Below are 42,073 nucleotides of genomic sequence, written 5' to 3'. Positions count from 1 at the left end.
AATGCCAGCAGCCATCATGGCCTGACGCGCAGGGTTCTGACCCACGCCAGCCGTGAGCACCTGGCCCATGATGACTTCGCCCACTTGATCCTTGCCTACATTGGCGCGCGCCAGGGCTTCGGTAATCACGGTTGCACCCAGCTGGGTTGCAGGAATCTTGGCCAAAGAGCCACCAAACTTGCCCACCGCCGTACGCACGGCGGAAACGATAACGATGTCTTCCATTGCTGACGAACCTTTCTAGGTTTCTTACAAGTGATGCATGCTGCGGGTCGCTCTTGTTCATCGCAAAACCCGCATCCTCTTATCTACCACAGTGCTATTGCAGCACTGTGGCATGAAGCCGTAGCGCCTTCAAATTCAGACTTTGGCCAGAACGTAGCGGCCGGGCGCATCTTCGATCGCGGCATAGGCCTTGGCACGGCCATAGGTCTTGGGGGCCGCGACTTGCTTGCCTGCGTGGATGCCCAGCCAGGCGCTCCAGTCCGACCACCAACTGCCGGGGTACTCCGTCGCACCCTCAGTCCAGTCGCCAAACGTGGCCGGGAATTCGCCATCCTCACGCAACCAGTGGCTGCGCTTGTTCTTGGCGGGCGGGTTGATAACACCAGCAATATGGCCCGAAGCCCCCATGACAAAGCGCAGGTCGCCGCCCAGCACTTGGGTCGAGGCATAGGCCGCGCTCACCGGCACGATATGGTCTTCACGCGAGCCATACACATAAACGGGCAGCTTGACCGCGCTGATGTCAACCGTCTCGCCGCACACCGTCAGCGCGCCAGACTTGGTCAGGTTGTTTTCCAAATAGAGGTTGCGCAGATACCAGGCGTAGAACGGGCCGGGCAGATTGGTCGAGTCGCTATTCCAGTACAGCAGGTCGAACGGAGGCGGCGTCTCGCCCTTGAGGTAGTTGCCCACCACATAGTTCCAGACCAGATCGTTGGGGCGCAGAAAGCTGAAGGTCGAAGCCATGTCCTGGCCCTTCATCAAGCCGCCCTTGCCCATTTGCATCTCGCGCAGGCGCACCATGTTTTCGTCGATAAAGATATCGAGAATGCCGGTGTCGCTAAAGTCGAGCAGCGTGGTCAGCAGCGTCATGCTGGCCACCGGGAACGGTGTGGCCTCGGTTTTGACCGTGGTCTTGCTGGCTGTCTTGCCGGCAGCGCTGCGGCTACGAGTGGGCTTGGCTGCAGGCTGTCCATGCTCACGGGTATAGCGTGCTGTCAGCACCGCCATGGCCGTGGTCAGCATGGTGCCGCCCACGCAAAAGCCCAGCACGTTGATTTGCGGCACAGCGCAAATATCCTGCACCGTGCTCACGGCCTTGAGCACGCCGTTTTCGATGTAATCGTCCCAGGTCGCGCCGCTAAGGCTCTCGTCGGGGTTTCGCCAGCTGACCACAAACGTGTGGTGCCCTTCGCTGACCGCGTAGCGAATGACGGAGTTGTCAGGCTGCAGATCCAGAATATAGAACTTGTTGATGCAAGGCGGCACCATCAAGAACGGCTTTTCATAGACCTTGCTAGTCAGCGGCTTGTATTCGATGAGCTGGAACAACTCGTTCTCAAACACCACTGCGCCTTCGGTCGTGGCCACGTTCTTGCCCACGGTGAACAGGCTCTCGTCCGTCATGGAAACATGGCCTTGGCGCATGTCAGCCAGCAGGTTCGAAATGCCCTGCGCCAGACTCTCGCCCTTGGTCTCGACAATCTTGTTCAGCGCATCCGCATTCAGCGCCAGAAAGTTGCTGGGCGCCATGGCGGCCACCCATTGCTCTACGGCAAAGCGCACGCGGCTGCGGGTTTTGTCGTCACCCTGCACGGCTTCGGCCATGCCGGTCAGCATGCGGCTGCCCAGCAGATAGTTGGCCGCAGCCATGGCGGCTACGGGGTTGGCGCTCCACTCGGGCTTGGAAAAGCGCTTGTCTTTGGCCAGCATGGCCTGAATCGTCTGAGCGTCGCTCAAAGACTGAAAGGCTTTGACATATTCCTGCTGCAAGCCTTGCAGCTTGGGTGCATCAAACTGCACGGACTGGCCGGCAGCACCCGCCATTTGCGGCATGGCAGATTTCAGCGCTTCCATCATCCCGCCCCATGACTGGGGCGCACCACCCAGACCGGGCATGCTGCCCAGGCCTGCAGGGGCGCTTGCCTGCAATTGCTGAAGCGTCTGGAGGCTTTTGCCCCACTGCTCCTGCCAGAATTGTTGAATAGATTGGCCTGCTTGGCCCCAGCTCGGGTCAAAATTCATGCTTACATCCTCATCAAGGCAAGCGACCGGCGATCTCAGGGTCAGGGGCGCTTGCGGAATCTGCAATACGGCTCACACGGCGGAATTGTCACCTATGCGCCTGTCAGTTCTGATGAGTATTTTTGGCATTTCGCCGATATGAAGCCGTTTTGACACAAACAACACATGCACCCGTTTCAGGGCTGGTGCTTTATAGGAGCTCCATGTACCTCGTTGCAATCGCCTGGATGTACGTTGTCGTGATGATGACAATTGCCGAAGCGGCCAGCCCAGGCGGCACCCTGCTGGGTGCGTTTTTTACCCTTCTACTTTATGGTTTTCTGCCGCTTTCCATCTTGCTCTATATCCTGGGGACACCGGGCCGCAAGCGCCGTATCAAAGCCATTCAGGAGCAGGAAGCACTAGCTGCAGCACAGGCCAAAACGAGTGCCGCTGCAGACCCTCAATCAGGCATCTCGCCAGATGCTGGCGGCCAGTCGCCCACTGCTTCCCAGACGCCCCGCATCACGCCTGTGCGAGAAGAAACGTGAGGAATTTCTGACCGTGCACCAGGGCTCTCCGCCATCGTTACCAAAGATGGCAGTAATGCCCAATGCCTCAAGCCGCTGACGCGCAAGTTGCGGCAAATTGGCCAAATATTTGGTATTAAGTATCGATATAGGTACAAAACATTGCGCCGCAGCGGGGTCATGGGCCACAAAGATGTCGCGAACCTCTGCGCCCACTTCAAAAAACTCTGGCCCTATGCAGGGGCCTAGCCAGACCTGAGTGTGAGCTGCAATCTGACTCACTTCTTTTTTGATAGCTGGCAGCGCTTTCTCAGCTTGCACCTTCTGGCAAAAAGACTCAAAAAGGCTCTCCAAAACGCCACCCGCCAAGGGGCCATCAGCCGCGGCTCTTGAAGGCGGCATGCCCGCCAGCCCCCGCCAGCCCGCGTGGGCCGCGCCCACCACCAGCCCTGAATCATGGGCCAGCAGCACCGGCAGGCAGTCCGCCACCATGATGGTGCAGACCACGCCAGCATCGCTCGTCACGCAGGCATCAAATGCTGCTCCATTGGCGCTGGCGACATTGCCTGCATCCAGCGCCAGCACATCCACGCCATGCACCTGCTGCAAAAAAGCGGTGCAGGCGCCAGGGGTCTGCGACTGAATGGCGGCGCTGAACAGCTCGCGGTTACGGCGCACATGGGCTGGATCATCGCGCACATGGTCACCCAGGTTCATGCTGCCCCAGGGCTCCTGACTCACCCCTCCCTCACGGGTGGTACAGACGGCATGCACGCCCGGCACAGCGGGCCAGTCAGGAATCAGCCATGACTCTGGCCATTGCGGGTGGTTTTGCTTTTCCGTCATGGCTCGCTCATTACTCCGCATCAGGGCAGGCCGATGGGTGTGCCTGCTGAAAAGCGGGCAGCGCATTGCAACGCTCCACCACGCCCATCAGGCGCGGCAATCCATCCAGACTGATGTTGAAGCGCTGGGCGTTATAGATTTGCGGAATCAGGCAACACTCAGCCAGCGTCGGCGCGTCGCCCCAGCAGAACAGCGAGGCAGGCAGGCCAGCGGCTTGGCGCTCGGCATCCAGCAGCACCAGCTGGCGCTCAAAAGCCTCCAACCCTGAACGCGCCCAGTGGGCGTACCACTCAGTTTTGGTTTCATCGCTCACGCAGACCTTGTGCACCAGATACTTGAGCACGCGCAGATTGTTGAGCGGGTGAATCTCGCAAGCCACCATCTGCGCCAGTGCCCGCACATGGGCTCGGCCCAGCGCATCGCCCGGCAGCAACGGCGTTTTGGCATGGGTCTCATCGAGATATTCGATGATGGCCATGGACTGGGTCAGCCAGTGGCCCTCATCGGTGACCAGCGCAGGCACCAGCGTATCGCCCACATGGGCCGCATAGGCCTGCGCCTTTTGCTCGCCACGCACCAGATGTACGGGCACAGATTCATAGGGCAGGCCTTTGAGTTGCAGCGCAATGCGCACGCGATACGAGGCGGATGAGCGAAAGTAGGTATGCAGCTTCATGATGTGTGCAGCATAGCGCGAGCCACCGCAGCAACGGGGCTGTTGAGAGCCGCATACGTAATAGCCGACATACGCCACGCATCTGCCCCGCCAGCGCCGTGGCACACTGTTTGCCACATCAAGCAATGCTGATTTCAGCGCGTTTTCCTGTAGAGGACTTCATGAGTTACGTGTTCAATCTCCCTGCCGTTGCGAGCCTGCCTGTTGTGGGCCGTGGCGAGCGCTTTCCCATTCACCGCATCTATTGCGTGGGCCGCAACTATGAAGATCACGCCAAGGAAATGGGCTTTACCGGCCGCGAGCCGCCCTTCTTCTTCATGAAGCCTGCCGATGCCGCCGTGCCTGTCGATGCGGACAGCACCACGCAGCTCGCCTACCCCACACTGACGCAGAACCTTCACCACGAAATCGAACTGGTCGTTGCCATTGGCAAGGCTGGCAAGAACATCAAGGCCACCGACGCGCTGCAATACATCTATGGCTACGCCGTGGGCCTTGATATGACACGCCGCGACCTGCAAAACGAGATGAAGAAGCAAGGCCGCCCCTGGTGCATTGGCAAGGCATTCGAGCAATCCGCCCCCATCGGCGCCATCACGCCTGCCGATCAGGCGGGTGACATCGTCAACGCCGAGATTTCTTTGAAGGTCAACGGTTCAGACCGCCAGCGCAGTCATATCCACAAGCTGATCTGGAACATTGCTGAAACCATCGAGCATCTGTCAGCCGCCTGGGAACTGCAGCCCGGCGATCTGATCATGACCGGCACCCCCGAAGGCGTGGCCGCCGTGGTCAAGGGCGATGTGCTGGAAGGCGCTGTCACCGGCCTGTCTCCCATCAAGGTACAGATCGCCTGATACGGATCACCTGAAAATCCTGGGCATGCGTCTGAGTGCACGAGCATTTAGCGTGTATCGCACACCAAGGGAGTCACACCGAGTCATCGGTTTGACTCCCTTTTTAATAGCTGGTTGCGCATAATCCGCCTGCGCTAGCGGCCTGATTTGCTTATAGTTGCGAAATGATTTTCCGCAACCCCATCAAGTTCTGCCGCAACTGCGGCACCGCAGTCACCTACCGCGTTCCTGACGATGGGGACACGCGCGAGCGTGCCGTTTGCCCGGCTTGCAACACCATCCACTACGAAAATCCGCTCAACGTCGTTGGCACCCTGCCAGTAATGGACGACGGCCGCGTGCTGCTGTGCATGCGCAACATCGAACCGCGCCGTGGCAAATGGACGCTGCCTGCCGGTTTTATGGAACTGGCCGAAACCACCGCCGGTGGTGCTCAGCGCGAAACCGATGAAGAAGCCGGTGCCGATATCGAGATGGGCAAGCTGTTCTCCATCATCAACGTGCCACAAGTCGGTCAGGTGCATTTCTTCTACCTGGCCCGCCTCAAAAGCGCGCAGTTCTACCCCGGCCCCGAGACCATGGAAGCCCAATTGTTTGCCGAGGCAGACATTCCTTGGGAAAACATTGCCTTCAGAACCGTCAAGGTCACGCTGGAGCGCTTCTTTGCAGACCGCAAGGCAGGCCTGCTGGAGCAGCCTCTGATGCACTCCATCGACCTGGTTTAAAGACTGAACAACGCGGCGAAACACCGCTATTTCATGGGTTGAACACGCAACTCTTATGCCCAGTCTTGGGGCAACTAGGGCATTTGTCTTACGTGCAATTCACTTTTGCAGGCTAAAAATTACTTATGCATACATTTTGCGTACTGATTAGCCTGCATCACTTTTGATGTGTCGAGAGTCTCTACGCATGAAGATTGGGTCATTGAGAGGGTTCCGGGGAGTTTTTGGCCATTTATAGATATTAGGTATCTCTGTCTTTTGATTTCGCACAGTCAGTTAACGCCAGCCACCTCTTCAATGCCTGATTTCTTCATTCAAAGTTAACCCACTCAATGAGGCATCATGAAGGCATCCATAGGCCCCACACTGAAGTCTCAACAACTGCTGCAGCGTATCTGGGCCTTTGCGCTCCTGGTACTGATTCTGATGCTCAGCGCCAGTTGCAGCCTTTATCTGCTTTCAGCCGTGCGCGGCTTTGTCAATGGCGAGAGTCTCTGGTCCAAGGCGCAAAAGGACGCGATTTACTCGCTCTCCCGTTATGCGGACGAAGGCAACTCAGCCGATCTCGCTCGCTATGAAAAGGCTTTGCTCGTCCCTCGCGGTGATGCCGATGCACGCAACGCCCTCTACAACAAACCGCTGCGCCTTGACCTGGCGCGCAGAGGCATAGAGCAGGGTCAAAATCATCCCGATGATGTCAACAGCCTGATCTGGCTGCTTCGCACCTTTCGTTATTTCAGCTGGGTGCAAGAACCCGTGGCCTACTGGAGCATGGGGGACCAGTACTTGGAACAGCTTGATGTGCTGGCCCGCGAAATCAAACAGAGTTACGAAGTGGGCAGCGTCACCCCGCAAACCATCACCACCTGGAAGCGAGAGATTGATCTCATCAACCAAGGCGTGAGTGCCCTCACCCGTGCCTTCAGCGACTCCTTGGGCAAAAGCTCGCGCTCCATGGTTGTGCTGCTGCTGGTGCTCAATGGCAGTCTGGCCCTGCTTCTGGTTGGCCTGTGGGTCTGGAACACCTGGAGACTGGTACAGCTGCGCGAGCAAATGCAAATCGGTCTGAACACCGAAAAAGAACGCGCCGAAACCACACTGGCTGCCCTAGGTGATGCCGTCATCACCACCGATCAAAAAGGCGTTGTCAACTACATCAACCCCGCCGCCATCGGGCTGCTGGGGCTGCAAAAGCAGAGCTATATCGGCAGGCCCATCAAGATGGTGCTGCAGTTCTACACCACAGACGCTTCTTTCAATAGCGAATCGCTTTTGAGTCAGCTGATGGGCGAAACCAAGATCGTGCGTGACGAGCAAACCCACTGGGTGCGCCGTACCGATCACAGCATCGTTCCGGTCAAGGTTCTGGGCTCCACCATGCAGCGCGAAGGCAGCTCCTCAGGAGCCGTCTTCGTGCTGCGCGACGTATCGCGCGAGCAGCAGTACATGGATCAGCTGTCATGGAACTCCCGCCACGACACGCTGACCGGACTGGAAAACCGCGGTGAGTTTGAGCGCCGCCTGCAAAAGCTGCTCACACAAGGGTTGCATCAGGTCAAGCCTTGTGCCCTGCTCTATATCGACCTCGACCAATTCAAGCTCATCAATGAAACCAGCGGCCACTCCGCAGGTGATGAGGTGCTCTGCGAAGTCTCACGCATGCTGCAGCACAATCTGCGCGAAACCGATTGCCTAGCACGCATGGGTGGCGATGAGTTTGCCGTGCTGCTGGAGAACTGCCCGCCTTCCCATGTCTCGTCCATTGCCGAAAAACTGCGCACAGCCGCTCTGCAGCTGCAAACCAACTGGGGCGAAAAAACGCTGCGCACCGGCTTTTCGATTGGCGTCGTGCATATTCCCGGCGACTCAGCCGACGCATCCGATCTGCTGCGTATGGCCGACATGGCCTGCTATCAAGCCAAGGAACGCGGGCGCAACAAAGTCTTTTTCTACACCGCCGAAGACGGCATCCTCAGCCGCTACGTCAGCGAAATGGAATGGGCCACGCGCATTCGCTGCGCGCTCGATGAAGATCGCTTTTGCCTGTATGCCCAGAACATTGCCCCGCTGCAAACCAGCAAGCAAAGCAACAAACACCGTGGCATGCACTTTGAAGTGTTGCTGCGCCTGCGCGATGAAAACGGACAGATTCTCGCCCCCGGCAACTTTATTCCTGCGGCAGAGCGCTACGGCCTCATGCCTGCAATCGACCGCTGGGTCATCTCCAGATCCCTGCAGACACTGGCCCAGCAACCCGGCTACGCCAAGCTGATCAACACCTGCTCCCTCAACCTCTCAGGTGCCAGTCTGGACGATGAAAGCTTGCTGGAATTTATCAAAGTCCAGATGCAGGAGCACGCCATTCCGCCCGATATGCTGTGTTTTGAAATTACCGAAACCAGCGCCATCGGCAACCTCAGCAACGCCATCCGGCTGATTCAGGCCCTTCGCTCCATGGGCTGCCGCTTTGCACTGGATGATTTTGGTGTGGGCATGTCATCGCTGACCTATCTGAAACAGCTGCCGGTGGACTATCTCAAGATCGACGGCGGCTTTGTGCGCGACATGCTCCAGGACAAGGGCGACCACGCCATGGTGGAGATGATCAACCGCATCGGCCAGACGCTGGGCAAAAAGACCGTCGCCGAATTCGTCGAAAGCCGCGAAATTGCTGAGGAACTGATGAACATGGGCGTGGACTATGTGCAGGGCTATGCCATTGCCCGCCCCAAGCCCATGACCGCCGAGTACTTTGCCCCCACGCAAGACAACCAGCTGCCCCAGTGGTGCGGCGCGCTGGCTTTGAGTTAGACCCGCGACCAATCCACTGAGAGCGGCTCTTCAAAATGCAAAAACGACGCTTGATGCGTCGTTTTTGTTTTGTGGGTGTCAGGCCAATTGAGTCAATTTAATTAGCCTGATTAGCGCGGCTTGCGCGATGCCTGAGCAGCGGGCTTTCCGGATTTCGCTACAGGTTTCGCTGCAGCCTTGAAAGCTGGCTTGGCCTTGCCAGTCACACCCGCACGCGGGGGCAGGCCTGTGTGCTGGCTCAGCATATTGCCCGGCTTGGGTGCTGCAGTGCGGAAACGCACATCACCTTGCGGCTCGCTATTCTCCTGCGTACGGCGGCGCACTGCCACGGCCTTGCCATCCTTGTTGGTGGTGTAGCCCACGCCAGCGGTACTGCCGGTGCTGTTTTTCTTGCGAGCGCTCTGATAGCTGCCATCCACCAAGGGCTGGAAGGTCGGAATCAGATGTTGCTTGCCATTACCAATCAGGTCAGCGCGCCCCATGTGCTTGAGCGCTTCACGCAGCATGGGCCAGTTGTTCGGGTCGTGGTAGCGCAAGAAAGCCTTGTGCAGACGGCGGCGCTTTTCACCGCGCACGATGTCCACGCGTTCTTCTTGCTCGTCACGCATCTGGCGGCGCACCTTGGTCAAGGTATTGCGGCCAGAGTGGTACATGGCCGTAGCCGTAGCCATGGGGCTGGGGTAGAAGGTCTGCACCTGATCGGCGCGGAAACCATTTTTCTTCAGCCAGATGGCCAGATTCATCATGTCTTCATCGCTGGTGCCGGGGTGGGCGGCGATGAAGTAGGGAATCAGAAACTGCTTTTTACCGGCTTCTTCACTGAATTTTTCAAACAGCTGTTTGAACTTTTCATAGCTGCCGATGCCCGGCTTCATCATCTTGTTGAGCGGGCCAGCTTCGGTGTGCTCAGGCGCAATCTTCAGGTAGCCGCCCACGTGGTGCTGCACCAGCTCCTTGATGTACTCGGGCGACTTGACGGCCAAGTCATAACGCAGACCAGAGCCAATCAAGATCTTCTTGATGCCAGGCAGCTTGCGCGCACGGCGGTAAATCTTGATGAGCGGCGCGTGGTCAGTATGCAGGTTCGGGCAGATGCCGGGGAACACGCAACTGGGCTTGCGGCAGGCCGCTTCGATCGTCGGACTCTTGCAGCCCAGACGGTACATATTGGCCGTGGGGCCGCCCAAATCAGAAATGGTGCCGGTGAAGCCCTTGACCTTGTCGCGGATTTCTTCCAGCTCATGGATGATGGAATCTTCCGAGCGGCTCTGGATGATGCGGCCTTCGTGCTCGGTGATCGAGCAGAAGGTGCAGCCGCCAAAGCAGCCGCGCATGATGTTCACCGAGGTGCGAATCATCTCCCACGCGGGGATCTTGGTCGCGCCATCGTGGCTGCCGTTTTCGTCTGCGTAGCTTGGATGCGGGCTGCGAGCGTACGGCAGGCCAAACACCCAATCCATCTCAGCAGTTGTGAGCGGGATGGGGGGCGGGTTCATCCACACATCGCGGGCGGTCACGCCTTCGCCGTGGGCTTGCACCAGTGCGCGGGCGTTGCCGGGGTTGGTTTCCAGGTGCAGCACACGGTTGGCGTGGGCGTACAGAACCGGGTCGCTCTTGACTTCTTCGTAGCTGGGCAGGCGCAGCACGGTGTGATCACGCGCGGGCATGCGGTTTTTGCTGCGAAGCGACAGATTGGGCACGAACTGAATCGGCTGCACGTTGGCGACCGATGCACCACCCGCCTTGTTCTGGCCGCTGGAGCATGCCGGGCCCATGGCCTCGGCTTGTGCTTTTTCACCGTCTTCCTTGGAGCAGCTCTGGCCTTGTGCCTCGGCCTGCTCGCTGGTCGTCATGTAGGGGTTGATGTGGGGCTCAACTTCACCCAGCTCGTCCACGGTGGTCGAATCAACTTCAAACCAGCCTTCTTCAGAGGCTCGGCGGAAGAAGGCCGTGCCACGCACATCGGTAATTTGCTCGACCGGCTCGCGCGCAGCAATGCGGTGGGCCACTTCGACCAACGCACGCTCGGCGTTGCCGTAGAGCAAAATGTCGCACTTGCTATCCACCACGATGGATCGGCGAACCTTGTCGCTCCAGTAGTCGTAATGGGCGATACGGCGGAGTGAGCCTTCAATGCCGCCCAGCACGATGGGCACATCTTTGTAAGCCTCACGGCAGCGCTGGCTGTAGACAATGGCGGCGCGGTCGGGGCGCTTGCCGCCCACATCACCGGGGGTGTAGGCGTCGTCGGAGCGAATTTTGCGATCAGCCGTGTAGCGGTTGATCATCGAGTCCATATTACCGGACGTCACGCCCCAGAACAGATTGGGCTTGCCCAGTGTCTTGAAGGCTTCGGCGCTGTTCCACTCAGGCTGGGCAATGATACCCACGCGAAAGCCTTGCGCCTCCAGCACGCGGCCAATGACGGCCATGCCAAAGCTGGGGTGGTCCACATAGGCATCGCCCGTCACCAGGATGATGTCGCAACTGTCCCAACCGAGCTGCTCCATTTCCGCGCGCGTGGTCGGCAGAAACTTGGCCACACCGAAACGCTTGGCCCAGTACGGCTTGTAGCTGGTCAGCGGCTTGGCGTCGCGCTGGAAAAAGGAAACGTCAACCGGGGCGTTCATGTGGATTTGTGGGCTGTGAGCCTGTACGGAAAAGAGCTCGCCAGTGTACTTTTCATGGCCCAGCCTTGCACAGGCAAGGTCTTGCGATCGCCGCTAGCGAACTATGCAATTCATAGCAGCATGCGTCATGTATTCGAGCGATTGACCGCTATTGCCAGTCAAAACCACCTCTAAGCAAGCGCCACGCACTCTTATATTGATAGCGCAAAGCTGCTCCACCCTGACGGTGCGGTCAGCGAAGCCGAGGCCGCCACCGCAGATTGGCAGCCCCGCCTCGCTACCGACTCAAGACCCTTCAGTCTTTTTTACTGCCGGTGACCTTACCGGTCATGGCATCCAGCTTGATCTTCATGACCTGGCCATTGGCCTGCAGCACCTTGACGCTGTAGCTGGTTTTGCCCCAATCGGAATCAAGGTCCGCCTCCACAGCCTTACCAGCCGTATGGGCGGTCGCCGCAGCAATGGCCTGATTCAAGGACACCTTGGCTTCGCCGACCCGCTTCACATCCTTGTTCTTGGCCTTGCCCTTGTTCTTGTACAGGGCCGCCTCGCCGTTGCTGGCATTGACATGCACATCCACCTCTTCGTTCGCCGGGGTCAGCAGCTTGACCTCGTAATGCAAACCCGCACCCTGCTGGCCATGACCATCCCTGTCCAGTTCGGCTTCCACGGGTTTGCCCGGCACCGCTTGTGCGGCCTTTTCAATGGCCTGCTCCAGGGACAAAGTGGCCTGACTGGTGAGCGCCTGCCATTCAGCCCCTGACTTGGCCAGCGCAGGTAGAGCGGCGGCAGACAGAGACAAAGCGGCAGAAAGAGCGACTACGCGAAATGAATTCATGACTCGACTCCTGGTTGGTTGAAAAACTTCAATATCCGATGCACCGGCAGTTGTCTGCCAGCCATGGGCATACCCTAGGCTTTTTATCTCGGGACGGCTTGTCCTGAATCAAGCACCCGCATCATCATGCCTCGGTTTTTTCGCCCTGCCCGAAGACCCCGCCGGAGATCCCTCATGAAGAAGGCCCGCAGGTGGCGGGCCTCTGCTTCGAGCCAGCGAGAGTTACAAGTCGCGCTGTGCGGTAGCGATCATCTCGCCAAATTTTTGCGCATCGCCCAGCTGATTAGCCGCCAGCAGCGCCAGCTTGACCAGCAGCAACTCAGATTTTTCTGCACCCACGGCGTCAATGGCGGTGGCCAGCTGGTCGTAAACAGCTTCAAGGCCTGCAATATCCAGAGTGTTTGTCGTGTTCATGTTGATTCTCCTCAGACGGGCAAAGCGGCTTTGAATGCAGCTTGCAGGCGGTTGGCGTCCAGCGCCATCCAGCGGGCGCAGACATGCTGATCAGGGCGCAGCAGGTAGGCAGCGCCGTTGGCCATCACGCCGTAGCGGGTGCGGCAGCGGCCTTCGCAGTCATCCAGAACCACATCGGCACCATCAATAGCTGCCAGGTTCTGGCTGGTTACCGCAATCAGTCGCACGCCAATGTTGCGTGCCTTGACGCCATCGATCACGGCGCGCAGCTCGGCCGGGATGGTTGGGCCGTCGGTGAAGTACAGCAGGTCAAACCCGCCACCCAGTTGGTCGAGCAGATAGCTGTCTGGCGCAAAGCGCACATTGACGGGCGGCGCGCCGTGGGCGGGGCCGGCTTTGAAGAGCAAGTTATCGTCGCCCACGCTGTTGAGCGGAGACTGGGCGTACTCATGCGGGCGCGAGGTGCGCCAGTGGTAGAGCGGGCCGACAAAGGGCTGGCTCAGTGACAGGGACAGCACGGCATCGCGCAGCAGCCTGAAGCCGCGTGTGGGTGGTGCCATGAAGCGCGTGCTCTTGCCCGCCTCTTCCACAATCTCGCGGGCTGCACCCACGCGCTCGCTGCTATAGCTGTCAAGCAACTTGGGGCTGGCCGCGCCCTTTGCCACCAGCGCCAGCCGCCAGCCCAGCGCCTGCGCATCCTGAAACCCGGTATTGGCACCGCGCACGCCGAAAATGGGCAGCATGTGGGCCGCATCGCCCGCAAAAATCACCCGGCCATGCACATAGTTAGGCAGGGTCAACGCCCGGGCAGAGTAGACCGAGCTCCAGTCCATCTCCCAGGGCGTTCCGCCAAAGCCGATCATCTCCAGCTGGGCATCAATGCGCGCCTTGAGTGACTCGGGCTTGAGCGCATCTTCAGGGTCTTCACCCGCAGGCAACTGGTAGTCCACACGCCAGATGCCATGCGGCTCGCGGTGCATGAGGATGGTGTTGCCGGGGTTCCACGTGGGGTCGAAAAACGCCAGGCGCTCGGTGGGCAGCGGCAGGTCGATGCGGATATCGGCAATTACAAAGCGGCCTTCGTAAGACGCACCCTCCATCAGCAGATTCATGGCCGTGCGGATACCCGAACGCGCACCATCGCAGGCCACCAGCCAGTCAGCGCTCAGCGAATAAGGGCCTTCGGGCGTATCGACTTCGACAAACGCCTGCTCGCCCCTTTGTTCAACCTTGTTGACACGATTGCCCCAGCGCAGCTCGATCAGCGGGTTGGCCTCTACCGCTTCGACCAGGTATTCCTCCAGAAACTGCTGCTGCAAATTGATCATGGGGAAGAAGCGGTCGTCATCGGCGCGGGCGTTTTCCATGCGGTACACACGCTGGCCGCGGTAAATGCTGTTGCCATAGCACCAGGGCAAGCCGGTCTCCGTCACGCGATGCGACACGCCCACCTGCTGCAAGATTTCCATGGAGCGGCGCGTAAACACAATGGCGCGACTGCCTTCTGAGACTTGCAGCTCCGATTCAAGCACCACGCAGCGCTGGCCGTGGCGCGCCATCTCCAGTGCCGTGGTCAGGCCCACGGGGCCAGTGCCGACGATGACCACGGGGTGGTTCTGCTCACCCGGATGCTGGGACGCCAGCCAGGGTTGATGAACCTGGTACTGGTAGTAGATAGAGCGGCGTGGCTCGGCGTAAGGCTGATGCATTTTTTTGTCTCCGGGGGCTGTTTTGATCCGGCCAGTGCACTCGGCACCCAAGTCACTGGCTTTGAGCTCCAGTGTAGAAAAGCGCTGGCCTGCCCATGTCACCAAATGAGGACAAGCTCTTGCGTTCAGGCCATTTCAAGCCAAATCAACCTCTAGCCCTTGATGAATAAGCGCAGGCAGCTATCAAAGCTGATGATCTACGGCTTCCGTCGGCTCCATCAGCAAGGCAAATAGCTCTCGCTGGCCTTGCACGCCCAGCTTGGCGCAGACCCGTTTTACGTAGGTGCGTGCACTGCTGGCGGTAATCCCCAGCCGCTGTGCCAGCGCCTCCGCATCAAGCCCCTGAGCCAGCGCCCTGACAACATCCAAGTCTCGCGGCGTCAGTTGCTCAAAGCGCCGCTGCAGCCGGGCCAGCACGAGCCCGACCAAGTCATCCTGCAGCGTCTGCCCCGCGTAATGCAGCCGCATGGCCTGCATGACCAGCGGCGCAAAGGCTTCAATCTGCGCAATGGCGGCAGCATCAAAACGACCATGCTCCTCACCCCGGTACAGGTTGACGGAGAGCCAGCGCGCGTTTTCCTGCAGCATCAGCAGCGATAGCCGCTCGGCAATGTGCGGCTGGGTGTAGCAAACATGGCGGTATTCAGGGTGCTGAACATCTTCCGGGGCTTGGCGATGCAGCCAGACACGAGGCTTGGCATGCGGGTCTTTGGCCAGCCGCGACAGCTCCGTTTTCATAATGCGCTGCGAGCCATCGAGCGGGTAAAAGCGCTCGCTGTAGTCCTGCGAAATCATGGGCAACGCGCCTGTTCGCGCCCTGTCGCCCATGCCCACCACGCGCGGCCGCGCCATGCCTTGAAATGAAAAAATGGTGCATTGCGCAAGTGGCACCTGGCGGCCAAGCAGATGCAATATCTGTTCCGCCACCGCATCGCTGCCGCCGCCACTCAAGCTGCTGCGTCCCACCTTCTCCATCATCGCCGTCACATCGGCCAGCGCCACGGGCAGCACCGCCGTCTGTGCAGCGGCGGGCAGCAGCATCCAGTGGGAAGGATCAGAAAACGGTGTGGTCGAGGCAGTCATGGTCGAAAAACAGGGCGAGGCGGTGATTTTGACGGCACAAACCGATGTGTGGCCGCAGATGCAAAAAACCGGCTGTCCTTGCAAGGATCAGCCGGTTTACCGGGGTTGAATCAGTTCAGGTGAGTTCAGTGACTTACCACTCGCCGACATTGCGTATGCGTTGCAGCAGGTCCCACTCATCTTCAGGCGTGCTGGCCTGTAGAGGCTGAGCCTCCATCAGCTCCTGCGCCAGGGGCGGAGGGGTGAAATGCTCATGGCCAAAAGTGTGTTCGCTCAGGGTCTGTGGCTGGGGAATGTTCATGACCGCCTCCTTTGCAAGTAGCTTAATCATGGGCACTGCGCCAGCTTGTAGGAACCGGATTAACACCACTGTCGATCAAACCCCACAAGCCGCGTCGTCGTGTCATTAAAGCGTCATGACTGAAGCAATCAAGCAAACTGCTTCGTATTGGCAAGCGACCCAATCTTTGCGGTTATGCTGCCGCACGCTATGCCCCAGACTCTTCGTGCCCCCGTCTCCAGTGAACTGATCATCAAGAAAAGCCGTTTCATCGGCTGTGTGCAACCGATGACGGACCGGGCCAGCGCGCAGGCGGTGGTCGATGCGCTGTGGCGCCAGCATCCGGGTGCCGCCCATGTCTGCTGGGCCTTGCTGGCAGGCGGGCAGTCTGCTGCGGTGGATGACGGCGAGCCCAGCGGCACCGCAGGCCGCCCCATGCTGGATGTGCTGCGCCATCAGGATCTTGAAGGCGTGCTGGCCACCGTTGTGCGTTACTTTGGCGGTGTCAAACTGGGCGCTGGCGGGCTGGTGCGCGCCTATACCGATGCGGTGGCGCAAGCGCTGCTGCAGGCCGAAAAAGTCACCATTCAGCGCATGCAGATATTGCAGTGCACAGCGCCCTATCCGCTGGAGGGGCTGATTCGCCGCATGGTGGATGCTGCGGAAGGTGCCGAGCTGCTGCAGGTCGATCACGGCAGCCTAGTCACCTTCAAGATGCAGATGCCGCAATCGGCTGCAGAGGCTTTTGTCAGCGCGCTCAACGAAAGCGGTCAGGGGCGTATTGGGTGGATCAAGCCAGACGAGCTTGAGGATTGACGCCAAGCCTGTAACACACCCGGCCCCCACGCCTGCTTCTAGCGGGTCTTAATTCGCCAGTGAAGACTGATCAACCGCCGCCTGCAAATGCAGCAGCGTGAAGTACAGCGTCACATCGCCTTGCTGATCAATAAACGTGCCCACGGCGCGCTGCAGACGGGCGGCGATGCACAGGCATTCCAGAGCCTCGGGGCGACCACCGGGAATACGGGCCGTCGTCAGCAGCGACAAATGGTTTTCACGACCAAAGTCGTGCACCACTTCCAGCGCCTCGCCATGCAGACGGGGAATCGCCTCATTGGCCCAGCTCCAGACAAAGCTGCCCTCTTCCTCGCTGCTGGTGCCCACCAGGCAGATAGTGGCGATCACCTCATGCAACGGGCCTTGTAGCTCCAGCAGGGCGCGGTCCAGATCCCAGCGGTACTTGGGGTTTGCCTGCAGACCAAATTGCTGGGGCCATTCGGCATTGCGGGCCTGCATCATTTCAACGGCCTCGCGGCTCCAGGCGGCCCAGTCAGTGGTCTGTTCTGCTGAAGGTTTTCCTTGTTCGCTCATCGCATATCCCTTGCTGTCAATGGGCTGCATTGTCGGGCAAGTGCGCCAGCCATGAAGCCAGCCTCTGCGTTTCTACCCACTTCATTCGGACGATTCAGCGCCCACCCAGCCCGCAACAGACTGCTCCAGCTCATTAGAACCATACGGAGACTGATTCATGACCCCTGCCCCCAAGCGAGTGACGGAACTGAAGCCACTGCGCCACTCCATTGCCATGGCCGCTATAACCGTTATTAGCGTGCTGACTGTCACCACCGCCCCAGCCGCCTTTGCCCAGCAAGCCAGCCCTCAAAAACCGGGCCACATGCTGGCCATGGAGCCGTTGGCGCAAGCCTTCAGCCTGGCCGGCGCCGCCAACGCCCATGCCATCTGGTACTCATCCACCGATGGGATGGCGGCAGACCCAGCCAAGGCAGGCCAGCTTGTCACGTCCGGCGCGGTATTTTTGCCCAAGGGCACGGCGCCTGCGGGCGGCTGGCCCGTGGTGGCCTGGGCCCACGGCACCGTGGGGATTGGCGACAGCTGCGCCCCATCGCGCAACCCGCGCTCTGAGCGCGATGCGGAGTACCTCAACAGCTGGCTCAAAGAAGGCTACGCCATCGTCGCCACCGACTATCAAGGCCTTGGCACGCCCGGACCCCACGCCTATCTGAACAGCCGCGCCGCAGCCCACTCCACGCTTGACTCCCTGCGTGCAGCGCTGAGCACCAAGGCATTGACGCTGAGCGACAAAATCGTCATCGTCGGCCAGTCTCAAGGCGCGGCAGCCGCCTTTGCCACGGCGGGCTTTGCCTCGGCTTATGCGCCAGAACTGAAGATTCTGGGCACGGTGGCCACCGGCACACCCCATTCCGGCAAGCCCACCAAAGACGGCAAAATTCAATACCGCGCCAGCCGGGCCGAGCAAGAGCGCGTGGACACCTCGATCGCCTACATCCTCTATATCGCCGCCGTCGCAAACCAGTCTGACCCCAGCCTGCCCGCCCAGGCCGTGCTGAGCGACAAGGGCCTTGCCGCCATGAGAGCCGCTGAGACCACCTGCGTGCAGCCCATGTTCGACGTGGTGAGAAAAGAGCAGCTCAGCTGGAGCAATACCTTCAAGGCGGACTTCATGAGCTACTACGCCCAGCCGTTCAACCAGGGCAAGTTCCCCACCCTCAAACTTGCTGCGCCCATCTTTCTGGGCATAGGCGGAGCCGATGTGGATGCACCCACGCAGTTCCAGCAAGATCTGGTCGAGCAAAGCTGCGAGGCAGGCACCATCGTCGAAGCGCACACCTATCCCGGGCTCGATCACTCCCAGACCGTCAACCGCTCCTTTCAGGACTCGCGCCTGTTTGCGCGCAAGCTGATTCAGGGAGAGGCAGTGAGAGGCAATTGCCGCGCGCCCGCAACGGCAGCCCGATAAATACGCAGGCTTTTGGGGCCCGATTTCACGGGATTGCGCAAATAACTGTATTTATATACAGTCATTTACTTTCAGCCATCTAAACCCTGCCGTGCCCCACCCCATTTCGCTCACTTTTTTACAGCAGCTGGCGCTTTCACAGCAAGGGCTGTGGGCTCAATCCGCCTTTGGCAGCGGGGTGGCTGGAGCGCTGAGCGCCATCACGCATCTGGGCTATGTGCAGATTGACACCCTGTCCGTCATCGAACGCGCCCATCACCATGTGCTCTGGAACCGGGTGCCCGGCTATGCCCCTGAGCATCTCAACCAGCTCTGCGCACAGGGGCAGATTTTTGAATACTGGTTCCACGCAGCCGCCTACCTGCCCATGCGCGACTATCGCTTTGCCTTGCCGCGCATGCAGTCCTTCAGGCGTGGTGAAAGCCCGTATTTCAAAAGCGTTGAACCGAGCCTGATGACTGAGATTCTGGCCCGCGTGCGCGGCGAAGGCGAGCTGCGTAGCCGCGACCTCAAAGACCGCAGCCAAGGTGCATGGTGGAACCAAGGCCCAGGCCGCCGCGCGCTGGACAAGCTCTTCATGCAAGGCAATGTCATGATCCGCGAGCGCAAAGGCATGGAAAAAGTCTATGTGCTGCCCGAGCAATTGCTGCCAGCCGGTACAGACTTGAGCGAGCCCAGCGCGCAAGAAATGGCAGCCCATCTGCTGGAACAAGCCCTGCGCGCGCATGGCGTGGTGACCTGGGCGCAACTCGTGCACCTGCGCACAGGCAAAGCGCTGCGCGCCGCCATGCGTGAATTGCTGGATGCTCAGATTGCAGCAGGCCAGCTGATAAGCCTCGCTGATTCCGCGCAGTATGACACCTATCTTCGACCCTCTGCACTGGCACCCAGCAGCCACCGCAAACCGGCCGACAAGGTGCAACTGCTCTCCCCTTTCGACAACGCCGTCATTCACCGTGATCGCTTGCAGCAGCTGTTTGGCTTCAACTACCGGCTGGAAAGCTACACACCCGCAGCAAAGCGCATCTACGGCTATTTCTGCCTGCCCATTCTGTGGCGCGGGCGCTTTGTGGGCCGAGTGGACTGCAAGGCCAACCGCACCGCCGGTCGGCTGGTGGTGCTGAGCCTGCACCTGGAAAGCGGCATCAAGGCAGATACTCAGTTTTCAGAGCAGCTGACGCAGGCACTGCAGCAGCTGGCGCAGTTTTGCGGCTGCAATCAGGTTCAGCAATAAGCGCCGCCAAACCTTCGCCTCTCAACCCAGTGCCGCAGAAATACTCTTAATTTAATAGCTGCTTACGCTTTATATACAAGGGCTAGCAGCCAAAAACAATCAGATAGCAGCATCTGCAACACAAACGACAGCTTTGGAGTACTCACTCATGCCATGCTTGGCGCATCACAGCCAAGGAGAGAGACACCATGAAGCAGCGCTACCCCTTTCCCGACCTGAACAGCCTGCCCCAGGACATTCAGCAGCGCATTACCGAGGTGCAGCAAAAGTCCGGTTTTGTGCCCAACGTGTTTCTGGCCTTCGCCCGCCGCCCCGCCGAATGGCGCGCCTTCTTTGCCTATCACGATGCCTTGATGCTCAAGGAAGAAGGCAGCCTGACCAAGGGCGAGCGCGAGATGATCGTCACCACCACCAGCGCCGCCAACCAATGCCTGTACTGCGTGGTGGCCCATGGCGCCATCTTGCGCATCTACGAGAAAAAGCCGCTGATTGCCGACCAGGTCGCCGTCAATTACCGCAAAGCCGACATCAGCCCCCGCGAGCGTGCCATGCTGGACTTTGCGATGAAGGTCTGCCAGCGCAGCCACGAGATTGACGACGCCGACTACGAAGCGCTCTACCCCCACGGCTTTGACGATGAGGACATCTGGGACATTGCCGCCATCACGGCCTTCTTCGGCCTCTCCAACCGCATGGCCAGCTTTGCAGGCATGCAGCCCAATCCAGAGTTCTATCTGATGGGCCGTGTACCGCGCGAGAAAAAAGCCTGAGAAAACAAGCACTCCTGCATGGCAAGTCACTGATGCAGCTTGCATCGACTTGCGGCATCATCTCCTCCAGTGCAGCGTGTTATTCAGACTCAGGCTGTCCTTTGGAGGTACAACGAGATGCGAAAACCTGCTTTCTGCCTCGCTGGACTATGGGCCGCGTTCTGCCTGACAAGCGCTAGCGCCGCCGAATGGCAGATGGACCCCAGCGCAAGCAACCGTCTGGAATTCACGGCCACCTTCGAAAAAGCACCGCTCACCGGGATCTTCAAAGACTTTGAGGTGCGCTTTGGCTTTGACCCCTTGAAGCCTGCCGGCAACCACCTGGACGTCATCATTCGCACGAGCAGCGCGGATATGGCCAACCCGGACATCAACCAGGCCATTGCAGGCATGGAATGGCTCGACTTCATGCGCTACCGTCAGGCGGAATTCCGCGCCAGCGACATACGGCGCGGGCCTGGCGAGGCCAGTTATCTGGCGCGCGGCACACTCTCGCTCAAAGGCGTGCAGCAGCCACTGGAGTTCGCTTTTACCTGGAACCCCACTGACGGCAAGATGGTGGGCGAGCTCGTTACCCAACGCTCGATCTTTGGCATAGGCACAGGCGAGTGGAAAGGCACCGATATCGTGGGTGACGCGGTGAAAGTGAAATTTCGCATCCGGCTGAGACCTCTGCCATGAAATACCGCCGACATCTGATTGCGGCCCTGGTGGCGCTGATCGCTGCCTGCTCCCAGCCCGCGCATGAGCCAGCATCGCTATCGGCGAGTGACTCATCACCGACGGACTTCCCCGCCGCTGCCTATGCAGAGGCTGCCGCCCGGGGCCAGCGCGTGCTGCTGATTGACCCCACGCATTCGCTGCTTGCCATCACAGTGCGTCGCGGCGGCACTCTGGCCAGACTGGGGCACGACCATGTGGTTGCCAGCCATGCGCTGCAAGGCTATGTGCAGCCGGAACAGGGCCGAGCCGACCTCTACATCGCACTGGACCAGCTAGCCGTTGACGAGCCGACTCTGCGCGCTCAGGCTGGCTTCGACACCCAGCCCAGCGCCGCCGATATCGCCGCCACCCGCGCCAATATGCTGGACAAGGTACTGCAGACCTCACAGCATCCATTTGCACGCATCCATGTCAGAACGCCCCCCAGCGCGAGTGGAGAGGTGATGCTTGCGCTGGATCTCACCCTTCGCGGTGTCACGCGCAGCTTTAGCGTACCGGCACGAATCAAAGACGAGCGCGACGAATTGCATATCGCTGGCGAGCTGAGCTTCGATCAATCGAGTTTTGGCATCACGCCCTTCTCCATTCTGGGCGGGGCGATTCAGGTGAAAGACAGCCTCGAATTGCGCTTCGAGGTACGAGCCAGCGAACGCCCGACACGGAAATCCGCATCATGATGCTCAGCACCCTGATCGCTCGCTGGACACTTCTCGGGCTGATGTGCAGCGGCCTGAGCGCCGTGGCGCAAGTGCTGAGCATCGAAACCTCCGAGCAGCATGAAGCCTTCACGGTGAACGCCACGGCCATCATGCCAGTCCGCCTAGCCACGGCCTGGAGCGTGATTTCCGACTACGACCACCTGGCCGACTTCGTACCCGGCATGCACAGCTCGCGGGTTCTGGAGCGCAGCGGCAACCAGGTACTGCTGGAGCAGACGGGAAGCCTAGGATTTCTTTTCTTTCAGCAGCCCATAGCGGTCAAGCTGGCCGTGACCGAATCGCCGCCTGAACGCATCGTCGCCCATGCGGTGGGCGGCAACCTCAAGCAAATGGATGGCCGCTACACCCTGGAAGCAATGCCCGACGGCAAAGTCCGGCTGTCGTACAGCGCCAGTCTGCGGCCCGATTTCGCCGTTCCCCCGGTCATCGGCAGGCTGGCGGTGCGTCAGGTGCTGGCGCGACAGTTCAAGGCGCTGGTTCAGGAAATCCAGCGACGCGATGCCATGCATCTCCCGCTGGTCACCGAAGAAGTTCAAAAACAATAGCTGCAACCCATTGACGGTATTGCGCCCGAGGCAGATTTCACTTCAAGTTGTACTTGCGTATCTTGTCGTGCAGCGTGGTCTTTGGCGTGTTCAGCGCTGCCGCTGTACGACTCAGGTTTCCATCATGGGCGCGCAGGGCTTCGGCGATCAGGGCGCGCTCTATGGATTCAACGGTAGCAGATAGTGAACCCTGCGAGTCAGGGGCAGCTACCGCTTCGCCCAATCCCATCTCTATGCCCAGCGTCATGCGCTCGGCCATGTTGCGCAGCTCGCGCACGTTACCGGGCCAGTCGTGGGCCATCAACGTCTGCAGGCGCTGGGGAGTCAGCTCGGCCACGGGCCTTTGGTGGCGTGCGGCGGCTTGCAGGGCAAAGTATTCAAACAGGCGGGGAATGTCTTCGCGGCGCTCGCGCAGCGTGGGTAGCGTGACGGTGACGACGTTGAGGCGGTAGTACAGATCGGCGCGAAACAGCCCTTGGCGACTGAGTTCGAGCAAATCAACCTTGGTCGCGGCGATAACGCGGCAATCCACCGCAATGCTGGCGTTGGAGCCCAGCCGCTCCAGTACGCGCTCTTGCAGCACGCGCAGCAGCTTGATCTGCATGGCCATGGGCATGCTCTCGATCTCGTCGAGAAACAGCGTGCCGCCGCTGGCATATTCGATCTTGCCAATGCGTTTTTTGCCTGCGCCGGTAAAGGCACCGGCTTCGCTGCCGAACATTTCGCTGTCGAACAGGGTCTCGGGCAGGCCACCGCAGTTGATGGCAACAAAGTTGCCGCTCTTGCGCCGACTGGCTTCATGCAGGCTGCGCGCCACGCGTTCTTTGCCTGTGCCGGTTTCACCCCAGACCAGCACATCGGCCTCGCTGGCCGCCAGGCTCTGCACCGTGCGCCGCAACTGCTGCATGGGCAGGGACTGGCCCAGCAACTGGTGCTGCACGACCTCTCGGTTTTGCAGTTGCTGGCGCAGGCTGCGCACTTCCAGCACCAGGCGGCGGCGCTCCAGTGCCCGGCTCACGGTCTTGACGAGGCGCTCGGGTGCAAAGGGCTTTTCCAGAAAATCGGCGGCTCCGTCTTTCATGGCCTGCACGGCCATGGAAATATCGCCATGGCCGGTGATGAGGATCACCGGCAGTTCGTCATCCATGGCACGGATGACGCCAAGCAATTCCAGCCCGCTCATCTGCGGCAGGCGGATGTCGCTGACCACCACGCCCGCGAAGCCCGCCGACAAACGCTGCTGCGCCAGCTCGGCCGTACCGACGCAGCTGCACTCCATGCCCTCCAGCCGCAAGGTCTGCTCGCAGGCCATGGCGACATCAGCATCGTCTTCAACGATCAGGACTTGGAGGGTGTGGTTCATGGGCAGAGGCAATCAAGAAAGCGGCAGAGTATCCACTAACGGCAGGCTCAGCGTGAAGATGGCCCCGCCTTCGGGATGGTTGCCGCCCGTCAGGCTGCCGCCACTGGCCCGGGCAATATCGGCTGACAGCGACAGGCCCAGCCCCAGTCCCTGACTTTCAGGCTTGGTGGTGAAAAACGGCTCAAACAAGTGGGGTAGCACCTGCTCGCTCAGGCCTGGGCCATGGTCCCGCACCGTAATCTGCGCCCGGTCGCCCGCCTGCAAGCAGGCAATGTCGATCTGGGGCTGGCTGCTGCCCTGCATGGCATCCAGCGCATTGCTGATCAGGTTGACCAGTATTTGCTGCACGCGATTGGGGTCACAGCTGGCACGCAAACCCGGCACCGAAGGCTGGCGGAGCACAGCAGCACCGACGCGAGCAATGCGCGGCTCAAGCAGGTCCAAAGCGCCGTCAATCACCTTCTCCAGATCGACAGACTGGGGCTGACCCACGGATTTGCGCGCAAAGTTGCGCAGCTGGCCGGTCATCAAGCCCATGCGGTCGGCCAGATCGGCCATGCGCTGCAGATTGCTTTGCACCATCTCCGGCTGGCCGCGCTCCAGAAAGCGCTGGCTGTTGCCGGCCAGCGCCCGCAAAGCGGCCAGCGGCTGGTTCAGCTCATGCGCCACTTCGGTCGAAAGCTGCCCAATCACGGCCAGCTTGCCCGCCTGCACCAGCTCATCTTGCGCGGCGCGCAGCGTGGCTTCGGCCTGAATGCGCTCTGCCACCTCTTGCTGCAGCGACTGGTTGGCGGTTTGCAGATCGGCGGTGCGTTGCTGCACCTTGTGCTCCAACGCCTCGTTGGCCTGCTTCAGTGCTTGTTGCGCCGCCAGTTGCTCACGCACATGCTTGCGGCGCTGGTAGAGCAAGGCCGCCAGCAGCAAAGCCAAGGCAATGAGCACCCCCGCAACCCAGGCGCGGCTGGTCGCAAGCTGCAGTGCAGCAGTCAATGGCGACAGCACGGTGATCTGCCAGGGCGTGCCCGCCAGCGGGCGCGATTGGAGCAGAAAGCGCCCTGTGCGCTGATCTGCAGCTGCACCCTTGGCAGCCCCAATGCGCACTTGCTTGAAGTTGTCGTCGCTACTTAAAGGCTTCAAGGTTTGCCAGCCCAGCGGGTTCAGGCTCAGGCGGTTATATTTTTGCGAGGCTTCCAGCGCGCTGCGCCGCTCTTCATCAAGCGGCTGCAAGGTGGCAAAGCGCCAGGCCGGCACATTGCTGAGGATGACCACGCTGTTTTCATCGCTGACCAACACCGGAGACTCCACACTGGCCCAGGACTCTTCAAGCTGCGCCAGCCCGACCTTAACCACGACCACACCCTGCAGGGGGCCCTGCCCAAGAGTTGTGGTGAGGTAGTAGCCCGGCTCACCACGCGTGGTGCCAATGCCGAAGTAGCGGCCACGCCCCTCGCGCAGTGCCTGCTGTACATAGGGCCTGAAGCTTAGATCTTCACCCACATAGCTGTCGGCACGCTGCCAGTTGCTGGCAGCCAGCACATGGCCATCGTGACCAATCAGATAGACGGTCAGCGTGCCTGCGCGGCGGTTGAGTTCTTGCAGATAGAGATTGGCGCGGGATTGCAGCAGCGCATCGCCTGGCGACTGCAGCAGGGCCTTGACCTCGGGCTGCAGCGCCGCCACATCGGGCAAAAAGGCAAATTTATCGATTTCTCGCTGCAGGCTGGCCACATACCGGTCAAGCCGGTTGTTGCCTGCGGTGGCCACGGTCTCCAGCCCCGCTCGCACAAAGGCCTGATAACCCAGCCAGCCGCCCAGACTGCTTGCCGCCAGCCAGAGCAGGAGCAGCAGGCTGGCGCGCAGGCGGGGTGGCAAAAAAGCTAGCATGGTGCGAGCCATGGTAGCAGCGCCCTGCGCTATCTGGCACCGGCGGCATCGATCCCAGCACCAGCGCACAGGGCGAATCAGGCTCAGGCGTGGCTGGCTTGCGCCAGAGGCTGCGCAGCCCCATCCGACGCAGACTCATCGCCCTCATCACCTTCCCACTTGGCGACTACTGCCGTGGCAATGGCGTTACCCAGCACATTGGTCAGCGTGCGGCCCATATCCAGGAAGTGGTCGATACCCAGAATCAGCAAAATGCCGGCTTCCGGTAAACCGAACATGGGCAGAACAGCCGCCACCACCACCAGCGATGCGCGCGGCACACCGGCAATCCCCTTGCTGGAGATCATCAGCACCGCGAGCATGGTGAACTGCGCAGCCAGCGACATCTCAATGCCATAGGCCTGAGAGATAAAGATGGCCAGGAAGGTGGTGTAGATCATCGAGCCATCAAGATTGAACGAGTAGCCCAGAGGCAGCACAAAGCCAGTAATGCGGGGCTTGATGCCAAACTTTTCCAGTTGCTCCATGAGCTTGGGCAGGGTCGACTCACTGCTGGCAGTGAAAAAGCCCACCAGCACCGGGCCGCGAATCAGCGACAGCAGGCGGAACACGTCCTTGCCCAGCACCAGATAACCGGCGCCAATCAGCAGCAGCCACAGCGCGGCAAGCGCAATGTAGAAACCCAGCAGGAACTTGCCGAACACCATCAGCATGCCCAGACCATGGGTGGCGATAGTGCCCGCCACCGAGCCAAACACGCCCAGCGGTGCAAAGCGCATCACGTACTCAGTCACGCGCAGCATGACGTGCGAGGTTTCTTCCATCAGGTCCACCAGCATGTGCTTTTTCTGGTGATTCAAGTAGCCCAGAGCAATGCCGAAGAACAGCGCAAACACGAGGATTTGCAGCACTTCATTGGCCGCCATGGCCTCAAAAATGTTCTTGGGGAAGACGTGGGTGATGAAATCCTTGAAGTTCAAGGCCGAAGTCTTGAGCCCCAGCCCTTCAGCGCTGGTCGGCAACTCCACATGCAGGCCATAGCCGGGCTTGAGCACATTGGCAAAAAACAGGCCCAGAAACAGCGAGCACACGGATGCGCCGATAAACCAGCCTAAAGCACGACCGCCCACGCGGCCCACGGACTGGGCATCGCCCATATTGGCAAGGCCAGCCACCAGCGTGGCGAACACCAGAGGCGCAATGATCATCTTGATCATGCGCAAAAATACATCGGTGAGTATGCCGAGATAGCCGGCGATCTCTTTGGCTGCCTCGGGGCTCGCGGCGTTGGCGTGGACCAGATAGCCCACCACAACGCCCAGGACCATAGCCAGCAAAACCATGATGGTCAGGCGATTGGATTTCATTCTTGGATTCTTGGTATGTGTTGTCTTCACTGCTGGCAAAAGCCCGGCCCTGAAAGCGGCTGACGCGCCCCGTTCAAGTCCGAAGTTCTGCTAGCGACAACAAGAGCTGGTCACACGCCAGGCTGAATCCTTATCAGCCCCGTACAAGCGCCCACACTCCTGTCATCTCACAACCGCGCACGCGCGGCCTGGCTGTCTTAAAGCACATACCGTGCCAACAAAATATCACCTTCTAAAGCTTTGATTTAATTATCATCAACATACTTTTTTGCATAACCTTGACCGAATTACCGAACGCGCCAATCGCATTCATACGGATTTCCGAACAGCTTTAGCCACTGACCTTGCTGCGAATCCAGTCCGGCAAGTCCGTCGCTTTCTGCTTTGAAAAGTCCACCCAGATCACAGTGCTGCCGCCTGCTGCGCAGATCACTCCGGGCTGGTCCACCCGCTCCATCGTGGCCCAGGTTTCAAACGTGGTGCGAGCAGGATCACTAACGAACATTTTGAGAAGCACCTCGTCCGGATAGGCGAGTTGCTGATAAAAATTGCAGAACGCGTTGACGACTACCGGGCCTTGGCCCTGTCTCTCCCCGCTCAGCCCTGGCTTGAGGCCAAGGCCGCTCATCCAGTCAATACGCGCTGTCTCAAGGTAGCGAAAGTACTGGGCATTGTTTACGTTTATAGCCACGTCAATAAGTGTATGTTTGAGTTGCCGGCAAGCAATCCATGGTCACACTAGATGCTTTAAACCTTTGTAGCAGGTGATTCGATGCACTACACGGTCTACTTCTCCGACCCGGAAATCACTGCGTCCAAAGGCTTCGGAAAAGTTGCTCACCTACCGTGCATCTTCGATTCTCAGCCTAGTTATCACCGCCTAGGCAGCGAATACTTGATTGACCGTGGTCTCGGGGTCTGGCACCCAAAGCTACCCCAAACTCTGCAGCCTGCGGCTCCCCCCACCGACCGCACCATCTTGAACTATGCAAACTGGCTTGCAAACTTTCTCGAATGGGCAGAAAAGCGTCACATTGACATCATCACCTGCACTTTTCATGAGCATGTTTACCAGAGATATCAAACAGAGCTAATTAGAGGCTATTGGTCGCGCGACGGAAAGCCGCTTGCCCCCGCCACAGTTAACTCTTACGTTGGTGCCGCTTGCGACTTCCTCACGTGGATGGCCTATAAAGGCCACCGAGCCCGCTTTGACATTCCGAGCAAAACAATTGTTGTCAACGTTGCAAGTCCCGTGAGCTCTCGAGGCCACAAACGACTAACCGTCGAAGTGCGTGAAGGGACAGTGCGTAAAAACCAGACAACAATGCGGATGCCCTCCGATGACGAGCTTCAGGCGTGGCTGGCGGCGGTGTACGCGCAACACGGTTGCGTTCGTGGATTAATGTGCGAGACCGTACTCATGACTGCGATGCGGCGCAGCGAAATTGAAGCCTTTAGGGTCGACTCGATTCCGCTCGACCCGCGGAGGTGGCACATCAGTAATCCGACTGCTAGCGATGCTGAAAAGCTCGTCCGCATCCAGATCCAATTTGGGACGAAGGGGCCATCATATGGCAAGGACCATGGCGACAAAATTGGTCCAAAGAGAAGCATTCTGGTGCCACTGTATCTCGTTAAGCGACTTCATCAGTATCGAGAAGACGCTCGGCTACATCAGTTGAACGTATGGGTAAAAGCAGTTCGCGGAGCAACGCAGCAGCATGCGCGACTAGCTGGAGCGATTCACTTGTTTCGCGATGAAGCTTCCGGTATACGGCTAAATGGGAAACACCTTTATAACGCCTGGACCGGAGTTCCTCTCCCGTTCAAGGGATGGAGCCCCCATCAAGGCAGGCACTGGTGGGCATGCTCCGTCCTTTGGCGAGAACTGAAACAATTCGATTCCGTAAAGAAATCCGAGCAAGACCAGATTACTCCGGTCATTTCGCACTTCGCAAAAGACGTCATACGACTTCAGATACAACCACAACTCGGGCATGCGAGCGATGACACAAGCTTCATCTACCTACACTGGGCAATGGACATGCTGGGCTTTGCATTGCCCGAGCAGTATCGTGACTACTTAGACAAAGAGAGCTCCTCATCGTGAGCTTACGGAAGAAAAACAAGGATCACATACGGGAGTCGGCGTTTGGGCCGCAAGCCGTGGCTGCAGAAGTCACTGATTACACATCAACACCTCTGCAATTTTGGACGAAGCATGAACACAAACCAGTCTTCATTGACTTATCTGTGTTCGAGACTGGTGAAATATCTAGAAAAGTGCGCGGAGGCCAGTGGGGCGGGCCTTTCTCCGGACGCCCAGAGCTGATACATCAACTAGCACCAGCTATCAAGGAGCATCTGCAATTCTCACCGAAGAGTAGTGCCACATCATTTGTTAAGCATCTACGCCAGTGGTGGCGTTTGTTCGACGAAATCGAGTCTCGCACGAAAGAGGTGGGGTTACCTCTAATTCGGATTAGCAGTGTTAAAGACTTCACCGAACTGCATCGGCAAGCCGCAATGGATGCTGGCATTTCGCCGCAAAGTTTTCACGCACTTCGCAGAGTAACTAACATCACTCGACGGGCCTTGGGGCTGCGGGAGTTGCATTGGGTTGGCCCAGAGCAAGCAAAACCCAAGCGCCTCCTCCCACCTCCAGAGAAAATTCAGCGCATCTGGAATGCCTTGAAAAGGAAGTGGCTAACAAGTCTTGACCGATGGAGAAGAGCCGAACAACTTCTACAAGGCCAGTTACCAGCGGGCGAAATCGAGGAGAGGCTGCGCCGCAACTATGTCCGCTTTAAGGCCGTAGAGAACCGCATGAAGTCATCGGGAAAACTATTCCCGAAAATTACGAATCTGCGGCAAGGCCTCGATAAGAATCAATGTGCTGAATACTCGACCACAATCATGTACGAAGGGTTTTATCCTAATGCCAATGAGGCACGCATCGCCTTCCACCTGAGTCTTGCAGGCTGCGGCTGGAATGCCCAACCGCTTCTCGACTTGAAAGTCGATGTCTCAAATGAAGCCCCTACTCGAACACCATTCTTACAGCCTCATCCATCAGACCCAACTCGCTACGTGATGCGCGGTTATAAAACGCGCGGAAAAAGCGAACCGCTGGACTCAGGACATTGGAAGACTGACCGCTCACCAGGCGTTATCGTGCTTGAAATGGTGACTAGAACTTGGCCTCTGCGCCTTCAACTCATGCAAGAACTGAAGAGTGCAATCGAAGAACACCGTGTTGCTCTAGAGGGCTTTGCGTTGTTAAAAACAACGAATACCTTGCAAAAGCGAATTAATAAGCTAAAGCGAATTATTCACTCACCCTGGCTTTACTGCACCTCTTTGGGTCGCATCGAATGTCTAGACACGGATATGTACGCCGCACTACCGACAGCAGATAGACGCACAACGTTCTTGGAGCAAATTGTTGACGAAATTAATACATCGATGAACTTGCATGGCAAGGAAAGAGTGCCTTATATCGTAGCCAGCGACTTTCGCGATGAATTTTCTACGTTTACCTGGCGAAATAATGGCGGTTCGATTTTTCACGTAATGAAGGCGCTTAATCACAAATCTTTTCATAGCACGACTACGTATTTAGATAACTCAGCAATAAATGACGATTCTACCAATAAATTTCTCACATTTAGCAATGTATTGATTCAGCAAATTCGTGAAAGCGGCCGACTCGACACCACCATTATCGCCAAACTCACACAGGATGGCCCCGTCACCGCAGACGAATACAATCGACTAACTGATTATCGACGGATAAGATTGAGTCGGATTGGAATTGGGTGCAAAGACCCATTCAATCCCCCCTTAAGAGTTGACCCAAACTTTCAATCAGATGGCATTGCCATGTGTAACACTCACCGTTGCACACTCTGTGTCGAAAACGGGGTAATCATGCCGGAGAGCCTTGAAGGCCTCGCGATGCGAATGGCTGAATTGCAGTGGCTCAAAAAAAACATGGCGATTGATGCATTTATCGCAAGGGAGTACCAGCAGGAATACGACAACACCGAGCTAGCCTTAATGAGCGCTTTTGACACCAACATCGTTGTAAAAGCAATCGCAGCATGGGAAGTAAAAATTACTGCGGGAATCCATAGACCGGTGGAGTTCCAAGCACAGCTGTGGATGAAAAAATATAATGAAGAAGAATATTAAATCATCAAGCGTGGCACGTGATTCCTCCCATGCCACACAAAAGGAAACAGTTAATATCACTGCAGCTCAACGAAAACTCGAGGTAGAAACCTCTGCAAGCAATATTCGGAGTATTTTCGAACTTGAAGCAGTGCAAAGTCTAACAGCGAAGCAGGTGATAGCGGCACAAAATGTGCTGAGAAATGGAGCTATCTTCGGTATATGGGAAACACCGCGAGAATGGGCGCCAATAATTGCTAAAAACTTGTACCGCGTGAATTTACGCAAGCGAATAGCATTCTTCCTTCCAACCAGCGTTCAAGAGCACCTCACAACTACATCTCCGCTGAAGACTCGGCTAAATCAGCTGCTCGACCGCGCAGTACTGCGTCTTACGCAATACTGCATACTGTGTCGAATTGGTCCGGCTGGATTGAAGCGATCAAGCAATGAACCGCTGGACCCAACCACGATTGCAACTATCGCGTACAACTATCTACCGCGAATGGCTGCCGCTGCCATTGCAAGGCTCCTTCAAGACCAAAGGAATCACCTTGAAGGAAATATTTTCTCAGCATTCAAGGTGCAAGACCTTATTGCATTTGGACACTCGGTGCTCAATGGAGTTGAGAAAGAGGCAAAGCGAATGCAGACACTTTCTGATAAAGGATATTGGAATGATACACCTCCCTACACTTCCATCACCAAGACCACACCTGTAGCTGGAAAACCAATACCTCGTCGACTGACGCCCGAAATTAACCCATACAGACACCTGCCAGATGACTACGTAAGCGAATTGGCAAGCAAGGCATTTTGGATTATTGAAAACCTTGGACCAAATATTATATCGATACTTGAAAAATTTCATCCATTGTGGACACATGGGAAAACAAATTCAGCTTCAAATCCAACTATCTCACGCTGGTGTAGTGAAATATGTGCCAACGTACATTGGAAAGATATTGATGGAAATGAAATCAATGAGTTACCATTCCCGATACGGTTGAGCGACAGAGGCCTGGGAGGTTTTCACTACAATGGAAATACTATCGAAAGTTCAATTCAATGGCCACCAAAGGGAGCTTCACATATCTTTGGACTTGCAAATGCACTTCAAACCGCTCACCAAATAGTTGTACTTATCACTATAGCTCCTCGGGCTAGTGAAATTCTTACGTTAATGCGCGATTGCGTCACCTATGCGAAGGACGGTAGAGCGTACGCGAATGGACGCACTTATAAGTTGACAAAGCAGCTTGTGGGAGTGACCCGTGACTGGGTCATACCTGATTTTACGGCCCAAGCTATCGAACAGCAAATACGACTAATTTCTATTGCGGAGCCTTTAACGTCAATCAACGGAACCAAGACCGGGAAACTTTCTAAACCTGGAACTCACTTGTGGGGAATGATAGGCGCAAGTTGTCACAACAGGACCATGCCCATGGGAGCAAAGGAATTCAACAAAGCGCTCCGAGAATTCGCTGCAATGCTAGGCATGGACAGAAATCCTGGTGGCCAATCTCTCAGTTCGCATCGATTCCGCAAGACAATAGCCCGGCTTGCTGCACTGGCTATCGTCGAGGCACCAAAAATCCTCATGGATGTCTTTGGACACAAATCGATTGAGATGGTGCTTTACTACATTCTTGAAAACAAAGACCTACGAGGAGAGATTGAAACGATTGCTCGAGAACTCCGTGTCATGCGCGCGACCACAGTCATAGAAGAAATGGTGGCAGCTGAGGAGGCACTCGAATCTGTTCGAATGGGTAATGGAAGCGGCGGCGTCAATTCGAATGGCATTGACCTGGGGGGTTACGGAGGCTTGGCTGCAATCCGTATTCATGACGCAATACAAATTCGCCGCACAGAGCTCCACAAGACAGGCTCGACATGGGGAGTGAAGGACATGCACGAACTCGCAGAGCTATTGACAATGCGTGGAACTACTTGGCAACTTGTTAGGCCTGGTGTGGTCTGTACCAAGGCAGCAGGCGACGTAGGACCGTGCAATAAACGCAAAGGAAACCCCGAGCCATCGCGTTGCCAAGTTAGCTGCGCTTCTCGACTAGAAGAAGCCTGGCACCAGGAGGACGTCGATGCAAGCATCGCCGAAGCAGTCAATCAATACATCGAATCTGGAAAGCAGGGGTCTGACCTTATTCAGAGCTTTTGGAGAAATCAAATTCTCGGCAATCTCCCAAGATTTCCCCAGCTTCACACAAAGTGGCTCGCGAATGATGTAGTCCAACGCATTGTTCAGAGTGAGCAGCAAGCGTGACTCAAACCGAACAAACCAAGAACCTCATTCGCTCAGCTGCTCAGGAGCATGGGCGCCGGAGGACAGACGAGGTTACCAGTAAGGTACGCGTCGCGATGGCTGCAATCGATGAGGTGCTCGTCGAAAACGGTGGCGCTTACCCGCACAACAAGGGGCGCTTGACGTTGAACGAACTTGCCCGACGTGCAGAAATACACAACACGACACTTCATGCCGATAGGTACAAGGATTTACTCAATGAAGTTCGGTCGTGGCTTCATAGGCCTAAAAACGAGGCCAGCTTTGAGCCCCAAACTGGTCGACGTACAACTCGAGAACTACTGGATGAATACCGGACCCAATTTGCGGTCCTGCTGCAGAAACACCGTGATATGAACCTTGAATTGCAGCAAGCGCAAGCTGAATTAGGCGAAGCAATGGAGCGTATCCAGAAACTCGTTTCAGATAACGAACATCTGGAATCGCTCCTGAGTAGCAAGGTCACCAGACTGCCTTCAAAGAAGGACCGGTGATGCCATATTCTAAATTTCGTGCATATTTTTTGTTTCTGAGATTTCAGCGATTGGCCGGGAGTCGGCGTCGTTGCATAAATCAGTCTGTTAGAGCCGATCCAATCTTGACCCCCAAGCGGTCAGTTTTGGGTTGGCACTAAAAGATCGGTTTGCCGACCTTGTCCCAACGAGATTAGACGAGCTTGTGGATCAGCTTTTCGGAAGCTCACCAAGTCTTCGACGAAAATCCGTTCCTGGCCGATCTGTGACTGCCACTGTCATAGCAAAGCCGTCGCTCAATTAAGTGGGATTAGAGTGAAAGTAGCCACCCCAAAAGCGCTGCCAGTATCACGACCAGCACGGGTGATAGTCGTGCGTAAACCAGCAATCCAAATGCGGCCAATGCAAATCCGAAATCGGTTTTTGAATGGATGGCGCTCGTCCACACAGGGTCATATAGCGCTGCTCCTAAAACCCCAACCACAGCCGCATTCACACCGGCCATAGACCTCTGCACTCCCACACGCTGGCGCAAGGTTTCCCAATACGGTAACGCACCAATGACCAGTAGGAAAGCAGGCAAAAAAATCGCTAAGAGCAAAGCGAAACCACCAAGCCAACCACCAAAAGGACTTGGCATAGCTGCGCCAAGGTAAGCCGCAAACGTGAACAAAGGGCCTGGAACGGCCTGTGCTGCACCATATCCTGCAAGAAAAACTTCGTTTGATAACCAGCTACTTGGTACTACGCTTGCCTGTAGCAATGGGAGAACAACGTGCCCCCCCCCAAACACCAATGCTCCGGACTGATAGAAATCACTGAAAACGGTCACGATTGGAGAATGGGTCAAGGAGGCTATGACCGGCAACAGCACTAGCAGTGCTACAAACATACTCAGGAAAATAGCCCCGGTAACTTTGCTCACGCCATAGTCACGATGCTGCACGATGGAGAGTTGCTCCAATTTGAGCATCCATCGACCAATCAGACCACCTAGAACAATTGCTGTGATTTGTCCAATGGCGGAAGGCATAGCAAGAACCAAAAGAGTGCCAGCAATAGCAACGCCAGCGCGCAGTCTGTCGGGACAAAGGGACTTGGCCATCCCCCATACAGCTTGCCCAACAATTGCAACAGCAACGATTTTTAGTCCGTGAACGGCTCCTGACCGAGCAAACACTGTCCAATGTGACGACCCAATTGCAAAAAGAATGAGTGCAATTGCCGAAGGAAGAGTGAATCCTATCCAAGCCGCGAGGGCTCCGCCCCAGCCGCGGCGACCAAGCCCTAGTGCTATGCCTACCTGGCTACTCGCTGGGCCAGGCAGAAACTGGCACAACGCGACTAAATCTGAGTAGCTCTTGTCGTCCAGCCACTTTCGTCGCTCTACGAACTCCGTACGAAAGTAGCCCAAATGAGCAACAGGTCCGCCAAATGACGTCAAACCAAGCTTGAAAAAAACAAGTAAGACTTCAACAAAAGTCCCTCTTGGATTTGGCGGGCTAGAGCCTTCACCAGCGTGGTCTGATGAGTTTGCTTGATCTGAGCCATGGGTTGGCGGATGAGTCATAGCCATGAATTTTTTCATGAGTTTCAGTAGTTTATTTCTCCAAACAATACGTCCATGCGCATGACTGTTTGTGACCAGTTGCGGCTGTCGCTGTTTGCCCCATTGCTGCCCCTCTAAAGGAAGATAAGCAGGCACTGAATCTTGTCAAAGCAATATGGAGTCCCCCACCCGTATCGCTTAGATGCTGCGTTGATTGACCCGCTTGGACAGTTCTTCGGCGCTTTCACGGCGCTCGCTATAACGATCCACCAGATAGTCCGCGCAGTCCCGTGTGAGCAGCGTGAACTTGACCAGCTCCTCCATCACGTCAACAACCCGTTCGTAATACGAAGAAGGCTTCATCCGGCCCGCCTCGTCAAACTCCGCGAATGCCTTGGCTACGGATGACTGATTGGGGATGGTGATCATGCGCATCCAACGACCCAGCACACGCATCTGGTTGACGGCATTGAAGGACTGTGAGCCGCCTGAGACTTGCATCACCGCCAGTGTCTTACCTTGAGTTGGTCGCACCGCGCCAACGGACAAAGGGAGCCAGTCGATCTGTGCTTTGAGAATACTGCTCATCGCACCATGGCGCTCAGGAGATGTCCAAACCATACCCTCGGCCCATAGTGCCAACTCGCGCAGTTCCTTGACCTTCGGGTGATCGTCAGGGGCACCATCCGGTTGCGGCAGGCCACGCGGATCGAAGATCCTGGTCTCGGCCCCCATCTTGCGCAGCAGCCGTGCAGCCTCTTCGGTCAGGAGACGGCTGTAGGAGCGGTCACGAACCGAGCCATACAGCAACAAGATACGCGGTGCATGCGTCGCACGCTGTGCGGGCAATAGTCCATCCAGGCTGGGCTTTTCAAATACTTGTTCGTCCAGATTTGGTAGATCAGAGTTTGCCAATTCGATTTCCTTTCGAGTCAGTGACGGCTTCGCCGTCTTCTTTGGAAAATGCGGCCTGTTGAGGCTGCGGCAGGATGTCCAGCACGGCCTCCGAGGGGCGGCACAAGCGTGCTCCCATGGGGCTGACCACGATCGGTCGATTGATCAGGATTGGATGCTGGAGCATGAAGTCAATCAATTGCTCGTCTGTCCATTTGGAATCGCCAAGGCCCAGCTCGTCATGCGGCGTACCTTTTTGACGCAGCACATCGCGCACCGGTATGCCCATTGCCTGGATCAGTCCCACTAGCGTGGAGCGATCAGGGGGCGTCTTGAGGTATTCAATGACCGTGGGGTCTTCCCCGCTGTTGCGGATCATGGCCAGAACATTGCGGGAGGTGCCGCAAGCAGGGTTGTGATAAATCGTGATGTCACTCATAGCGCTAGATTTCCGTTGCAAAGGTTCATGACGCCACGCTGAGCCGCAAGGCCAGGGCAGCAAGGGTGACAAGCAGCACGGGTATGGTCAGTACTGAACCGACTCTGAAGTAGTAGCCCCAGCCAATCGTTGTGCCTTTCTTGCCGAGCACATGCAGCCAGAGAAGCGTGGCCAGACTGCCAATAGGCGTGATCTTGGGACCCAGGTCACAGCCAATCACATTGGCGTACACCATGGCCTCCTTGACCACTCCGCTGGCTGTCGATGCATCAATGGACAAAGCTCCAATCAACACCGTGGGCATGTTGTTCATGATCGAGGACAGCACCGCAGAAAGTACGCCTGTGCCCAGCGATGCGGTCCACACGCCACCGGCTGCGAATTGATTGAGCAGCACGGCGATGTAATCCGTCAGACCCGCGTTGCGCAGCCCGTAGACCACCAGATACATCCCCAGCGAGAACACCACGATCTGCCATGGAGCACCATGCAACACCTTCTTGGTGCTGATGACAGGGCCACGCGCGGCCACAGCCAACAAGATGGCTGCACCCACGGCGGCCACGGCACTGACGGGGACGCCCAAAGGCTCAAGCGCGAAGAATCCGACCAGAAGCAAGATCAGTACGACCCAACCAGCTCGGAAGGTCGCCAGATCCTTGATCGCAGCCGAGGGCTGCTTGAGCTGTGCCACGTTGTATGAAGCAGGAATATCGCGTCGGAAAAACAGCAGCAGCACACCGAGGCTGGCCAGAACAGAGGCAATGTTGACCGGCACCATCACCGACGCATAGTCGTTGAAGCCGATCTTGAAAAAGTCGGCTGAAACGATGTTCACCAGATTCGACACGATCAGAGGCAGGCTCGCCGTGTCTGCAATAAACCCGGCTGCCATCACAAACGCTAGCGTTGCTGCCGGAGAAAAGCCCAGGGCCACCAGCATGGCCATCACGATGGGCGTGAGAATCAAAGCTGCTCCGTCATTGGCAAACAGGGCCGACACGGCGGCACCCAGCAGCACAATGAACGCAAACAGCTTGATGCCGCTGCCGCCACCCCAGCGGGCAAAGTGCAATGCGGCCCACTCAAAGAATCCAGCCTCATCCAGCAAAAGGCTGATGATGATGACCGCGACAAAGGTCGTCGTGGCATTCCAGACGATATTCCAGACCACCGGAATATCAGCCCAGTGCACGACCCCAAGCAGCAGCGCAACAGTCGCACCAATCGTGGCACTCCAGCCAATGCCAAGGCCACGTGGCTGCCAGATGACCAGCGTTAGTGTGAAGATGAAAATCAGGATAGCCGTCAACATGATGAACTGTTCCTTGACGCGACCACTTCAGCACTGGCACAAAGCTGCGGCGTCTGGGGTACAGGCTGCACCCTGGCAGCAGTTCTCGACGAGGTAGGCCAGCAGCCCATTCATGGCAGGAAACGCGGCTCGGTACAGCACATTGCGCCCCTGTCTCTCCTGGCTCACGAGTTCAGCATGGGAGAGTTCCTTAAGGTGAAATGACAGTGCATTGGGGGCGATACCCAATTGCTCCGCCAATCCACTGGGTGTGAGGCCTTCTGGTCCTGCGACTACCAGCGCACGAAAAACGCGCAGGCGTGCCTCATGGGCCAAAGCGGAGAGAGAACGAATAACTTGGGCTTCTTGCATAAGACAATAATACAACGATTGTTGAATAAATATTTTATGCAAGATAGCGTTAGGTTCGGCGCTGTAGGTCTATGTACATGACCGCTCTATGGGTTGGTCATATCGCCACATCAAATGGCCGCTTCAGGCCGGCTGCACTAGTGTGTGGACCTTGCTGATAGCTGCCCTCTCATGCCGTGCTCGTGTATCGAGATAACTGCTGCCTGGCTCATCCGTGCGATCACTCTTTCGGCCAGAATCGGGCATTGAGATAGATGCTCTAGCTCTGCTCCCTGTGACGGAAATACGCTCAGTTAGCGATGCTCACAGATGACCATACTTCGACAATTGGTGACCTCTAGTAGCTGCTTGTGACTTGGCAAACATTTGGACAGGTTGTTGCTGCAAGCAATCATTTAAAAACCACAGCGCGACTTGCCCGTTGATTTGTTGAATATGGGGCCTCATCAACAACATTACTCTGTTGCACTGCAAATCAAATCGCAGCTGTACAATTAATGACATGTCGCGTGCAATCCAGAGACTTTCTCTGCGGAGCGCGTTGTTGCTGCTAGTGATTGCAGCTCAACTGCTAATTCCGCTACTGCACGGCCACTTCGGGACTCCGAATCAATCTGGCCTGCATGTGCACACAACACCTTCAAGAATTGCTGATTCTCATTTCCATCTGTTCACTGAACACGACTCTCTCAGCGAGCACGATAACAATCAGTTGCAAGCCGAGCCGTTTGAAGTTGATGTGCAAAACGCACTGCAACCTCTATATCTACTTCCTGTCCCGCTGCTGGCCATCATTGGCCTAGCCCTGTTGACTTGGGGTCTGCGTGCTTCACGCATACGCTGCACTGCTGCTAGGCCAGTACCGCGCCCAGAGCCGGCGCACAGGCTTTCACGCTGGCAAGGGCGCGTCATACGGCCATCCCCGGCCCAAGCTCCGCCTCAATTTTCCTGATCTCCTAAGCCTTGCATAGGCTTTGCGCTTCCGTGCGTACGCATGGAAGCATGTATTTTCCTTTTCCGGAGTCAGGAATGTTTTTCCACCAATGGCTGTTGGCTGGCGCACTTGCGCTGCCAGTCGCAAGCATGGCCGCCGAGGCCGTGTCTCTAACCCCTGAGCAGGCGCGAACCTTGGGTGTGCGCTTTCAATCCATCCAGAGCTCTGGAGAGCTCAATATTTCGGCTCATGCGCGCGTGATACTGAAACCTGATGCCCAGGTCGTGGTGGCCGCACCCTATGCAGGGGCGCTCCCACGTGTGCTGGTAGCTGTAGGCCAGTCCGTGCGAGCGGGTCAGCCCGTGGTGACATTCACCAGCCCTCAGCTCTACGAAGCGCGTCGCGCAATGGCGGAAGCCGAGTCACAGTCGCGGCTGGCACAGCAATCACTGACGCGAGACCGATTGCTCCATGAAGACGGCATCATCGCTGCCAGTCGATGGCAGTCAACACAGGCACGCGCCACAGAGGCTGCGGCCATGGCTCAAGCCCGACGCGCCGAGCTGGCTACCAGTGGTGTGAAGCTGGCTGGGAATGAGGCACAGTTGCTGGCACCTCGTGCAGGCATTGTGACTGAAGTAATGGTCCAACCAGGCGCGCGTGTCGATGCATCGGCACCCTTGGTGAGAGTGGCTGATCCCAAGGCCTTGGAACTTGATTTGCTACTGGGTCGAGAGGTACCACTGCCCGCCGTAGGTGACAGTGTGCAGGTCACCACTCGCGGTGCCGCAGGACTGGTCGAGGGTATTGCACCTGTTGGCGACGGTAGTGCAGGGATGCGAGTGCGCGTTGCGCTAACCAAGAACGGTGATCTCCGGCTGGGTGAAAGTGTCACAGTCATATTGACGTTGAAAGATTCAGACACGGACAAGGCTCAGGCGAAGGCAGGAAACCGTTTGCGCATCCCGGCCGCAGCACTGGTGTACTGGCAAGGCCAGACCGGTGTTTTCATTGAAACAGGCAAGAGCGTGCGCTTCGCCCCCTTGTCGGTGGAGAGCAAAGACGAAGCTGCCGCCGTGGTACGCGGAGTGCTTCCGGCCAAGGCGGAGATTGCGACTGCAGGTATCGCTGCCCTCAAAAACTTGATGTCCGGAGGTCAGTGATGCTGGCCAAGCTGATTGATTTTTCGCTGCGTCAGCGTGCTCTGGTGCTGCTCGCAGCCATTGTGCTGGCCCTGGCCGGTGCCTGGGCCTATTCGCAGTTGCCAATAGATGCGTTCCCCGATATCTCGCCTACCCAGGTTAAGGTGATTCTGAAGGTGCCGGGCATGACGCCCGAGGAGGTGGAGCAGCGCGTTTCTACACCCGTAGAACAGGAGCTGCTGGGTCTGCCTCACAAAACCATCGTGCGCTCTGTCTCTAAATACGGCATCAGCGATGTCACTGTTGATTTCTCCGAAGGCACGGATGTTTACTGGGCCCGCCAGCAGGTGTCTGAAAGACTGGCTGGCATACAGCGCGATTTGCCCGCTACTATGGAAGGGGGATTGGCTCCCATCACTACACCTTTGGGTGAGATGTTCATGTTCACGGTTGATGGCGAGAGCTATTCTCTGGCCGAGCGCCGACGTGTACTGGACTGGGTAATAAGACCTGCACTACGCACTGTCGCCGGCGTTGCCGACGTGAATGCCTTAGGTGGTGTGGTGCGGGGCTATGAGGTAATTCCGGACCCGGCGCGGCTGCGCGCTCGCGGCGTGACCCTGGACCAGTTGCGTCAGGCACTCGAAGCCAACAATCGCAACGACGGAGCAGGTCGCCTGGATCGTGGTGAGGAACATTGGGTCGTGCGTGTGGAAGGTGGGGTTCGCGGCCTAAACGATTTACGTGCCGTCGTGGTCGTGCAGGCCAAGAACGGGCAAACGGCATCTACGGTAGGTGATGTGGCAACAGTGCGCATGGGTGAAGCCACTCGCAATGGTGCCGTAAGTCGCGATGGACATGGCGAGGCTGTCCAGGGACTCGTGCTGGGACTGCGCGGCGTGGATGCACGCAGTTTGGTCGACGCCGTACAGTCCAGACTTGATGAACTGGCACCACATCTCCCGCAAGGAATGAGCACTCATGTGTTCTACAACCGCGGAGAACTGGTTTCGCGTGCCGCTGGTACCGTAGTGCGCGCATTGGTCGAAGCCAGTGTGCTCGTAGTCGTCATCCTTTATCTGTTTCTAGGCGGCGTCCGCGCAGCATTGGTAGTGGCAGCCACGCTTCCCCTTTCCATGCTGGCCACATTCCTACTCATGCACTACGTGGGTCTGACAGCCAATCTGATGAGTCTGGGTGGCCTAGCCATTGCTTTGGGCATGTTGGTGGATGCCTCGGTGGTGGTGGTGGAGAACATTGAGACCGCGCTGGCTCATACGCCCAAAGATGGGGAGTCGGCCAAGAACGCAGACCGCTTCGCCTTGATCCGGGATGCTGTGTCTGCCGTATCCGCCCCCATGCTGGCAGGCGTGTCCATCATCGCGATTGTGTTCCTGCCGCTGCTGACGCTGCAAGGCCTGGAGGGCAAGCTATTTGCGCCGGTTGCACTGACCATCGTTCTAGCTCTTGGTGCATCTGTACT

At 57.5% G+C, this 42,073-nt stretch carries 36 protein-coding genes and 1 pseudogene (1 of these 37 running past the window's edge); 17 read left to right on the top strand and 20 right to left on the bottom strand.

Annotation, left to right across the window (positions count from 1 at the left end):
- Together RSF91_RS13125 and RSF91_RS13120 are read right to left on the bottom strand one after the other, a co-directional pair.
- A pseudogene (locus tag RSF91_RS13125) lies at positions 1–225 on the bottom strand (acetyl-CoA C-acetyltransferase); the annotation flags it as partial.
- Between the two features lie 135 nt (positions 226–360).
- Positions 361–2,250, bottom strand: a complete 1,890-nt coding sequence (locus RSF91_RS13120; RefSeq protein WP_332568842.1) for a PHA/PHB synthase family protein — start codon at positions 2,248–2,250, stop codon at positions 361–363.
- Positions 2,251–2,453: 203 nt separating this feature from the next.
- On the opposite strand from RSF91_RS13120, the gene RSF91_RS13115 reads away from it, so the two are divergent.
- Positions 2,454–2,780 carry a hypothetical protein gene (locus tag RSF91_RS13115; RefSeq protein ID WP_332568841.1) on the top strand — a complete coding sequence of 109 codons (327 nt, stop codon included), beginning with the start codon at positions 2,454–2,456 and terminating at the stop codon, positions 2,778–2,780.
- Here RSF91_RS13115 and RSF91_RS13110 read toward each other — a convergent pair.
- Both RSF91_RS13110 and maiA read right to left on the bottom strand, forming a co-directional pair.
- The gene (locus RSF91_RS13110; RefSeq protein WP_332568840.1) at positions 2,697–3,605 is read right to left on the bottom strand and encodes a polyphenol oxidase family protein; all 909 of its coding nucleotides are present in this window, start codon (positions 3,603–3,605) and stop codon (positions 2,697–2,699) included. The genes RSF91_RS13115 and RSF91_RS13110 overlap by 84 nt on opposite strands.
- Before the next feature lie 10 nt (positions 3,606–3,615).
- Positions 3,616–4,281: a maleylacetoacetate isomerase gene (gene maiA / locus RSF91_RS13105; RefSeq protein ID WP_332568839.1), complete on the bottom strand. Its 666-nt coding sequence runs from the start codon at positions 4,279–4,281 to the stop codon at positions 3,616–3,618.
- Between the two features lie 161 nt (positions 4,282–4,442).
- Here maiA and RSF91_RS13100 point away from each other — a divergent pair, with 161 nt between their 5' ends.
- The 3 genes from RSF91_RS13100 (at position 4,443) to RSF91_RS13090 (ending at position 8,674) form a co-directional block, all read left to right on the top strand.
- On the top strand, positions 4,443–5,138 hold the full coding sequence (locus tag RSF91_RS13100; RefSeq protein ID WP_332568838.1) for a fumarylacetoacetate hydrolase family protein: 696 nt from the start codon (positions 4,443–4,445) through the stop codon (positions 5,136–5,138).
- A 164-nt stretch (positions 5,139–5,302) separates the two neighbouring features.
- A complete protein-coding gene (locus RSF91_RS13095) occupies positions 5,303–5,863 on the top strand; it encodes an NUDIX hydrolase (RefSeq protein ID WP_332568837.1) in 561 nt (186 codons plus the stop codon).
- A gap of 342 nt (positions 5,864–6,205) precedes the next feature.
- Positions 6,206–8,674 carry a putative bifunctional diguanylate cyclase/phosphodiesterase gene (locus tag RSF91_RS13090; RefSeq protein ID WP_332568836.1) on the top strand — a complete coding sequence of 823 codons (2,469 nt, stop codon included), beginning with the start codon at positions 6,206–6,208 and terminating at the stop codon, positions 8,672–8,674.
- A 110-nt stretch (positions 8,675–8,784) separates the two neighbouring features.
- Here the strand turns inward: RSF91_RS13090 and RSF91_RS13085 are convergent, their stop codons facing one another.
- The 6 genes from RSF91_RS13085 to RSF91_RS13060 form a co-directional block, all read right to left on the bottom strand.
- Positions 8,785–11,304 (bottom strand): YgiQ family radical SAM protein, encoded by a 2,520-nt coding sequence (locus RSF91_RS13085; protein WP_332568835.1) that lies wholly within the window; start codon positions 11,302–11,304, stop codon positions 8,785–8,787.
- A 295-nt stretch (positions 11,305–11,599) separates the two neighbouring features.
- Complete coding sequence (locus RSF91_RS13080; protein WP_332568834.1) at positions 11,600–12,142, bottom strand: PepSY domain-containing protein; 543 nt, start codon at positions 12,140–12,142, stop codon at positions 11,600–11,602.
- A 222-nt stretch (positions 12,143–12,364) separates the two neighbouring features.
- A complete protein-coding gene (locus RSF91_RS13075; protein WP_332568833.1) occupies positions 12,365–12,556 on the bottom strand; it encodes a DUF2783 domain-containing protein in 192 nt (63 codons plus the stop codon).
- Between the two features lie 11 nt (positions 12,557–12,567).
- Positions 12,568–14,265, bottom strand: coding sequence for an FAD-dependent monooxygenase (locus RSF91_RS13070; protein ID WP_332568832.1), 1,698 nt, complete (start codon positions 14,263–14,265; stop codon positions 12,568–12,570).
- A 183-nt stretch (positions 14,266–14,448) separates the two neighbouring features.
- Entirely contained in the window at positions 14,449–15,348 is a 900-nt protein-coding gene (locus tag RSF91_RS13065) for a helix-turn-helix transcriptional regulator (protein WP_332568831.1), read from the bottom strand.
- A 133-nt stretch (positions 15,349–15,481) separates the two neighbouring features.
- Positions 15,482–15,649, bottom strand: a complete 168-nt coding sequence (locus RSF91_RS13060; RefSeq protein WP_199173707.1) for a hypothetical protein — start codon at positions 15,647–15,649, stop codon at positions 15,482–15,484.
- A gap of 189 nt (positions 15,650–15,838) precedes the next feature.
- Here RSF91_RS13060 and RSF91_RS13055 point away from each other — a divergent pair, with 189 nt between their 5' ends.
- Positions 15,839–16,444, top strand: a complete 606-nt coding sequence (locus RSF91_RS13055; RefSeq protein WP_332568830.1) for an IMPACT family protein — start codon at positions 15,839–15,841, stop codon at positions 16,442–16,444.
- Between the two features lie 48 nt (positions 16,445–16,492).
- On the opposite strand, the gene RSF91_RS13050 is transcribed toward RSF91_RS13055, so the two are convergent.
- Complete coding sequence (locus RSF91_RS13050) at positions 16,493–16,999, bottom strand: DUF6882 domain-containing protein (RefSeq protein WP_332568829.1); 507 nt, start codon at positions 16,997–16,999, stop codon at positions 16,493–16,495.
- A gap of 157 nt (positions 17,000–17,156) precedes the next feature.
- Here RSF91_RS13050 and RSF91_RS13045 point away from each other — a divergent pair, with 157 nt between their 5' ends.
- The 6 genes from RSF91_RS13045 (at position 17,157) to RSF91_RS13020 (ending at position 22,398) form a co-directional block, all read left to right on the top strand.
- A complete protein-coding gene (locus RSF91_RS13045) occupies positions 17,157–18,407 on the top strand; it encodes a lipase family protein (RefSeq protein ID WP_332568828.1) in 1,251 nt (416 codons plus the stop codon).
- Between the two features lie 91 nt (positions 18,408–18,498).
- Entirely contained in the window at positions 18,499–19,641 is a 1,143-nt protein-coding gene (locus RSF91_RS13040; RefSeq protein WP_332568827.1) for a winged helix-turn-helix domain-containing protein, read from the top strand.
- 188 nt (positions 19,642–19,829) lie between these two features.
- Positions 19,830–20,411: a peroxidase-related enzyme gene (locus RSF91_RS13035; protein WP_332568826.1), complete on the top strand. Its 582-nt coding sequence runs from the start codon at positions 19,830–19,832 to the stop codon at positions 20,409–20,411.
- 117 nt (positions 20,412–20,528) lie between these two features.
- Positions 20,529–21,092 (top strand): YceI family protein, encoded by a 564-nt coding sequence (locus RSF91_RS13030; protein ID WP_332568825.1) that lies wholly within the window; start codon positions 20,529–20,531, stop codon positions 21,090–21,092.
- On the top strand, positions 21,089–21,811 hold the full coding sequence (locus tag RSF91_RS13025) for a YceI family protein (RefSeq protein WP_332568824.1): 723 nt from the start codon (positions 21,089–21,091) through the stop codon (positions 21,809–21,811). Before RSF91_RS13030 ends, RSF91_RS13025 begins: the two co-directional genes overlap by 4 nt.
- A complete protein-coding gene (locus RSF91_RS13020) occupies positions 21,808–22,398 on the top strand; it encodes an SRPBCC family protein (RefSeq protein ID WP_332568823.1) in 591 nt (196 codons plus the stop codon). Before RSF91_RS13025 ends, RSF91_RS13020 begins: the two co-directional genes overlap by 4 nt.
- A 37-nt stretch (positions 22,399–22,435) precedes the next feature.
- Here the strand turns inward: RSF91_RS13020 and RSF91_RS13015 are convergent, their stop codons facing one another.
- The 4 genes from RSF91_RS13015 to RSF91_RS13000 all read right to left on the bottom strand — a co-directional run bounded on the left by RSF91_RS13015 (position 22,436) and on the right by RSF91_RS13000 (position 27,703).
- Positions 22,436–23,761, bottom strand: coding sequence for a sigma-54-dependent transcriptional regulator (locus RSF91_RS13015; RefSeq protein ID WP_332568822.1), 1,326 nt, complete (start codon positions 23,759–23,761; stop codon positions 22,436–22,438).
- A 12-nt stretch (positions 23,762–23,773) separates the two neighbouring features.
- A complete protein-coding gene (locus tag RSF91_RS13010; RefSeq protein ID WP_332568821.1) occupies positions 23,774–25,645 on the bottom strand; it encodes a sensor histidine kinase in 1,872 nt (623 codons plus the stop codon).
- An 83-nt stretch (positions 25,646–25,728) separates the two neighbouring features.
- Positions 25,729–27,012, bottom strand: coding sequence for a dicarboxylate/amino acid:cation symporter (locus RSF91_RS13005; RefSeq protein ID WP_332568820.1), 1,284 nt, complete (start codon positions 27,010–27,012; stop codon positions 25,729–25,731).
- Positions 27,013–27,343: 331 nt separating this feature from the next.
- The gene (locus RSF91_RS13000) at positions 27,344–27,703 is read right to left on the bottom strand and encodes an acyl-CoA thioesterase (protein ID WP_332568819.1); all 360 of its coding nucleotides are present in this window, start codon (positions 27,701–27,703) and stop codon (positions 27,344–27,346) included.
- An 81-nt stretch (positions 27,704–27,784) separates the two neighbouring features.
- Between RSF91_RS13000 and RSF91_RS12995 the strand changes: the two genes are divergently transcribed.
- Genes RSF91_RS12995 through RSF91_RS12980 form a run of 4 tightly spaced genes read left to right on the top strand, consistent with a single transcriptional unit; the run spans position 27,785 to position 33,987 of the window.
- Entirely contained in the window at positions 27,785–29,125 is a 1,341-nt protein-coding gene (locus tag RSF91_RS12995) for a site-specific integrase (RefSeq protein ID WP_332568818.1), read from the top strand.
- Positions 29,122–31,209 (top strand): hypothetical protein, encoded by a 2,088-nt coding sequence (locus RSF91_RS12990; protein ID WP_332568817.1) that lies wholly within the window; start codon positions 29,122–29,124, stop codon positions 31,207–31,209. Before RSF91_RS12995 ends, RSF91_RS12990 begins: the two co-directional genes overlap by 4 nt.
- Positions 31,193–33,475: a hypothetical protein gene (locus RSF91_RS12985; RefSeq protein ID WP_332568816.1), complete on the top strand. Its 2,283-nt coding sequence runs from the start codon at positions 31,193–31,195 to the stop codon at positions 33,473–33,475. Before RSF91_RS12990 ends, RSF91_RS12985 begins: the two co-directional genes overlap by 17 nt.
- A complete protein-coding gene (locus RSF91_RS12980) occupies positions 33,472–33,987 on the top strand; it encodes a hypothetical protein (protein ID WP_332568815.1) in 516 nt (171 codons plus the stop codon). Before RSF91_RS12985 ends, RSF91_RS12980 begins: the two co-directional genes overlap by 4 nt.
- A gap of 289 nt (positions 33,988–34,276) precedes the next feature.
- On the opposite strand, the gene RSF91_RS12975 is transcribed toward RSF91_RS12980, so the two are convergent.
- The 5 genes from RSF91_RS12975 to RSF91_RS12955 are packed head-to-tail and all read right to left on the bottom strand — an operon-like array spanning position 34,277 to position 38,514.
- Positions 34,277–35,671: a chromate transporter gene (locus tag RSF91_RS12975; protein WP_332568814.1), complete on the bottom strand. Its 1,395-nt coding sequence runs from the start codon at positions 35,669–35,671 to the stop codon at positions 34,277–34,279.
- A 42-nt stretch (positions 35,672–35,713) separates the two neighbouring features.
- Positions 35,714–36,430, bottom strand: a complete 717-nt coding sequence (gene arsH, locus RSF91_RS12970; RefSeq protein WP_332568813.1) for an arsenical resistance protein ArsH — start codon at positions 36,428–36,430, stop codon at positions 35,714–35,716.
- A complete protein-coding gene (gene arsC, locus RSF91_RS12965; RefSeq protein WP_332568812.1) occupies positions 36,417–36,848 on the bottom strand; it encodes an arsenate reductase (glutaredoxin) in 432 nt (143 codons plus the stop codon). Before arsC ends, arsH begins: the two co-directional genes overlap by 14 nt.
- Positions 36,849–36,873: 25 nt before the next feature.
- Positions 36,874–38,163 carry an arsenic transporter gene (locus RSF91_RS12960; protein ID WP_332568811.1) on the bottom strand — a complete coding sequence of 430 codons (1,290 nt, stop codon included), beginning with the start codon at positions 38,161–38,163 and terminating at the stop codon, positions 36,874–36,876.
- A 27-nt stretch (positions 38,164–38,190) separates the two neighbouring features.
- Positions 38,191–38,514, bottom strand: coding sequence for an ArsR/SmtB family transcription factor (locus RSF91_RS12955; protein ID WP_332568810.1), 324 nt, complete (start codon positions 38,512–38,514; stop codon positions 38,191–38,193).
- Positions 38,515–39,543: 1,029 nt separating this feature from the next.
- Here RSF91_RS12955 and RSF91_RS12950 point away from each other — a divergent pair.
- Both RSF91_RS12950 and RSF91_RS12945 read left to right on the top strand, forming a co-directional pair.
- Entirely contained in the window at positions 39,544–40,611 is a 1,068-nt protein-coding gene (locus RSF91_RS12950; RefSeq protein WP_332568809.1) for an efflux RND transporter periplasmic adaptor subunit, read from the top strand.
- A protein-coding gene (locus RSF91_RS12945) for an efflux RND transporter permease subunit (RefSeq protein ID WP_332568808.1) crosses the window boundary here: on the top strand, positions 40,611–42,073 show its start. It continues 1,636 nt past the right edge of the window; only the first 1,463 of its 3,099 coding nucleotides appear in the window; its start codon is at positions 40,611–40,613; its stop codon lies beyond the right edge, outside the window. Before RSF91_RS12950 ends, RSF91_RS12945 begins: the two co-directional genes overlap by 1 nt.

The sequence above is a fragment of the Comamonas sp. genome, from assembly GCF_036643215.1.
GTDB lineage: Bacteria > Pseudomonadota > Gammaproteobacteria > Burkholderiales > Burkholderiaceae_C > Comamonas.
This window is presented reverse-complemented; position numbering and strand designations above follow the sequence as displayed.

Excerpts from the sequence above, each read along its gene's own strand:
- RSF91_RS13030 (WP_332568825.1), top strand. The coding sequence starts at position 20,529 with ATGCGAAAACCTGCTTTCTGCCTCGCTGGACTATGGGCCGCGTTCTGC.
- RSF91_RS13050 (WP_332568829.1), bottom strand. The coding sequence starts at position 16,999 with ATGAGCGAACAAGGAAAACCTTCAGCAGAACAGACCACTGACTGGGCC.
- RSF91_RS13060 (WP_199173707.1), bottom strand. The coding sequence starts at position 15,649 with ATGAACATTCCCCAGCCACAGACCCTGAGCGAACACACTTTTGGCCAT.
- RSF91_RS13090 (WP_332568836.1), top strand. The coding sequence starts at position 6,206 with ATGAAGGCATCCATAGGCCCCACACTGAAGTCTCAACAACTGCTGCAG.
- RSF91_RS13010 (WP_332568821.1), bottom strand. The coding sequence starts at position 25,645 with ATGCTAGCTTTTTTGCCACCCCGCCTGCGCGCCAGCCTGCTGCTCCTG.
- RSF91_RS13070 (WP_332568832.1), bottom strand. The coding sequence starts at position 14,265 with ATGCATCAGCCTTACGCCGAGCCACGCCGCTCTATCTACTACCAGTAC.
- RSF91_RS13080 (WP_332568834.1), bottom strand. The coding sequence starts at position 12,142 with ATGAATTCATTTCGCGTAGTCGCTCTTTCTGCCGCTTTGTCTCTGTCT.
- RSF91_RS13015 (WP_332568822.1), bottom strand. The coding sequence starts at position 23,761 with ATGAACCACACCCTCCAAGTCCTGATCGTTGAAGACGATGCTGATGTC.
- RSF91_RS13075 (WP_332568833.1), bottom strand. The coding sequence starts at position 12,556 with ATGAACACGACAAACACTCTGGATATTGCAGGCCTTGAAGCTGTTTAC.
- RSF91_RS13055 (WP_332568830.1), top strand. The coding sequence starts at position 15,839 with ATGCCCCAGACTCTTCGTGCCCCCGTCTCCAGTGAACTGATCATCAAG.
- RSF91_RS12985 (WP_332568816.1), top strand. The coding sequence starts at position 31,193 with ATGAAGAAGAATATTAAATCATCAAGCGTGGCACGTGATTCCTCCCAT.
- RSF91_RS13035 (WP_332568826.1), top strand. The coding sequence starts at position 19,830 with ATGAAGCAGCGCTACCCCTTTCCCGACCTGAACAGCCTGCCCCAGGAC.
- RSF91_RS13025 (WP_332568824.1), top strand. The coding sequence starts at position 21,089 with ATGAAATACCGCCGACATCTGATTGCGGCCCTGGTGGCGCTGATCGCT.
- RSF91_RS13085 (WP_332568835.1), bottom strand. The coding sequence starts at position 11,304 with ATGAACGCCCCGGTTGACGTTTCCTTTTTCCAGCGCGACGCCAAGCCG.
- maiA (WP_332568839.1), bottom strand. The coding sequence starts at position 4,281 with ATGAAGCTGCATACCTACTTTCGCTCATCCGCCTCGTATCGCGTGCGC.
- arsC (WP_332568812.1), bottom strand. The coding sequence starts at position 36,848 with ATGAGTGACATCACGATTTATCACAACCCTGCTTGCGGCACCTCCCGC.
- RSF91_RS13005 (WP_332568820.1), bottom strand. The coding sequence starts at position 27,012 with ATGAAATCCAATCGCCTGACCATCATGGTTTTGCTGGCTATGGTCCTG.
- RSF91_RS13120 (WP_332568842.1), bottom strand. The coding sequence starts at position 2,250 with ATGAATTTTGACCCGAGCTGGGGCCAAGCAGGCCAATCTATTCAACAA.
- RSF91_RS12995 (WP_332568818.1), top strand. The coding sequence starts at position 27,785 with ATGCACTACACGGTCTACTTCTCCGACCCGGAAATCACTGCGTCCAAA.
- RSF91_RS13095 (WP_332568837.1), top strand. The coding sequence starts at position 5,303 with ATGATTTTCCGCAACCCCATCAAGTTCTGCCGCAACTGCGGCACCGCA.
- RSF91_RS13100 (WP_332568838.1), top strand. The coding sequence starts at position 4,443 with ATGAGTTACGTGTTCAATCTCCCTGCCGTTGCGAGCCTGCCTGTTGTG.
- RSF91_RS13115 (WP_332568841.1), top strand. The coding sequence starts at position 2,454 with ATGTACCTCGTTGCAATCGCCTGGATGTACGTTGTCGTGATGATGACA.
- RSF91_RS12960 (WP_332568811.1), bottom strand. The coding sequence starts at position 38,163 with ATGTTGACGGCTATCCTGATTTTCATCTTCACACTAACGCTGGTCATC.
- RSF91_RS12955 (WP_332568810.1), bottom strand. The coding sequence starts at position 38,514 with ATGCAAGAAGCCCAAGTTATTCGTTCTCTCTCCGCTTTGGCCCATGAG.
- RSF91_RS12950 (WP_332568809.1), top strand. The coding sequence starts at position 39,544 with ATGTTTTTCCACCAATGGCTGTTGGCTGGCGCACTTGCGCTGCCAGTC.
- RSF91_RS13110 (WP_332568840.1), bottom strand. The coding sequence starts at position 3,605 with ATGACGGAAAAGCAAAACCACCCGCAATGGCCAGAGTCATGGCTGATT.
- RSF91_RS13065 (WP_332568831.1), bottom strand. The coding sequence starts at position 15,348 with ATGACTGCCTCGACCACACCGTTTTCTGATCCTTCCCACTGGATGCTG.
- RSF91_RS13045 (WP_332568828.1), top strand. The coding sequence starts at position 17,157 with ATGACCCCTGCCCCCAAGCGAGTGACGGAACTGAAGCCACTGCGCCAC.
- RSF91_RS13020 (WP_332568823.1), top strand. The coding sequence starts at position 21,808 with ATGATGCTCAGCACCCTGATCGCTCGCTGGACACTTCTCGGGCTGATG.